Consider the following 57,671-nt stretch of genomic DNA (forward strand, 5'->3'; position numbering starts at 1 on the left):
CCCCGGCGACCTCCAGGAAAAGGTGAATCCGTACCTGCGACCCCTTTTCGACGCTCTTTACGACATGATGGATTTTGAGAAGGCAAACAGGCTGATTGAGAAAAACATGATTGAAATCGTCCCGATAGCCTACATGAGGGGAAGAACACTGAATGACGCATTCATAATTCTCGATGAAGCGCAGAACACGACAGCGATACAGATGAAGATGTTTCTTACAAGGCTCGGATTCGGTTCAAAAACGGTCATAACGGGAGACATTACCCAGATAGACCTTGCCAGGGATCAGAACTCTGGGCTGATCGAAGCCATGAACATCCTCTCCGGAATAAAGGGAATAGAGTTCGTCAACTTCTCGAAAACTGACGTCATAAGGCATCCTCTCGTAATGAAAATAATAGACGCGTACGAAAAAATTAAGGATAATGTCAGCGGACGTACCCCCTAACAGGAGAAAACAGATGAAAACACTCGCCGCCTTTCTTCTCGCAGCCATGCTTCTTGCTCCCTCGTGCAAAAGATGGGAAAATCCGGCAACTTCAATGATCTCGGCTGACAAATCCGTAGTGGTTCTCGTGCTTAATCCTTCGGTATACACGATGCAGGAAGTGCGCGTCAAAGGAAAGGTGTGGGAGATTGAAACGATAGGGGAACCGGCAAAATCAGCGACTTTTAAGCTCGCCGACAGCGACGGAAACTACATAACTGTCGTCTGGGAAAAAGAACTCTCTTTTGCCGAGGGGGACATAGTAGAAGCTGCAGGCCTTTTCGACAGCAACTTCATCTCATCTGAGAACAGGTTCGACCCCAAGCTTGCGGCGCAGTCGATCGAGGTTCTCAAAGAGGACTAACTACCGGGAAAATACGCAGTCGCTTAGCTCCAAGTACATGTCGCGCTGCGGTCCCACCGAAACGATCCAGACCGGAACTCCGGTCAGTTCCTCAACCCTCTTTATGAAACTCAGGGCGTTTGGGGGCAGTTGTTCGGCGCTCTTTATCCCGGCCAGATCCTCATCCCACCCGTCCATCTCATCGTATGAAGGCTCGCAGTTCTCAAGAACGGAGAGGCTTGCGGGAAATTCCCTCATGATCGATCCGTTATATTCGTAACTCGTGCATATCTTTACTTTTTCAAAACCCGAAAGCACGTCAAGCTTCGTAAGGGCAATGGCGGTTACGCCGTTTGTTCTCAGCGCATAGTTAAGCGCGACTACGTCAAGCCATCCGCACCTTCTGCTTCTCCCTGTGGTAGCCCCGTATTCCTCTCCTTCCCTTCTGAGCGCATCCTGTATCTCGCCCGATTCCTCCGTTGGAAAGGGACCTTCCCCGACCCTGGTGGTATACGCCTTAGCAACTCCCACTATGGAGCTTACGAGTGCCGGTACCGCTCCGGTCCCGGAAAACACACCCCCAAGACCCGCGTTTGACGACGTGACGTAGGGATAAGTGCCAAAATCGATATCAAGAAGTGACCCTTGAGCCCCTTCAAAAAGGATCCTCTTACCCTCATCGCCGCTTCTGCGGATAATCGCGGAGACATCCGCGATGAAGGGTCCGAGAACCTCGCCGTACCCGACGTACTCTTCATACACGCTCTCGGGATCAAGGGGTTCCGCCCCGAGAACCTTCTCTATATACGCGTTTCTCTCGGTCATGACAGAAATGAGTCTATGGCGAAAAGCTTCGGGTTCGGTAAGATCAAGCATCCTTATGCCCCGCCTTGCGTACTTGTCTTCGTAGACCGGGCCTATTCCCCTGCCAGTAGTGCCTATTTTCCTTCCGCTTGCGCGCCGCTTCTCCCTAAGCAGGTCTATTTCCCTGTGATAGGGCATTATCACGTGGGCCCTATCGCTTACGAGAAAATTAGATGGGCTCACCGGATATCCGGCACTTCTGAGTGCGTCTATCTCCGCGACCAGCACCTTGGGATCAACGACCACCCCGTTTCCGATAAGAGACAGGCTGTTTTCCCTGAGTATGCCCGAGGGCACGTGGTGGAGTATGATCTTCTTTCCGTCCGTAACAATGGTGTGACCCGCATTGTTTCCGCCCTGGTATCTCACCACCAGATCGGTCCTTGAGGCTATGAGATCCACTATCCTTCCCTTGCCCTCATCCCCCCACTGCGTACCCAGGACCACTATGCTTGGCAAGCCTAGAGCCCTCCTCCGGTAAGAAGTTCCTCGAGATTGGAGAATTCCCTGATCGACCCGGTCCGGGATTCGACCAGCTTCATCTCGGAAGGAGATTCAAGTTTTATGATTCCGTATGTAGCGAACGAGCCGTCCCCGTCGAAAAAATTATTGGAATCGATCATGTCCGCGTAGCTTCCAGTTAAGTCGAGTATGACTTTGAAGCTGCTTGAACGCAGCCACTCGGCAAGCTTTATGGCCTCACTTCTGAGATCCTGGCTTTTGGGCACTATTATGAAATGGACCTGGTTCTCGCCGTCGCTGCTCTTGGTGTTCTGCATAAGCGCCTCGGCGTCTATTGCGAATCCCGCGGCGGGGACGCTGCGCCCGTACCGGCTGACTAGACCGTCGTACCTGCCGCCCGTAACCAGGGAAGCGGGAGCGACGGACGATATTACCTCGAAAGTAACTCCGGTGTAGTACTCAAAACCCTTGACCTCCACAAGATCAACCGATATGTCGCATTCGATATTGTATTCCTCAAGCACGGAGATCACAGAGACGATTTCCTCGATGCAGAGCTTGAATCTCTCGTTCCGGGCGGCCCTGCGAAGGATATCGGCATCGCCATAGTAATCAGAAAGGGAGAGAAGAACATCCTTTACATCCGTGGGAATCCCGGAGGGTTCCACTATGCTTCTTATCCACTCCTGATCCTTTTTTACAAGAGCTTGCACAAGCTCGTCCCTTATCTCCCCGGCGTCGCGAAGAACCGCATCAAGGATGCCCGTATGCCCGAGGTTCAGGGTTATTTTTTTAAGGCCGAGACGGTTAAGCGATTTCAGGGCCAGCGCGATTATCTCGGAATCCCCTTCAGTCGAACTAAGCCCCAGAAGCTCGCAGCCGAGCTGAAAAACCTCCCTTTCCTTGCCGCTGCCCTTCTCCTCGTACCTCACCACTCTTCCCGAATAACAAAGCCTGAGGGGGTAGCGATAATCGCTTAACTGCGTGGCGACCATGCGTCCGATCTGCGGAGTAATGTCGGGGCGCAGCACCACGATTTCACCCGTGTGCGGATCGACAAACTTCATCAGCCTGTGCTTGAAGTCTTCCCCGATGCCCGCGGACATGGTGTCAAGGTACTCGAAAAGAGGGGTTATAACCCTCCTGTACCCCCAGTAGGAAAACTCCTCAAGGAGCACACTCTCTATCCGCTTGAGGTCCTCTGCCTTGACGGGACCGAAATCCTTCACTCCCTGAGGCAGTGTGAGAAACTTATTCATCTGAAAAACTGACTTGGGTTACCGAAATAATATTCTCTACGGTCAAAATCTCCTGGATAACTTCTTCACTAACCTCGGTATCGACGTTCGTAAAAACTATGGCTTCCCCGCCGGCGGATTTTCTTCCAAGGTGCATCCGCCCGATGTTTACGCCGTTTTTCCCGAGGACAGAACACATGGAACCTATGAAGCCCGGGCGGTCATAGTTGTGGCTCACAAGCAGGAATCCCTCGGGAACGACGTCGATATCGACCCCGTTCACCTTGACTATCCTTCCGTGGTTCCCGCTGAAAACGCTTCCCGAAATTTCGTTGGTCGCCTCGCGGGTCGTAACAGTTACGGTAATGAGACTTGTGTACTGGCTCATGGCCGCGGATTTTGACTCCACCACCTTTATTTTTCTTTCCTCGGCTATCGACGGAGCGTTAACGTAGGTCACCGAGATATCCATTATGTGCGAGAGAAAGCCTTTCAGCACGGAAACCGTCAGGTAGCTGCAGTCCATTTCGGCCGCCTCTCCCTCGTAAGTCACCTCTACAGTGCGAACCGCGCCCTTGCAGAGCTGCCCGTGAAGACTGCCTATCTTCTCGCAGATTGACATGTACGGCCTCATGACGGCAAGCTGCTCCGTTGTAAGAGACGGCATATTAACCGCGTTTCTGACTACCCCTTTCTGCGCGAAATCTATAAGCTGCTCCGCCATGGTGGTCCCGACCTTTATCTGCGCCTCTTCCGTTGAAGCGCCTAGATGCGGGGTGAGCACTATGTTCTCATCGACCGAGAGAACAGGGTTTTCGGGATCTATGGGCTCTGAAGTGTAAACGTCAAACGCCGCTCCTCCCACCTTGCCTTCGAGGAGGGCCTCGGCCATGTCCGCCTCGTTCACTATCCCCCCCCTGGCGCAGTTAATCACTATCACCCCTTCTTTCATCTTCTCAAAAGATTCAGAGTCCACGAGATCCCTCGTCTCGTCCGTTAGGGGCGTGTGCACCGTTATAACGTCCGAGCGGCGGAAAAGCTCATCCAGGGAGACAAGCTCGATGCTGAGCTTCTTCGCGGCTTCCTTGCTTAGGTAAGGATCGTACGCGATCGCCTTCATCTTAAGACCCATAGCACGCTCTGCCACCAGCTTTCCTATGTTTCCGAGGCCCACAAGACCTATCGTCTTTCCATAGACCTCAACTCCCTTGTACTTGTTCCTCTCCCACTTGCCTGATTTTATCGAGGAGTGGGCCTGGGGAATCCTTCTGGCAAGGGAAAGCAGCAAGGTGATGGTGTGCTCCGCAGTGGTTATCGAGTTTGACTCGGGGGTGTTCATAACGGCCACCCCGTTTCTGGTCGCAGCGTCAAGGTCTATATTGTCTATCCCTATTCCGGCGCGTCCTATGATCCGAAGCCTGCCACCCGAAGCCTCTATGACTTCCTTTGTAACCTTCGTAGCACTTCTTACCACGAGGCCTTCATAGTCCTTTATTATATCGATAAGCTCGCCGGGAGAGATGCCTTTTCTCTCGTCGACCTCTACCCCCTCGGCGGCCTTAAGAAGCTCAAGACCCTGCTTAGCAAGTCCGTCGGTTATCAGTATTTTCAAGAAATTCCTCCGGGATGGCGGGATAAAAACCACTAAGATAATAGTTAAACGAAAGACAATGTCAATCAGCCGGACCGCGTTTTCGGAGCGGGCAAGCGGAACCCGCAGGGAAGCGCGAAATTGTTAAAAACCGCGATTTGGGTTACCCTAACCTGCCGTAATGAAAGAAGAAACCGGCATGAATTTTCTTGAGCACGCAGAAGAACTTAGAAAAAGAATCATATATTCCCTGATTCCGATACTTGTGTTCTTCGTCCCCTGCTACATTTTCTCAAAGCATCTCTTCGACCTGCTCATGGGACCCATAATAAGGAGCCTGCCCGAGGGAAGCTCCCTCATATTCACACGCCCGGCCGAGGGGTTTCTTACCTATCTCAAGGTATCGCTGTTTTTCTCCCTCTTCCTTTCTGTTCCGTTCATTCTCTATAACGTCTGGCATTTCGTTTCCCCCGCGCTCTACAAGAAGGAAAAAAGGGTCGTTATTCCGCTTGTCACGTTCGGAACGCTGTTTTTCATCATCGGCGCGCTTTTCTGCTACTTCATCGCCGCCCCCCAGGGACTCCGGTTTCTGCTCGGCGAATACACAACCCAGTACGTAAAGGCGTTTCCCAGCATAAAGGAGGCGCTATCGTTTCTTACAGCGCTTATGATAGGTTTCGGGCTCGTGTTCGAGTTTCCGCTTATAGTCTTCATCCTCTCCAGGCTCGGGCTTGTAACGGCGGGATTTCTCGCGAGGAACAGAAAATACGCGTTTTTGATAAACGCCATTCTCGCCGCTTTCATAACACCTACTACAGACGCCGTATCGATGATGTTCATGCTCATTCCTCTTTTCATCTTCTACGAGCTTGGAATAATTATCGCAAAGATATTCGCAAAGAAAAAACCTGAAACAGAACCGGCCGGAGAGGAATTTGGTTAAGTAAAAAGACCTGACCCTTAACCGAGAATCCCCGCCGCAACGCGGAAAAGGAGAAAAAAATGACAAGAAAAAAACCTAAGGACCTAATGCATCCTGTCACCTACAAGCGGGAGAACGGGAAATTCGACGTCAACTGGTACCTCAAGGAAGACAGGTCGAACTGGGTGCTTCCCAAGGTGCTTCGCGAACAGGCGAAAAAACTGGGCAAAAAGCCCTTTCTTCAGTTCGGATACAGAAAGCCCCTGAGCTTCTACCAGACAAACCGTCTCGCTAACCGCGTGGCAAACGCCCTTTGCGGCCTCGGGGTGGAAATGGCAAAGATAGTCGCCGTTTACATGCCAAACTCCGATGACCACGTAATAACGTGGTTCGGAATCCTCAAGATGGGAGCCGTGATGGTACCCATAAACACAGCCTACAAGATGGATTTTCTTGAATACATAATCGACAGTTCGGACGCCGAGGTGCTTTTCATAGCGGAAGAATACCTAGACCGGATGCCCCCCATAGCGAAGAATCTTTCCAAGCTTCGCCATGTCATAGTCTGGACAAGAAGCGGGGACAAGAAGTTTAAAAAACACGGATACAACTTCCCAAAGATGATTTCCTACTCAGAATTCATAAACTCGGGCTCGGGCAAGGAACCGGACGTCGAGGTCACCTTCATGGATTACGCAAGACTCATGTACACCTCCGGCACAACGGGCCGCTCAAAGGGGGTCATGAGACCTTGTGCTGCCGATTACAGCAGCGCTAGGAACTACGCCGAGATAATGGACGTCGGCCCTCAGGATGTGTGTTTTACGTGTCTTCCGCTTTTTCATTCAAACGCCATGGTGATGACCGTCTACCCGGCGCTGATAAAGGGAGCGAAAACCGTAGTGGAGGAGAGATACAGCTCAAGCCGCTTCTGGAAATGGATGGTCGACCACGGGGTGACAAAATTCAACACCGTGGGAACCATGTCGTATTTTCTCTGGAACACCCCTCCCGTGCCGGAGGAGGGACAGCATAAAATAAAGCTCGTTCTCGGCTCACCCGCCCCCCACGACATGATAGAAGAGTTCATGGAACGCTTCGGGATAAAGTTTATGGAAGGCTACGGCCTGACGGAAATAGGCCAGTGCACCTGGATGAGGCCTGGAGAGCCTTTCAGGGTGGGATCCTGCGGAAAGGAAGCTCCAAACTACGAGATAAAGGTCGCCGACCCGGAGACAGACGAGGAGGTGCCGAGGGGAGACATAGGGGAAATCATAGTGCGCCCAAGAATCCCGAACGTGATGCTTCACTACTATCACAAGATGCCCGAGAAGACCGTCGAGGACTTCAGAAACTTCTGGTTCCACACCGGCGACGCGGGAAGAATGGACAAGGACGACTACATATACTTTGTCGACAGGGTCAAGGACTACATAAGAAGAAGGGGCGAGAACATAAGCTCCTTCGAGGTGGAAAAAATCGTCAATTCCCATCCTGATGTCGAGGAATCGGCAGCGATAGGCATAAAGTCAGAAGCTGGGAAATACGCAGAAGATGAACTCATGATACTAGTGATTCCGAAGGAAGGAAAAGAGGTAGATCCCCTAGAACTGATGGATTACTTGCAGCCAAGGATGCCCTATTTCATGATTCCAAGATTCATAAGGTTCGTTGATTCCTTCCCGAAGACCGGCACGCAGAGAACTCAGAAGAACAAGCTACGCGAGCAGGGAGTGACTAAAGACACCTGGGACATGGTGGAAGCCGGCTACAAGTTAAAAAGGTAACTGGGTTCTACGAGGATTTAAGTTCCCCACCCAACGGTTTCATTATCTTGCTCCCGCGCTATTGTCTCGTAGTCGCATCCGACAGCCTTGGCAAGGGCCCCTAAACGGCGACCGACGGTTTCCGGGTGAGGAATCTGGTCAGGCATATGCAAAGTAAGCTTTTCTCCAGTCCTCTCAAGCCTGGTGCTCTCAAGGATCCGCGTTACCCCTCCCGAGACCGTGTAGGCTAGGCGAAGAGCAAGCCCTGTAACCCTGGCTTCTTCAATATCATCCCCAGAAAGAAAATCTGAAACTTCCCAGCGGCGGAGCAGATTTCCTATCGCCGCGTGCCTTGAAGCTACCGATAGAGCCACCATCACCCTCTCCGGATGGGTGATTCCCACAAACGGCATCCGCAGTATCCTCAAAAACACCTGCTCCGCCCGGTACTCCGGATGTTCGGAAATTCCTATGTCTGAGAGATGACATGCAGCGAGTCTCAGCCTCGGATCTCTAGAGTATTCATCTGGAATCGCCTTCTCTATCCACCTGCAGAAAGCCTTGCCTTCCTCAACGGATCTTTCCATCTTAAGGGCGATCTCCTCGCACATGACAACTAGAGGATCTAGGGAGCGCTGCTCCGGGGAAAGATCGTCGTATATGCATCCCTCCCGAAGACCGTACGTGCAGAACGTAAGGTTGTTAACGCCCGTTTTCTTCAGAAGACTCTTTATAAGCGTGGCGGCGTAAGGAGCAGACTCCACCCTGTTTCGGCCCAGGATCCAGAGGTCCTGAAGCGAACCCGAAGACATCTCGGCTATCTCCCGGGCCATCTCAACTGCTCTGGATCTGGAAAGACTGTAGCCGTGAACTATTCGAAGCGGGTAATACTCAGACTCCATGTGTTTTTTAGCTAGGGCTCGCCACGAGCCCCCGACGGCGTAGAAGGTCTTCTTTTTCGCATTCTCAAGCCAAGGAAGTTCGTCAAGGAGGGGAGCAATCAGTTTCTTGCGGGCCTTCACGGGACTTAGACCGCTTTCAAGAAGCGGGATCGTACCAAGCGGCAACGTGGCGTGGTTTCCTACTTCCCCATCGCAGATCTCCACCAATTCAAGGCTTCCGCCGCCTATGTCCCCCATTACGCCGTCAGCGTCAGGGATAGCGCAGAGGGTACCGAGAGCAGAAAGCCTCGCCTCGTCCATGCCAGAGAGCACCCGAAGCGAAATCCCGCATTGCTGCTCAACAACCTTTTTAAAATCGGGGCCATTTGCGGCGTTTCTCACCGCAGCGGTGGCAACCGCCTTTATTCCGGAAACCCTCATTGAGCGCGCGATGTCGACAAAGCGGCTTACAGTTCGCAGGGCGAGATCCATGCTCTGCGGAGACATTCTGCCCCGAGAATCCATCCCGCACCCCAAGCCACAGGGAACCTTCTCATCAAGTATCGGAAGCGGGGCGCGCCTAGGTCCCTTGTAGACAACAAGACGTATGGAGTTTGATCCCACATCGATTACCGCCACGGTCCCACCCTCGCCGAACGGCGCGGCGGAAGAAGATATTTCTGTCATAAAATTATTCCTGCACAAACTCAGACGGCATTAGGGGCCGGGATTCGGCAAGCGCCTTGCCTCTTCCTGAAAGACTGGGGTTGGTCATAAAGTATTTGTGAGCCGAAAAACTGTCCCAATCGCTTTTAAGCTTGCGGAAAGAGCCGTCCGGTCCCATTTCCCAACTGTTCGCAACATCGTTTAAGTTAGCAACCATCACCTGCTCAACGAGCTGCTTCTTCACAGTGGCGTTTTCGATCGGAATCAGAGATTCTACCCTGCGGTCAAGATTTCGGGGCATCCAGTCGGCAGACGAGATGAAGACCTTGCAGGCATTAGAGGGAAGCCCCTCCCCGGCGCCAAAGCAGATAACCCTGCTGTGCTCGAGGAAACGTCCCACGATGCTTTTTACCCTGATGTTCTCAGAAAGCCCCGGCACCCCGGGCCGCAGGCAGCATATTCCCCGAACGAAAAGTTCGATTCTCACCCCTGCGCGGCTCGCCGCGTAAAGCGCGTCTATGATCTTGCTGTCCACAAGGGAATTCATCTTGGCCCATATCACCGCGGGGCGACCGGCCTTCGCGTGGTCTATCTCGTCCCTTATCAGCTCAAGCACCTTCGGGCGCATCGTGACGGGAGAGAAAAATATCTTCTCCATCTTCTTCGGAGTGGCGTAGCCAGTCATATAGTTAAAAAGCTTGGCGGCGTCGCGGCCGAGCGCCTCGTCGGCCGTGAAGTAGCTGAGATCCGTGTATATCTTGGCGTTTACGGGATGATAGTTGCCGGTGCCATAGTGGGTGTAGGTGCGGATGTCTGAACCCTCTCTTCTCACCACCAGCGATACCTTGGCGTGGGTTTTAAGATCGATGAACCCGAACACTACCTGAACCCCCGCGTCCTCGAGGTCATGAGCCCAGCGGATGTTGGCCTCCTCGTCGAAACGGGCCTTGAGTTCCACCATGGCGGTTACGGATTTTCCGGCCTCGGCGGCCTCTATGAGCCTTTTCACTATCGGGGAGTCTTCCGAGGTGCGGTAAAGCGTCTGCTTGATCGCGACGACAGCCGGATCCGCCGCAGCCTGCTTCAGGAACTCGACCACGACGTCGAAACTCTCGTAGGGGTGGTGAACGACGAAATCTTTCTGCCGTATGGCGGCTATCACGTCGCCTCCGAATTCCCTGACCCGCTCGGGGTAGCGGATACTCATCCGCTTGTAAAGAAGGTCGCTTCGCTCATCTAGTATTATCTGCTTCACGCTCTCAAGCCCGAGCATCCCCTTGATCCTGAAGAAATGTGCGTCACGGACCTCAAGCTTGTCCATTATGAAGTCGGCAATCGCATCCGGCATGTCCGCGTTGACGTCAACCCTGATCACCGACCCCCCCCTGCGCTGTTGCTTAAGCGCCGTTTCAAACGTCTCGACCAGATCTTCCGCGTCCTCGTCTATCTCAAGAAGGCTGTCTCGGGTGACCTGGAAGATTCCGTTGTCCTCCACTTCAAAACCCGGGAAGAGGGATTTCATGTTGTGCTCGATGACCTTCTCGATAGGGACAAACTGGGTTTTTTTCCCTCCCGGAACCCTTATGAAACGCTCAACCTGAGAAGGCAGCAGTATGAGACCCTTCATGCGCTTTCCGTCCTCGGCGCGGCCTAGCTGCACGGCGCACACAAGGCTCTCACTCTGTATGAAGGGGAACGGATGCGCCGGGTCTATGGCAAGCGGGGTAAGCACCGGGAAAAGCTGTTTTGAGAACCACTCGGAAAGCCATTTGGCGCCCGAGCGGTCGAGTTTCTCGGGAGTTACGATCTTGATCCCGGCCTTCTTGCAGAGGGAAAACAGCTCCTTTTCGCACTCGTACTGGCTGTCAAGCAGGAAACGGACCTTCTCCCTTATGGCTTCCAGTTGCTGGGATGGCGTAAGACCGTCTTTGCTGCGGTCGGCAACTCCCTCCATAACCTGTCCCGCGAGACCCGCCACCCTTACCATGTAGAACTCATCTAGGTTGCTCGCGGAGATGGAGAGAAAGCGCACCCTCTCAAGAAGCGGAACCTTATCGTTTGCCGCCGTCTCAAGAACCCGTAGGTTAAAATCAAGCCAGGAAAGCTCCCTGTTAAGATACTTCTTGGAAGAACCGACAGAGCCTCTCTTGCTCGTGATGTCCGTTATCGAAGAAGCCACTTGCAACCTCCCGGGAGCGCAACATGCTACGTCTTAACACCCACAATCCATGAGTTTACATAATTACCCGGCACGTGAAAAGCCAGACTCACCGCGCCGTCTCCCAAAACGGGGTAATTCTCACGAGGCGCTTCCACTGCGGCTGTGCAGTGCGAAGGCACTTTCTAATCCGGGCCTGGGACCATTCCTGCGCGAGGCGGATCACCGAGGGATCAAGCCTTCCGGGCTTGACCGCCGCAAGGATGTGCCGTGCGACTATCGCGTCGTTTGTCTTTCCTAGGCTGTCCTGGAAGCGTCCCATGAGCTTCATGAAGGGCGGAACTTGGGGACCGCTCCAAAGCGAATTGAAAAACTGCGTTGCGTAGCGGGCCTTTTTCCCACGCTTTCTTATTTCGTGAAGATCCTCGTCAGGAAGACGCGAAAGGGGCCTCGTATCTTCAAGAAAATAGCGCCATGTTCTCCTAAGCACGCCTCTTGCAAACGGCCTTACGGGCTGGCTGAAAGTTTTCGAGCCGACCTCTTTCTCCACAGACGCAACCCATCGCTCGAACTGGAGCAGAAGACGGGCGTAGCGGCGGCTTTCAAGATAGGCAGCCGCATCCCCGACGGCGCGGCGCCGCTCTGCGCGCGCAATGCGCCGAAGGCGCTCTATCGCTTCCTCCTGCCCTGGCGCCGCAGAGGCTATCCTAGGAAGGGTCTCGCTTAAAAACACCTGCCAGTCTCGGGCCGGGGCTAGGCGCTGCTGGAACCAGCGGAACTCCCCGTTAAAAGCCTTTCGCTTGTCATATGGAAGTATTATCTTGAAGGCCCGAAGCGCCGCGCGCACGCGCCTCATAGCCACCCTCGTCTGATGAACTCCCTCGGCCCTTCCCTCTAGGGTCGGAATTTCGTTTGCGAACATGTGCTCAAGCGCGCCAGCAATGATGAAATTAAACGCCTCTCCCACGCTCATATCCTCTGTGAGCGTAACCTTCGGGGCCTTAAGCGGTCTTGGCCGAAGGGCCGGCCTTGCAAGCGCGTAGCCCCTCTGCGCCTTGGTAAGGTGGCCGAGGCGTATGTCGTAAGCCTCGCAGAGTTCAAGAGCCACGTCGAACATCCGCGCCGGGTCCCCCGAGAGCAGTTCGAATTCCGCTTCGCAGATAGGCTCCTCAACGCGTCCCCCGGATGTTTCGGCGTGAATCACTCCCTGATCCACCGCCAGCTCGAATTCGGCACCCTTGGTCCTGATACGAACCGCCTCGCGCTCGAAGTCCGTGATGAACACGGGGCCGAGGCGCTTTTCGTCGCGCAGGCGGGAGAGAGCGCGCGCGAGTGCGGGGTCGTCCACGGCGCGAAGATTCGGGGAATCGCCATTTACCGGAACGGTCCATTCACGGAAATTCTGGAGTCCCGCGGGGCCTTGGAACGGCGCCTTTATAGTCTGCTGCTTACCGTTGCCGTTATCACGCACCCGGAGGACTATGTCAGATTTTCTAAGCGCATGGCGCGGGGTATCGAAATAGGTGCTTACGAGATGACGCTTTGTGCGGCGGCCCCTGCGAAGGGGTTTAAGTCCTTTGTAACGCAGAATCCGATTCGCCACGGCGGGCGAAAGGGACAGCTTGAATTCCGTTTCCTCGTACATGACGTAAAGATTCAACCACCCGGTTTGTCGGAAACTAGACTGTTTAGTTTACTCGATTAAGGCCCGGTTGTCATTTCTTTTTGCTACTGGATGAAACCGAGAGAGGGTGTATAATTTAACTTCATAACCCGCAATGGCAGATTCCTTCGTTCACCTACATCTACACTCGCAGTACTCGCTTCTTGACGGCTCGATAAAGTTCGACGAGCTGATCGAAAGAGCCGAGAGCCACTCCATGCCCGCCGTAGCCGTGACCGACCACGGAAACCTCTTCGGCGCGTACGAGTTTTTCGAAAAGGCAAAGGCCCGCGGCGTAAAACCCATAATAGGTTGCGAGCTTTACGTGACTCCAACGCTTAAACTTGAAAAGCCTTCCGATGGGAAGAATTACCACCTAACAGTGCTCTGCATGAACGAGCAGGGATACAGGAACCTCTCGAGGTTAGTCACAAGAGGTTACTTCGAGGGATTTTACCGCCGCCCGCGCGTTGATCACGAAATGCTGTCTGAGCACAATGAGGGGCTCATAGTCCTCTCCGGGTGCATGAGCAGCGAACTTTCCCAGGCCATTTTCAAAAAAGATCAGAAGGAGCAGATAAGAATCGCTTCGACATACAAGGAAATATTCGGGGACCGCTACTATCTTGAAGTGCAGGCAATCGCCCTTGAGGAGCAGCGCAGGGTAAACAGGGGGCTTAGAAGAATCGGCGAACACCTCGGCATAAAGCTCGCAGCAACCAACGACTGCCATTTTCTCACCAAGGAGGATTACAAGTCGCACGACGCGCTTTTGTGCATCCAGACCGGAAGCAGGGTGGCCGACCGCAAGAGAATGAGGTTTCAAAGCGACGACTTCTTCGTGAAGACAAGGGAAGAGATGGCCAGGGATATGGAAGGTTTCGAGAACGCGCTCGAAGAAGCAGTGAAAATCTCTGAGCGCTGCGATTTCGAGTTCAAAAACGAGGGGTACAGGTTCCCGGAATATGTCCCTCCCAAGGGAAAATCGCTCGACGAATTCATGCGCGAGATCTCGAGCAGAAATCTCGAGAAAATGCTCCGGGAAAACGAAATACCCGAAGAAGCCCACGATACCTACCGCGAGCGGCTTAACTCGGAGCTTGACACCATCTGCAAGATGGGATTTTCCGCTTACTTCCTCGTGGTCTCCGACTTCATATTCCACGCCAAGAAAAAGGATATCCCGGTTGGACCGGGGCGGGGAAGCGCCGCCGGGAGCCTAGTTGCCTACGCCCTCGGCATAACAGCCATCGACCCCATAAGGCACAACCTTATTTTCGAGAGGTTTCTTAACCCCGAGAGGGTGAGCATGCCCGACATAGACGTCGATTTCTGCGGTGAGCACCGCGACGAGGTAATAAGATATGTCACGGAGAAATACGGGGCGGACAAAGTGGCCCAGATCGGCACCTTCGGAACCATGTCCTCGAAAGCCGTGATAAAGGACGTGGGAAGGGTGCTCGGGCTTCCCTACGCGGAAGTCGACCGGCTCTCGAAAATGATCCCCTCTTTCCGGGGGAAGGTGTTCAGCATAGAGGAAGCCGTAAGAAAGGTAAAGGAAATAAAGGAGCGGCTTTCTGAGAACAAGGAGCTTGCCGAAGCGGTGGAGCTTGCGAGGTCGCTTGAGAACATGGTGCGCCATTCCTCCACCCACGCGGCAGGGGTGGTGATATCGAATGAGCCGCTTGCCGACTACATACCCCTCTACAGGGGAAGCAAAAACGAGATCGTAACCCAGTTCGACATGAACTCCATAGAGAAGCTCGGCTACGTGAAATTCGACTTCCTTGGCCTAAAGACCCTTACCATACTGGACAAGGCTGTTAAGTACGTCAGGGAAAACCAGGGAAACAATGAAAAAGAATTCGACCTTGACAGAGTTCCCCTTGACGACCCGAAAGTCTACGCGCTGCTTCGCGAAGGTGCGACCATGGGGATATTCCAGGTTGAATCCCAGGGAATGAAGGATCTTCTGGCGAGACTGCGACCCGCGGAATTCGAGGACATAACGGCCGCCTTGGCGCTTTACCGCCCCGGCCCTCTTGACAGCGGCATGGCGGAGGAATTCACCCGGAGGAAAAACGGGGGTGCGGTCGATTTTCCGCATCCCGCGCTTCGGGAGATACTGGGAGGAACCTACGGCCTTTTCGTTTACCAGGAGCAGATAATGCAGACCGCGAGCGAGCTTGCGGGCTTTACCATGGGGGAGGCGGACCTCCTGCGAAGGGCCATGGGAAAGAAGAAATCAAGCGAAATGAAGGCACAACGCAAAAGGTTCCTGACGGGAGCGGAGAAAAAGGGCCTCGATAGCAAGCTGGCCGCGGAGCTTTTCGACACCCTCGAAAAATTCGCTGAGTATTCCTTTAACAAAAGCCACAGCGCCGCCTACGCCATGATCACCTACCAGACGGCCTACCTCAAGTCGCATTACCCGGCTGAATTCATGGCAGCCTTCATGTCCGTGGAAGCCCACAACGTGGACAAGGTGATCTCCGGCATAACCGAGTGCAGGAAACTTGGAATCGACGTTCTGCAGCCCGACATAAACCGAAGCTGCTCCGGGTTCACGGTGTCGGAAGGAAAGGTGCTGTTCGGGTTCACCGCAATCAAATACGTCGGGGACGGCCTGACCGAGGGAATAGTCAGAAGCAGGGAAAAAGACGGGGTATTCGAATCCGTTTTTGACTTCTGCGCCAGGGTGGATTCGAGAAAACTAAACAAAAAGGCGCTTGAAAGCCTGATAAAGGGAGGCGTTTTCGATTCCCTCGAACCAAACAGGGCGCGGCTGTTCGCTTCCTGCGAGTCCCTACTCGGGTACAACTCCATGAAACAGCACACGCCGGCGAACGGGCAGGGAATGCTGTTTGACCTTCCAGATTCCGTGGCCGCCCCGACTCTTGCCGAAACCGAACCCTGGGATGACCGCATCAGGCTTGAGAACGAACTTGAGGTGCTCGGGTTTTTTATATCGTCCCACCCGCTTCGAAAGTACTCCTGCGAGCTTGAAAAATACAGCCGCCTTCACGACACCGAATCCATAAAGCGGGCAAAAGACGGCTCCGAGGTGAGAATCGCGGGAGTGGTGAGATCGTTCGAAACCAAAAACACCCGCAGGGGAACCGGCCTCATCGGCTACTTCACCCTGGAGGATCTGAACGGTTTCACAGAAGCAATAGTGTTCAACGACACCCTGCGCACATCCAGTTCCCTTCTGGAACAGAAGGTGGAACCGGTGATAGTGAAGGGGAAAGTTGAGGTCTCGGATGACAAGGTGCGTCTTCTCGCAAGCGACATCTCCTCGCTCAGGGAAGCCAGGACAAATTCCGCTGTCTGCATAAGCATCGCCCGCAAATCGGCAAACGAGCAGAACATACTCAGCCTGAGGGAGATCCTCGAGAAGTTCCCGGGAGACTCGACCGTTATAATCGACATGAAGACCGATCATTCAGAGGCCGTCTTAAGGGTCGGAAACTGCAAGGTCGACTTCGGGGACAAGCTCATAGAAAACATCGAGGGACTGCTCGGGGAAGGCGCGGTGACCCTCAGGGAAAGCTCATTTGCCTAGACGTTCTATAAGCGCTTTTAGTTCCTCGGGGTCTTTCGTGATGACAAATACTTCCTGCACCGAAGTGCCGCTTCTCGCTATGAGCTTGGCCCCGCTTCGGGTGCTGTACTTGTAGTTCACCGCCAGATTCTCCCCGGTGGCGCGACCGACCTTTATCTCCCCGGGAATAATTCCCGTTACGTGGTCAAGATCCGAGATGTTGTCCTCGAGAAAACGCCTTAGTCCCTTTATTATCGAATGTTCGGTTTTTATCTTGTTTTTTCTGTATTTCATTCTCTCTCAAGAAGATATTATACTTCCTCATAGGACCGAAGGGTAGCACACATCCGGGCGCAGGGATTTCTCGGGCTGCCCGGTTCTCCGTTAATATAATTCGTAACGAAGCACAGAGGGCGCCGTGGGATGGGAAAAATAACAGACCTTCGTTTTGAGAATTCCTACGCGGAACTGCCACACGAGTTCTACCAGAAAAAAGATCCTGTTCCGTTCAAGATCCCCCATATGGTGGCATTTAACGAAACCTTGGCGGCGGAACTCGGCATAGACCCGGATGAGAAACAAAACCCCCTTCTTGCCGAGTACCTCTGCGGGAAAAGGCCTTTTGCGGGCGCAGACCCCCTGGCTATGTACTACGCTGGGTGGCAGTTCGGAGTCTACAATCCGCACCTTGGAGACGGAAGAGCGCTTCTGCTCGGGCAGATAATCGACGAGCGGAGCCGCAGATGGGATCTTCACCTCAAGGGATGCGGAGCGACCAGATTCTCAAGAGGCTTTGACGGAAGGGCCACGCTCAAGTCCTCCATAAGAGAATACCTGGGAAGCGAGGCTCTCCACCATCTGGGAATTCCATCCACGAGGGCTCTCTGCGTAGTGGGAGGCACGGAGAAAATCGAGAGGGAAACCCGAGAACCCGCCGCGATGATGCTACGGGTCGCGGAGACCCACGTGCGCTTCGGCTCGTTCGAAGGTTTTTACTATCGGGGCGAAGAGGAGAGCATCCGGACGCTCGCCGATTACGTAATCGCCCGCCACTACCCCGAGATTCCGAGCGGGACAAAGGAAGGCTACGGGCTTTTTCTGCTCGCAACGGCAGAAAAAACGGCAATCACCGTCGCCAAGTGGCAGGCTTTCGGATTTACCCACGGAGTAATGAACACCGACAACATGTCCGTAACGGGACTCACCCTCGATTACGGACCGTACGGATTTCTGGAAACGTTCGACAGGGATTACGTATCTAACCACTCGGATCACTTCGGCAGGTACAGCTACGGAAACCAGTCCGCGATCGCGCGTTGGAACCTTGAAAAATTCGCAAGATGCCTGGAAAGCCTAGTGGACAAAAAACAGGCCGCCCGCGCAATTGAGGGTTACAACAAGACCTTCTCTGAGACTTACAGGCAACTCATGCTGCGCAAGTTCGGCTTTGAAAAGGAAAAAAGAGAATCCCTTCGGTTTGTTGAAAAAACCCTCGGGATGCTGGCCGAATCCGGGACGGACTATCATATCTTTCTTAGAAGCCTCTCTGACGTAAGCCGCGACGGCTCTTTTGAAGAAAATCCCTGGCTTGCGGAACTCTGCGCAACCTCGGAGAAATGGCGGCAGTGGATCTCAGAGTACACCGGGGAGCTTCGGGAAAACTCGCTCCCTGACCGTGAAAGAAAGAAGCTCATGGATTCCGTCAACCCCAGGTACGTTTTGAGAAACCATATAATGGAAACCGCCATAAGGGAGGCTCTTGAGCGGGAGAACTACTCGGAGATAGAAAAGGTGAAAAAAATATTCGAGAATCCCTTCTCGGAGCAATCGGAGCATGAAAGCTACGCGGGCGCCTCTCCCGAGTGGGCCAAGAGTCTCGTCGTGAGCTGTCTTTCCTAGTCGGCAAAAAAGCTTGCGAGGATTTTTTTCACGCCGGAACCGAAGAAATCAACCGTAGCCACCGTCTTATCTCCTTTTCCGTCAATCTTTTTAACGATCCCGGGACCAAAAGTCGGATGGGCAACTTTCTGGCCCGGTCTTAAGTTCAGGCCGACATCTTCTAGTTCGTATGTCTTTTCTTCCGAAGGCAAATCGGAATCTCGGCCAGAGAGTTTTTTCTTGCGGGATTCATAGACAACATGTTCGGGCGAGAGATCATCCAGAAAAGCCGACCTTCGGGTGTGGTAAGTCCCGCCTGAAGCAGTTCTCAAGGAAGCGTAACTTAGGTAGAGCAGCCGCTTGGCGCGGGTAACCGCGACATAGAAAAGCCTTCTCTCCTCCTCCAGACCCCCAAGGGTCTCCGCAGATCTTCTGTGCGGAAGAAGGTCCTCGTTTACCCCGACCACGAACACCGCAGGAAACTCAAGCCCCTTGGCCGCGTGAATCGTCATGAGGGAGACCTTTTCCTCTCCGGAGTCCCCCCTATCCTCATCGGTCGCGAGCAGGACGAGGTCAAGGAAATCAGAAAGAGTGATCTCGCTCCATCCCTCGGCCGCACTCAAAAGCTCCCTTACGTTCTCAGCCCTCTGGAGGTCCTCCCCCAGATAATCCAGGTAGGCAACACGCTCAAGAAGAGCTTTAATCACGCGTGCTACCGGCTGACTCTCCGCCGCCGAACCAAGCCCCTTTATGATTTCAAGAAAACGTGATAGGGCACCTAGGGCCTGCGCAGGCAGGAGATCATGTTCCTGGCAGTATTCGGCCGCTTCAAAAAGAGCGAATCCGCCGGCTTGGGATGCTTCACGAAGCTTCCGAAGCGTAACTCCCCCTATCTTTCTCGGCGGGACATTCACTATTCTAAGGAAGCTGACGTCGTCCCTCGGATTCTGAACCAGCCGCAGGTAGGCAATCACATCCTTTATCTCCGCCCTCTGGTAAAACCCAACTCCCGACACTATCCTGTAGGGGATTTTGGCAGCCCTAAGTCCTTCCTCAATCACCCTCGACTGAAAGTTGGCTCTGTAGAAAACCGCCACGTCGCTCCACTTGAAATCTTCGGTCCCGACCAGGCCCGAAATCCGCTCCGCGACAAACCGCGCCTCGTCAGCATTGTCGAGGGCTTTGAACACAAGCGCCCTTTCTCCCTCGGGATTATCGGTCCAGAGGGTTTTTTCCTTTCTGCCCAGATTTTCCTTTATTACCGAGTTCGCTATGCCGAGGATGTTAGGCGTCGAGCGATAGTTGCGCTCAAGCTTAACTACCCTTGCTCCCGGAAAGTCCTTCTCGAAGTTTAGAATATTGTTTATGTCGGCACCCCTCCACCCATAAATCGACTGACTGTCGTCGCCCACGACGAAGAGGTTGCGATGGCGCTGCGAGAGGGTCTTTGCAAAGCAGTACTGGGAGACGTTTGTGTCCTGATACTCGTCTACTAGCACTTGAGAGAATCTGTCCTGGTAACGGACGCAAACCCCCTGGTTTTCAGAAAGAAGCCTGTTTGCAAAAAGGAGCAGGTCGTTAAACGTCATGGCGTTTCGCTTCACGAGCTCTTTTTTGTATAAATCATAAAGCTCACTAAGCCTGCGACCATAAAAATCGTCCCTGAAGGACGCCCCCTCCCTGTTCTCAGCGGCGTCAAATTCGGAGAGCACCCCCTTGGGCGAAAAAAGGCTCTCCCCGTAGTCAAGCTCTTTCAGGCAGCTTTTTAAGAGGCCAAGCTGATCGTCCTGGTCGTAGACAACGAAATCCTTCGTGTGGCCCTCAAGAAAATCCGCCTCTATTTTAAGAATCCGAAGGCAGATCGAGTGGAAGGTACCGATCCATATGCCGCTTGCCAGCTCGCCCGCCAAATCCCTCGCTCTTTTTTTCATCTCCGCCGCCGCCTTGTTGGTGAAGGTCACGGCCAGAATGTTTCCCGGAGGAACGGAAAGGTCGTTTATCAGGTAGGCGATCCGGTGGGCTATTACCCTGGTTTTTCCCGATCCCGGGCCCGCAAGCACAAGCAGCGGACCCTCTCCGTGGGTTACGGCCTCAAGCTGGGAAGGGTTAAGTCCTTTGAGGGAATTGCCTGACATGGTAACGTGAATCGAAATTTCTGGCTGGGGCGGGAGGACTTGAACCCCCACTACCGGGACCAAAACCCGGTGTCCTGCCGTTAGACGACGCCCCAGTTGAAAAAGACTTCTATATTACCATATCCGAAGGACTGTTAAAGAATAACCGCCGGAGAAACGGGAAACGCGCAATATCGGCCAGAAAAACGCAACGCGGGTCAGGCGCGGGGGCGCGGTTTACGGGGCGGGCGCAATCGGGCCGCGGACCGGTCAGTTCACTCGGCTGCCCGGCATCCGTGCCGGAGAAAGACAAGGAAAAAAACGGCGGTGCTTGCCAGAAGCAACCCCAACAGAGCGCCTTGAGCCGTATTCGCGGTACCGGAAAGAGCGCAGCCGCCGTCGTCTTCTTCGGATTCCCCGAGATAAAGTCCCGAACCGAAAATATAGACCGGGGCGGAAGGGTCATCCTTGTCGGGCGAAACAACTTTTGTGTAGCCGAGCTTAGGGGAACTGCCTCCAGGGCCGCCGCTTTGCTCTCCGTCGCCCACAACGGCGGGATTCTCCCAGTTGTACCGGACGAAGTCAACTTCAGGCGTCTTGGCCGCGGCAATGAGTTCGCGGATATTCTCTCCGACATCTGGATCATCCCAGAGGTTTGTCTGCTCAATGTTTCTGTTCGCCCCGTTGAAGATCACGTTGCCGTTTTCATCCATTATGTAGATGTAGGTGGAAACGTGCCTCCAGGGTCCGCCGTCAAGCCTGAAAAGCGTGCGAAGCCTCACGGCGTCAATTTCAGGGCTGGCAAGAGCCGCGGTAAAAAAGACGATGGCCTCTTCAACAAACTCCCTGAGCTCCCGCTCGTTCTCCTCATCACTCTCTTCGCCCCCTATCTCCCTAGCCTCTTTAGTGGGGTGAACGCTGTTGGGAAGGGAGCCGGCCAGCTCCTCGTAGGATTTTTTCTGATCGACGACATCAGGTTCGTAAGCGAAACCTCCGACAAGAACAAAACCCTGTTGCTCGGGTGAGAGGGAATTGCTGAACGGAATAGCGGGAGCGGTAAAAGGAAAGGCAAAGGCTTGGGGGGGGGGATCATCTGCATTATCTCCAACATAATCTATACTTGCCCCATCTTTCCCGACGCTGAGAAATATCTGTCCTACATTAATCCCCTTACGATCTTTGAGCTGTGACCAGTCCTGATCCTCAAGTTCTCTGTTTTTAGCGTGAACGTAGACGCCTCCTCCGCTTGCGGCTGTTCCGCTTCCCCCATCTCTTCCGCTTGTAACTCCGCTGCCGTCAACTCCCTTGCCCGTAAGAAGGATCAGGTACATGCTGCCGTCATTCCAGTCTCCCTCCTTATTCCTGAATTCATTCAGTATCTCAAGAGTCTCGGAAAAGGTTTCGGCCTCCTGCAGGTGAGCGACCGCGTGCATCACGAACTCCTCAAGGGTCACCTTCCTCTCTCTATCCACATCGGAAACCGTATTAGTCAGTTCGGTTTGTTTACCGTTCAATACGTGCGGTACGCCTTCATGGGCGGCGGCCGGAAGCGTGCGGAGGGCGCCCAGAAACCCCAGAACGCAGCACAAAAAAATCAGAAATCCTATGTTCTTCATCGCAACTCCTCTAAAAGGCCGCGAAGTTTCAGACGCGGCAAAAAAGAAACTTTTGGGGATCAGTTGGTGCCGCCGCTTACGGTGCACTTGACGCCCGCGTACTCCCAGGATGAGCAGTCGTGCCGTCCCCGCCCCGCGTGACCACACTCAAGCAGCGTGCTTTCAGTGCCCGCGCAATCCACCTCGTCAAGCAGGAAAAGAAGCGGGGGATACCCAAGCCATATCATTTGGTCAATCGCCTCATCGCTCCCTGCGTAACCCAGCTGGCGGCACGCGACATCGGCGTCTGTTTTGTCCCAGGAATCATCGCATACACCCTTCCATCGCTTGTCCACCCCGCTAAATATCTGCAGCAGACCCTCCCCCTCACTGGATGGAGATAGCGTACCATCGTCATTTAGGGTAGAAAAAGGTATCAACCGAAGACTTCCGTCAGGCTTGTTCGTATAGATCGGTCCCACTTCGAAGCTTTCCACCACTTCTGAGTTGCCTGCATTATCGGTGAAGCTGATTCTGACCTTGATCCAGTTTTCCTCATCAGCTTCCTGCAAGGTATAGGTGGAGGCTGTCGCGCCCGAAATTTCCGTTTCATTCCAGACAATGTCAGACCTTATCCACTGATAGGAAAACGCGCTTGCGTCCGTAGGCTTCCCGTCCGCGTCAGTGATTTTTGAATGGTCCGCAGTCAGAAGCACTCCGGTCTTGGGCTCGGTGCCCCTGACCGCTATCTGGCCTACGGCATCATTGTTCGCGGTTGCTGCCTCGCAGGTAACGCCGAAAGCCTCCCCGTAGGAACAGTTGTTATGCCCGCGCGGCCAATGCTTGCACCTGTCTTCACCGAGAATCCTGTCCTCAGAACCCGAGCATTCAAGCTCGTCAAGCAGATAGTACTCCTGCGGGTCCAAGTCTCCTCCTTCTTTTTTCGGCAACGCAAGACCTACTCTCGGCTCACCTCCGGAGAAACCCAGCTGGCGACAGGCGACTTCGGCCTCCTGTCTGCCGATCACACGGTAACTGTCTCCAGACCCCAGAGTCCCGAGTCCGTCATCGCATATGCCCTTCCATTCTTCACCGTCCCTGGCCCCGGCATCGAATATTTCAAGCCTGCCCGTAGGCGCGGTAGCCGTACTGAGATCCACCACGGATCCCGTATCCGTATCCACGAGCCTCAGATCCCCGTCGGCATATGTTTCCTGCGTTCTTACATCCGTGGGACCGCCCATGAGCAAAAGCCCCAGCGCGAACCCGGCAACCATAATCGATACGCGTTGCAGATTCATGGTTCCGGCATCTCTTTTTCCGCCAACCGCCTCCGGTTTTTTCCAAAAGCTGCTTTTCAGTGTTCCGAACCGTTTCACTTGAACCTCCGTTGAATCTCCGTATATACACCTGTTTCTGAGATATCGTTATTATATTCTAGTTTCGACCCGGCGTCTCTGTCAAGCAAAACAATGCCCGCGCAGACAGCAAATAAGCTGACCGCTTTTTGGCAAACGGAATTGTCCGGTTTCCCAACGGCGGGGATTCAGTTGCCGCTGGTGGCGCATTTGACGCCTGCGTACTCCCATGAGGTACAGTCGTGCACTCCCCGTCCCGCGTGTTCACACTCAAGCAGCGTGTTTTCAGTGCCGCCGCAATTCACCTCGTCGAGCATAAAAAGAAGCGGGGGATACCCGAACCATACTATCCCGGTAAGCGCCTCCGCACTTCCTGTGTAACCCAGCTGGCGACACGTAACGTCGGCGTCTTTTCTGTCCCAGCTGTCATCGCACACACCCCTCCATCGCTTGGACGTATCGTCAAATATCTGGAGCAGGCCCTCAGCGGAGGATTGAGCGGCGCTGGCGCCGGGAAGGGAAACCAGTCGAAGGTTTCCGTCGGACTTGTTCGTATAGACCGGCCCCACTTCGAAGCTTTCCACAACTTCCTGGTTGCCGGCGTTATCGGTGAAACTGATTCTGACCTTGATCCATTTTTCCTCATCATCTTCCTGCAAGGTATAGGTTGGAGCGGTCGCACCCGGAATCTCCGTATCGTAAAACCAGAAAAAATCAGTCCTTATCCACTGATAGGAAAACGCGCTTGCGTCCGTGGGTTTTCCGTCCGCGTCAGTGATTCCTGAGTGATCCGCGGTCACAGCCATCCCTGTCTTGAGTTCAGTGCTGTTGATAACTACCTGACCCGTGGCGTCGTTATTTGAGGTCACGGCGGCACATGTAACGCCGAAAGCCTCGTCATGATAGCAGTTGTTCTGCCCGCGCGGCAGATGCCTGCACCTGTTTTCACCGAGAATCCTGTCCTCGGAACCCGAGCATCTGAGGTCGTCAAGCAGGTAATACGCAGACGGTTTATCCTGCGCGCTTTCAGGCAACGCGAGATATGTCCTCGGCACCCCGCCGGAGAGACCCAGCTGGCGACACGCGACTTCGGCCTCCTGCCTGCCGACTATACGGAGACCGCCGGTTTCCTCTCTCCCAAGAAACCCGAGCACGTCATCGCATATGCCCTTCCACTCTCCTTTGCCGTCCCCGTCCTCATCATCAAATATCTCAAGCCTGCCCGAGGGCTCGGCAGTCGCGTCGAGGTCCACCACGGATCCCGTATCCGTATCCACGAGCCTCAGGTCCCCGTCGGCATATGTTCCCTGCGCACTCGCATCCGCGGGAGCACCCATAAGCAAAAGCCCCAGCGCAAATCCGGCAACCATAACCGAAATGCACCACAAATCCGCGGTTCCGGCATTCCCGGCATCCGTCTCTCGTCTTCTTACGTTCCAAAAGCTGAACTTTCCGAATCCCCTCACTTGAAACCCCGTATTAAAACGCCTGTTTGCGAATGCTCTCTTTTCATTTTAGCGTCAACCCGATGTCTCTATCAAGCGAAACAGAACACCTCGCAGAGAACTGGAAACAGAGGCCAGTCCGCTCATCCCCGCGGGCGGGCTTGTCCGGTTCAATCCGCAAGAAAATGCCAGCCGCTTATCCCGCCCGCCAGAAAAACATCAAACTCAGAAGATGTTCCCAAGTACTCGTGGATTTCCTCCGCTTCCCGCCGACGGGGGAAAACGGAAAAAACCGATGACCCGCTTCCCGAGACAAGCACGAAGCGCGCCCCAAGCGATCGAAAAATCTCCTTTAGGGAGAGAATCTCGGGGAATGCCGCAAACACCGCCGCCTCAAGGCCGTTCTCTAGGAGGAAATCCCCTCCGCGGAACCGCTCTGCAAGAGAAACGGGATCGACTTTCTCGGGCGGGGGCTCCGGGCGCTCCCAGTTTTTATAGATTTCCCGGGTCGAGAGGCTTTTTCCGGGAAAAAGGATAACGTAGTGAAAAAGGGGGAAATCAGAAAGCACTTCCACCCTCTCCCCCACTCCCTCGATAAACGAAGAGGTGGATCTTACAAAGAACGGTACATCGGCCCCGAGGGACGCGGCCATCCGGAGCAGGTCCCGGTCGGTGAATTTCCCGAGAACCCTGTTGAGACCCACAAGGACCGCAGCGGCGTTTGAGCTTCCTCCGCCGAGGCCGGCGCCGATGGGGATATTCTTTTTTATTCCTATGGAAACCTTTTTCCGAACTCCGGCTTCCCCGAGATAAAGATGACAGGCGGCCACGGCAAGATTGTCGTTTCCGGATGGCATCTCCCTTCCTGAGCACGAAAGACTTGACCCCTCGCCCGGCTCCACCGAAAGGCTTATCTCGTCAAAGAGACTTACGGGCTGCGCTATGGACTGAAGTTCATGGTAGCCGTCGGGGCGTTTTCCAAGAACTCTGAGAAACAGGTTCACCTTGGCGGGGGAAAGAAGCTTGACAGAACTCATTTTCGCGCCACGTCCGGCTCGAAATTCATCGTAAGCCTTACGCTTCTGAGCGGAAGCACCAGTTTTTTTAGCTTGTCAGTTTTTTCATCGAAGCTGAGAATAAGCCTGAACACGATGTATTTCCCCTCAGGGGTCCTCTCCCGAAGCCTGTACTTGTAGACGATAACCCTGCCGCCTTCCTCGTTTAGATTCGCGTACGGGCGGCCGAGAATCTCTATCACTTCTGAGGAATTAGGGATTTCCTTGGATTCAAGGGACCTCACGGCCGCGGTGCTTGTCTTATCAAGCTTTTTCACCTCGGCGGCACCCACCGAGCCCATCACCTTCCCGAGAACTTCCTTGGTTATATACTTGGTGAAGCACTCGGGAAAGATAATCTCGCAGAGCTTTCCCTGACAAAGCTTCATTCCCATGGCCAGATCGAAATTCCCGCTTTCGCTCTTCCTGCCCGGGTACTTCTTCACCAAGTGATAGGTCCAAAGCTCGGTGTCTGCGGCAATGCGGGTTTCTACGGGCGGCGAGTAGACCATGAGCCACTCGATGTCTCCTGCGAGCAGTACGGGTTTTTTGAAGGTAAGGCTTAGACCGTCGTGGTCACTCACGTTGAAATTCTCGCTGAAATCCCCGAGCTGGCCTTTTACATCGAGGAACCTGAAGAGCCGGCATCCCCCCACTCCCAGACACAAAACAACCAGAAAAGATATGAAAACTTTTCTTTGCGAAGGCGGCTTTCCCATCGGCAATTCGGCATTTTCCTCCAGATATATTATTATACCGTACAGACAATCGGGATTTATCTCTAAACAACTTCAGATGTTCGCAAGACTCCTAATTCTGTTCACCATGGTTCCGCTCATTGAGCTCGCCCTGCTCATAAAGCTCGGGAACATAATAGGACTCTGGCCGACCATATTCACAGTCATAGCGACGGGGGTGCTGGGAGCGGCGCTTGCCAGAAGCCAGGGAACACAGGTTATAAGTGCTATAAGAGCGGAGGTCACCGAGGGCAGGCCGCCCACCGAAAGCCTCATAAACGGTCTTCTCGTGCTCGTGGGAGGGGTTGTGCTTCTCACACCCGGGCTGCTTACCGATCTTCTTGGCTTCTCCCTTCTCATTCCCTTCACCAGGGACTGGTTCAAGAAAAAACTTCGAAGCAGGCTTAAGAAATACGCGGATAGAAACTCGGCCTCCGCAACCATAATAATACGCTGAAGGTCCGAAACGGCGCCGGCTCACGGCTGAAACGGCTCGTGGCTTACCTTGTGTATTATCGGCATGGAGAAACTCACCGACTCCATGAGCTTCTGGCCGTACTCAATCACCCACTGCTCGGGAGCCAGAGAGTAGAAGTCCGCAAGCGTCATCCACTCCCCTCCCCTCATTATCTCCCCGTAGTCCACGCTTACCAGAAAAGCGGTCATGTCTCCGCCGTCCATGGCGTTGAGCACCGAGCACTCCACATAGGAATGTATTCCCTTTAAGACGGGGCAGCCGTTTCTGCCCTCGAAATGGTCTAGGCCGATAAACTTTTTTTTGTCCCTGCCCGAATAAAAGCCGAAGTTTCGGACAAGAGCGATCTGATCCTTTCTGAGAAGATGCACCACGAGATTCCTGCTTTCCATTATGAACCCGTGGGTGTGATTTCTCTTCCATATCCCCATAAGCAGCCTAGGCACGGTGTGAACTATGGAGGAGGTGACAAGCGTCGTCGCTACCTGGCCGTTTATCTCATCCTCCCGCCTGCTGGTTATGATCACCACAGGGCAGTTATGCCAGAAAACCCCGCAAACTGAAGGCCCATCATTCACTGAAAAACTCCTTTTTTTATCCCCGGCAGAAAATGCCGCGGGAAGATTGAAAAAACATCCCCCGTGTGCTATAGTAACCCCGTCTTTCAAGTTTACCCGCTACAACGCGGCAGCGCCTTTTAAACGGATTGAAATCCTAACTATGAAAAAAATAATTCCGGCGGTCGTTTTTCTTTTTCTGGTCGTTGGTGTCCTGCACATCTCGGGGTGCTCGAAGAGAGTTCCCACCACTCCTCCCTCGGCTGAAGAGACGGGTACTCAGGACAGGGTCATGGCGGTATCGGAGATGCTCGAGGAAGCCCGAGCTGAGGGTGCCGAAGACACCTGGGAGTATGAAGAGGCACAAAAGCTTTTCGAGATGGCCCAGAACCTTATAAGCGAAGGGGAACTTGAGGAAGCTGAGAAGGTCCTTTCTCAAGCGGAACTGAAGGCCACACAGGCAATCGGCGCAGCCAGGGAAGGCGCCTTCATGGAGGGCTTTGACGAAGAGGCCCAGGAAATACGGAAATCCCTGCTCAGCGACGCCTTCTCCAAGGAAAACCTGATAAACCTTCCCACCTCGGACGTGTTCTTCGAATTCGACAGCGCGGAGATATCGGAAGAGGCAATGGAGGCAATTGACGGCAACATAAGCATCTTCGAAAAAAACAAAGACAAAATCAAATTCATTCTCGTCTTCGGTTTCTGCGACATCCGCGGGACCGAGGAATACAACCTCTCCCTTGGAAAGAAAAGAGCGGATGAGATCAAAAAATACATGATCGGAAAAGGGGTGTCTCCTGAAATGCTGCACTCCATCAGCAAGGGAGAGACGGAAATATGGCAAGAGGGAACATCGGATGAGGCGTACAGCCGTAACAGGCGAGGACACTTCATAGCCCTCTCCGACAATAATTCCTCAGAAAACTAATGAGAAAAAAGTATCTGGCCGTCGCCGTAGTATTGTTTTCTTCCGTGTTCATGTACGGTTGCGTAGCATCGGAAGGAGACCTGGATTTTCTTTACTCGAGGCAAAGGGAAGCTGAAACGAACATCAAGAAGATCCAGAAAGATATCAACTGGCTGAAGGCAGAAGTAAAAAAAGAAGACAATATCCTTGATCTTAACGAAAAGACTTTCGAACTCGAAAACAAACTTCTGGAACTCGAGCAGATAATAGGTGAAATGCATGCTCAGAGCGAAGAACGGTTCAAAAAAATAGAAGCCGGGCTGTCAGCAATGGCAGAGGTCAAATCTCAGGCCGTAGTTCCGCAACCGCAAGCACCTTCCGTCGCGGCTTCTGAGCAAGCTTCTGAAAGTCCGGACGAGGAACCCGCAACCGATGAGCCATCCCCCGCGGAGGAAGACCCCAAGGAGAACTACAAACTGGGCCTAAAGGAGTTTGGCGACGGTAACTATGAGGCTGCAAGGGCGTCGCTTCGAGAGCACCTTGCCTCCGCCCCCAGAAACGATGAGGCTGCAGACGCGATGTTCCTCATCGCGGATTCCTACTTCAAGGAAAAATTCTACGAGGAGGCAATCCTCGAATACCAGAACATAATCGAAACCTGGCCAGCCAGCCCCAAAATCCCCCTTTGCCAGCTCAATCAGGGAATCGCACTCTTGAAAATAGGGAAACCGAACGAGGCGAGCCTCTTTTTCGAATCGCTGATCGAGGCATACCCGGACTCACCCGAAGCCGCAACGGCAAAAGAACACCTTAAGACCTTGTCCACACCGGGAGAATAAAAGTTCCGGCCGTGGTCGACACTGAACCGTTTTTATGAAAACCACCAATTCAGAGAAACTTTTTCGCAGGGCGAGAAACGTTCTTGTGGGCGGGGTAAACAGTCCCGTGAGATCTTTTGCTGCCGTTGGAGGTTCGCCACTTTTTGTATCAAGGGCCGAAGGTTCCTACGTATATGACGCCGACGGGAACAGGTTTATCGACTACGTGGCCTCATGGGGTCCGTTGATCCTGGGACACTCCCATCCCTCGGTGGTAAAGGCCGTCGGGGAAAGGCTTCCCCTGGGAACGAGCTTTGGTGCCCCTTGTGAACTGGAAACAAATCTTGCCACACTAATAGCAAGACACTTCCCCTCGATTGAGAAAGTTCGTCTTACCAATTCCGGAACCGAGGCCACCATGAGCGCCATAAGGCTTGCAAGAGCGGTCACCGGAAGGGAATACATAATCAAGTTCGAGGGATGCTACCATGGACACTCGGATTTTCTGCTCGTGAAATCCGGTTCGGGAGCCACGACTTTCGGAAATCCAAGCAGCGCCGGGGTCCCGAAATCGTTTGTGAACAGAACGCTACTTGCTCGGTATAACAACATAGATTCCGTCAAAAGGCTTTTCGAGAAGCACCCCAAAAAGATTGCCGGAGTGATAATCGAACCCGTGGCGGGAAACATGGGGGTGGTAACTCCCGAGAAAAACTTCCTCAGGAAATTGCGCTCTACATGCAAAAGACACGGAGCAGTTCTCATCTTCGACGAGGTCATAACGGGGTTTCGTCTCGCCAGGGGAGGCGCACAGGAACTGTTCGGCGTAGTCCCGGACATAACCTGTCTTGGGAAAATAATAGGAGGAGGACTCCCGGTAGGGGCGTACGGGGCCAGCGCAGAAATAATGCAAATGGTTTCCCCTGAAGGTCCCATGTACCAGGCGGGTACCCTCTCGGGAAATCCGCTCGCCATGGCGGCGGGAATTGCGACAGTAAAAGAACTTAACCCGAGAACCTACAGGCGCCTTGAGAGCCTGACCGCCTCTCTGGTATCTGGAATAAGGGAGATAATAGCAGAGCTTGGCATTGACGCCACCGTAAACTCTGTTGGCTCCATGTTCACCGTGTTTTTCACCGACCAGAGAGTAACGGACTACGCCGGAGCACTCGGATGCGATACCGCGAAATACGCGAGATTCTTCAGAAATCTTCTTGAAAACGGAGTCATGTTCCCGCCCTCTCAGTTCGAAAGCGTGTTCGTTTCGACCGCGCACACGAAAAAGCAGGTAGACCAGACCCTTCAGGCAGTCTACTCGTCACTTCGGGAAATTCCCCAGGGAGAGTGAAATCAGAAACCCTAACTGGCTTTTTTTCGTTGTAATCGGAATTGAGTTTGCCTTCTCCGTCATAGCGGGGCTCTTCCTCGGCGACTACATCGACGGAAAACTTGACACCGCTTTCCCTTTCTTTACCCTGCTAGGTCTTGTGTGCGGAGTGATAGCGGGACTGACCCTGCTTTTACGGACACTTAAGCTGAGGCAAGAAAGAAAAAACGGAAACGATGAAAAATCTTGATTTCGGTGTCGAGAAACTGTCCCTGGCCGTAACGGCGCTTCTTTTCGTCGTGAATATCGCCATCGGAGAAAGGGAAATGGCAGTGGCCATAGCGGTTGCGGGGGTCCTTTTTCTGCTCGATTACGTAGCCATAAAATTCGTCGTAAAAGCGCTTGCGGAAAAAAGATATTCACTTGCATTTTCCATGTTCATACTGGTCATGAAAATGCTCGCGCTGCTTGCGATAATAACGGTTTTACTCGTATTTGCAAAACTGAATATATATGGTTTAATGATAGGCTTAACTTCCGTGGTGATAGTAATAATAGGTAAAGGTTTGAAGGGTTAGACATGGAACATTTCAGCTGGTTTTCCCTTGCCGGTCTCATAGAATACGACCATATTCTGGGCGGAGTGCTGGTACTCCTGTTCATACTGTTTGTCGGCCTGAGGGTGACAAAGCATTACTCGAGGGAAGAATCCGTAATCCCCGAAGAGAAGCCGTCGATGAACATTTTCTTCGAACTCGTGGGGCTTGAGTTCCTTTTCAACACGATTGAAAACGTTTTTGGATCCCGTGAAAAGGCGAAGAAGTACTTCCCGCTTCTAGCCGGGTCGTTTTTCTTCATACTGTTTGCGAACCTGTTGGGAATGATCCCGGGCTTTCTTCCACCAACCGGAAATCTGAACACCACGGTAGCGTGCTCGCTTCTCATATTCGTCATGTACAACTACTACGGAATAAGGGAGCACGGGCTCGGTTACATCAAGCATTTTCTGGGCCCGGTAATCTTCCTCGCGCCACTTATGCTGATCATCGAGATTATAAGCCATCTGGTAAGGCCTCTGTCGCTATCCCTCAGGCTTTTCATGAACATAACAGGCGACCACATGGTGCTCGGGGTGTTTACCAACCTCACGCATATACTGATTCCCATGGCTTTCGTGGGGTTAGGTATTTTCGTATCTTTTTTGCAGGCTTTTATATTCACTATACTTTCGACCATATATATCGCGCTTGCCGAAGCGCATGAACACTGACATAAATTCAGGAGGTAAGAAATGAAAAGGTTGTTTTCTTTTATAGGTCTTGCGGCACTGGCTTCGTTCGGTGCTTTCGTTCCCGACGCGTTTGCCGCGACTGAGGGGGGCTTAGGAGAACTGGCGAAGATGGGACTTGGAATCGGCGCCGGAGTAGGCATAGGTATAGCCGCAGGCGTCGCGGGAGTAGGTCAGGGACTCGCCACGGCTTCTGCTGTTGACGGCATAGCCAGAAACCCGGGTGCTTCCGCGAAGATCCAGACGCCCATGATTATCGGTCTCGCCCTGATCGAGTCTCTGGTAATCTACGCCCTGCTGATAGCGTTTCTGCTCCAGGGAAAAATCTGACGCACATAAGATAAAGACGGGGGAGACCACAGCAAGAAGGTTATTCCCCGTCTTATTATCCGCCGCTGCGCAGTACGGTTCCGTGCAACGGGTTGTAACCGGAATCTCGACGATAATCTCTAATCACGGTTATCGGGATAATTCTTCAGCACAAAACCTAGAGCTTCCTCTTTCGAGACAAGCCTGTTTTCAAGCTGGAGTTCTTCCACTTTTCCCAGTATTTCCGAAAAAACGGGGCCGGGAGAATATCCGAGATCTATAAGATCCTGTCCGCTGAGAAGCGGCGGGGGTTTTATTTCCTCCCTTCCATACTCTTCCATCTTTTCCCTGATGAAATTGTAGGCGTCGGTTTGTCCGTGACTTGCCATGCAGTCAGCAAGATGCATCTGCATGTGCTCCTCAAAATACGGAAGGGAAAGAAACCTTTTAAGGGTGCTTTCTCTCATGTTGAAAACATCCTTGAACTTAAGATGCTCAAGGATAAGCTCGGAAATTCTCTTTATCTGCTTTTTGGAGAATCTGAGCCTCCTGCAGATGCCTTCAGACATCTTGGCCCCTACCCTGTCGTGTCCGTTGAATCTTATCCTGTCAGACTCGCTGTAAGTAGGCGGCTTGCCAACGTCATGTAGAAGCGCACCGACGGCAAGCTCATCCGAGTAGAGACCGTCGGTGTTGCCGTAGAGCATGTTCATCACAAGGCAGGTATGCTCAAACACGTCTCCTTCGGGATGGAACTGGGGAGGCTGGCGAACTCCGTGCATACATTCGACTTCCGGGAGAAAATGTTCAAGAAGACCGCTGGAGCTAAGAAGCTTGAGCCCGTTCCCCGGATTCCGGCGGGTGAGTATCTTGACGAGTTCTTCACGTATTCTCTCCCCGCTCACAACGGATATCGCGGCGGCCTCGCTGCGTATAGACGAAAGGGCCGCTTGGTCGAGCTCAAAATCGAGACATGAAGCGAACCGCACCGCTCTAATCATTCTAAGCCTGTCCTCACCGAACCTTTCCTCGGAATCTCCTATGGTCCTGACAAGCCTCCGCTCAAGGTCCCCGATACCACCCACGTAATCGTAGAGTTCTGCAGAAACCGGATCATAGAGCATCCCATTTATCGTAAAATCCCTTCTGCGGACGTCTTCTTCCGCACTTTTCGTGTAATCGACGTGTTCCGGATGCCTTCCGTCACCGTAACTCGATTCCCTCCTGAAGGTGGCAACCTCGAACTTCATGTCTCCTTTTATCACCAACACCACGCCGAAGCTCTTCCCCACAGCCACGGTCTTTGAAAACGCCTGCTGCACATGCTCCGGAGTCGCACTTGTCGCTATATCAATCTCGTCGCACTCAACGCCGAGCAGGGCGTCGCGCACGCAGCCGCCCACGAAGAAAGCCTCGTATCCCTTCTCCCCGAGAGTCTTTACGACCTCAAGTGCCCCTGCGAAATTTTTCTTCTCGAAATCAAGTTCCCTTTTCATAAATTCGCCACCATGGCCTGCAAACCGGTTAAATTATAGTTTTTAATTCTACCCGAATCACAATCCGCAAAGGCGGTCCGGACAAGAATGAACGAAAGGAACTTCCGCAATTTCCTCATGCAAAGGACAAAGGAAAACGGCTCAAGGCTGCTGTTTCAGAAAAAAGACGGATGGAGCTGGAAACAGATCACCTGGCCCGATCTTGTCACTGAGGTTGAAAGCATAGCCTGCTTTCTTCTGAATTCGGGCTTCTCAACGGGGAGTAGAATTGTTGTTCTCTCGCCCAATACACTGGCGTGTCTTTTTTTCGAACTGGCGGTATTCGCGCTGGGAGGAGTCTGCCTTCCCGCAAGGAACATGAAGGAAGCAAGGAAAATCCTCGCGAGCTCATCCGGGAACTGTTTTTTTCTTTGCGCAAGCGCAGATGAGGCGCGAGAACTCGTCGAGACCCCGGCGCTCGGAGAAAAAATAGAAAAGGTTTTTCTAAGCGCAAACGAAAAGATTCCCGTGGAGGGAAAGACAGTCAGTTACTCGAACGTCGTAAAATTCGGCTTTCTCCGCAGGAAAAAGCTCAAGGACGAAATAAGCGCGATTGGAAGCTCGGTAAAAGAGGACTCCCCGGCCGTAATATTTGACGCGGGGACAGCGGCGGCCGAGAACAAAACCTTTTCCCATGGAGACATACTCGATCTCCTGCGCCTCTCAGAACAGGAATTGGGAGAAGTCTCAGTCGAAGATCAGACATTCTCCTACCTTCCCGGCTGCGGTTCTTTTTCCAAATTCGCCAACCTGCTTAACCTGCAGACCTCAGCCAGAGGAGCCATTGCGGAAGGTACCGAAGACTTTTTCGTCGATATTCCCGAGATAATGCCGGTTATGCTTTTTCTTCCGGGTGCCGAGATCGAGAATGTCGTCAACAGTCTACAGGGCGAAAACGGTTCGGGAGGAAATCTCAGAAGCGATCTCGGAGGAAGAATAAGGCTCCTGCTTACAGATGCCCTGCCACCAGAGAAAACAAGGGACCTGCTGCTTGCGCAGAACATATCCGTCGTCAAGCTCAGCAGTCTTTCGGTCGTTCCCTGAAGATCAGACCTGCGGCTCGTTCTCCGTTCCCTCAACGCTGCAAAACGCCCTGCCCCTGCTTAGCCTTAAAACCAGTTTTTCCTTGAGTTCAAGCATCCGGGAATCCTGCACTATCTCTCCGCTTTCTTCTTTTGAGACTATGGCGTATCCTCTCTCAAGAACGCTGAAAGGGTTCAGGGAGGTAAGTTTTCCGGAGTAATTCTCGATGCGTCGTTCAAGATTCTCGATCCGCGAGGTCATATGATGCCTGAAACTGGCTGCGAGTCCGTCAAGCTGCATGGAAAACATGTCTATACGGCTTGTGAGAGAGAAATCGAGCCTGCGGCGAAACTGCGCGAGATCTTCGAGAACTTCCCTTTTTTCCTTTACCGCAAGTTCGGCAGCCATTGAAGGAGTGGCCGCTCTCACATCAGATACCAGATCGGCTATCGTCACGTCCACTTCATGACCCACGGCCGAGATCACGGGGAAAGGGGAAACAGCGATTTTTCTGGCGACCCCCTCGTCGTTAAAGGCCCTGAGATCCTCTTTCGATCCCCCTCCCCTAGTCACGATCACAAGGTCAAGGCCCTCCATGCCGTAAAGCCTATCAAGGGCTCTGGTTATCTCGGCCGGGGCGCTATCCCCCTGAACGCTCGCAGGAGAAATAACAACCTCGACATTGGGAGATCTCCTGTATATGACCTTGATGACATCCCTCACGGCAGCTCCCGAAGGGGAGGTAACAACCCCTATTCTGCGGGAGAGAAAAGGAAGGGGGCGTTTTTTCGAGACGTCAAAAAGTCCTTCTTCGAAAAGTTTCTGCTTGAGTTTTTCAAGCGCGAGCGCGTCGGCACCCACTCCCTTCGGTTCCATTGCGCTTACGTACAACTGGTACTTGCCGTCTTTTTCGTAAACTCCAACGCGCGCGGCGCAGATGACATCCATCCCGTTCTCCGGTGTGAATTTTATCTGCTGGTTATTACCTCTGAAGCAGACTGCGGAGATCTGACTCTGCTTGTCTTTCAGGGAAAAATACCAGTGGCCGCTTGCGTAATGCCCCTTGAAACCGGAAATCTCTCCCCCAACCCATATTGTCTCTCCGCCGAACTCAAGCTCAATCGCATCCTTTATCGAGGAATTGAGTTCCGATACGCTGTAGATTTTCCTGTCCATTCTTAAACGTAAATTAATCGGTCGGGCAGCCGTTGGCAAGACACGGAACGGAGAACCGTTAAAGGGGGAGGGAAAATTCACTCAAACAGATGCGGAGACTGAGTTTTCACCTTTTCAAGGATTTCGTCTGAAACATTGAGATTCCCAAGCTCCTTGAGATGAAACAGCTGGGAAGCTCGCAATTTCTTCGCACCTCTAAGATTGGCATCCCTGAGAACCGCCCCGTCGAAATTCGCAAGCTTTAGGTTAGCTCCTGCGAAGTCGGCACCCGTAAGATCAGCGCCCAGCATGTGGGCCCCCTCAAGGTTGGCGCTCCTGAACACCGCGCCGCGAAGATCGCAACCCTCAAGGTTCACTCCGCGCATGTTCGCCTCGGAAAAATCCGCGCCTACCATGCTGCACCCCTTGCAGAAAGCAAGCTTGAGAGCTGACTTCGCAAACACGGCACCGTCAAGGTTAATCCCGTTAAGATTCGCCCAGCCAAGATCCGGGATAACATCGGGCTCCTCTTCCCGCCACCGGTTCCACGCGGCCGTACCCTCTTGTACCTTCGAGACGTGCTCAGAATCGGCCACAGCATCCCACCGCCAGTGATAATCCGAAAACCTTAAACGCGGACAGAAGTATGTAAATCGCAACCGCTATAAGTACCAAGCTTCGAATAAGCCCCCTGATTCCACCTTTCGCCCTGCGTCGCATCCTCTCTCCGCAGGAAAGGCATATATCCGTTTTCGCCGTGGTTTCGTAACCGCACTCTTCACATCTTCTTACAGGCTGAAGCGACATCAGATTATCCCTTTTTCTTTCTTAACTAACCCTTTTCAAAGCGGAATGAACAAAGACCGGGTGCACTTTGCCAATTTCCCGGGCAAGCTGCTCAATGACGTTCTTTATGTCCCATTGCGCCCCCTCCGACATCCGCAGGTTCGTCAGGTGGTACAGCTCCCAGAGATCGAAGCTGCCGCAGACTCTCCTGTTGTGGGCATTTGTAACAACGTAGCTCGCCACGTCGCGAAAACCGGCGTCAACGAGTTCTTCATAGAACCGCTCGCTTCGCCCGATGGCTTCGAGCAAAAGCTCCTCCGTTCCCGATTCCGCAACATGTGGTGGAACCGTCACGCCTTCCCCCACGGAAGGCTCCTTCACGGTCCAGCTGACTTTCCTGTGCCTAAGCAGCTGATGCCACGCCGCCTCGCTCAGGACGAACTCGGCGTTGTAGTTAATCGATTTGAATATGCCCACCGGGTTGTCGTGCTTTCCGAGCTCTTCGACGGCCATTAAGAAAATCTTCTTGAGCTCCGGGGTGTTTTCGGAAAGGTGCCTTTCTATATCTCCGACTGAAAGCCCCGAGAATTCGAAAAGAAGCCCTCTTGCGATCTCACTTAAAGCCTCGGCCTGGGAATTTTCCTTTCCCCGCCCCGTGTAGTCAAAAAGGGTAACCGAGGATCCATTGCCGGGTGGGCTTTTCCCAGCGTCACCGAGACTACGCGAGAACTCCTCGAGCGCCTCTCGCGTTCCGACCATGTAGGGGTTCTCGTCAGCGTACTTAACAAGCGTCGGAACCGAGAACCTGACCTCGCTCTTTATCTCCTCGGCCCTATTTCTGGCCTCCAGGTAGCGGCTTGAAAGAAGAGCGGAGAGGGTCTGCTCCATGGCTCTTGCGTTTGCCGTCATGCCGAGATTCGTAAGCGTTGAGAGATTAAGAGCGTACCTTGCGTCCTCAAACGCTATTTTCTCAAGTGCCCTGAAATGGGCTCTTTCCTCCTTGTCTTCGGGAACGGGAAACTTCTTTTTCAGAAAATCAAAGAGCTCGGTGTTAAGTCTCGAGTAAACCTCGTACTGAAAATCGCAAAGCTCTTCGAACTCTTTTTTAAGGGCGGGGCGCGAGTCAAGCTCTTGGGGAATATAGTTGTCGCCTTTGCGCGGTCTCTGGTATCTCTGCGAGTATTCGGTAAACGAGAGAAATTCGTTTGCGCATTCAAGCAGGGAAGAGAAAAGCCTTGAAACCCTCTCAACGCCTATGTGCACGGTCGCGTGCTCGGCAACAGAAGCGTGGCCGTAGTTAAGAACCCACTTCTCGTGGAACTTTTCCGCCCTGTCCCTCCCCATCTCCTGCTCCCTTATCACGGTGTCTATGTTTTCCCTGAAACTTTTGGGGCTTCTGCTTACGTAGGCGAAGATGACGGCAACGACTTCCTCGGGAATGTTGCTTATGGTGTAGATGTCCCTGTCGAGATTCGAAACGTAACGTTCCATCTCCCGGGCGACGTCTTCATCATCTATTTTTATCTCGGTGGACAAGCCTGCTCTCCCGTTCCCCTCCTATGGCTCCCGAGGTTCAGGAGACCGTATGGGTTTCCTTGAGTTTATCAACTATGTAAGGCATGACTCGGCTCGGGTTTCCGTATATGACGGCACTTACGTAATTGTCGGCCGGGGTTTCCCTCTCGCCGATAATAACCACCTTGTTCCCTTTGTTCATGACCTGGAAGGGAAAAGAAGCCACGGGCTCGATCTCCAGATTCGCCCCGACGATTATGAAAAGATCGCAGTGCTGAAGCCTCATCCAAGACTCCCTTATCTCCCAGTGAGGAAGCGGCTGTCCCGGGAAGGACAGCGGAGGTTTCATCTGATCGCTCTGGCATTCCTTGCATTTCGGAATGCCGGTCTTGCTGTCCTCAAGGGAAAGTAGTATTCCATCAGTGCGGTAATCGTTTCCGCATTCATGGCAGTGGATCCAGTTTATCGTCGAGTATATCTCTATTATTTTTTCGCTGCCGGTTTTGTTGTGCAGGCCGTCGGCCGCTTGGGTAAGAACGCAGTCAACGTTGCAGAGAAACTCCATCTCGTAAATGGCTTCGTGGGCAGGAGAGGGCCTAGCTTCCGAGATTCTGGGATAAAAATCCTTTATCTTTTCCCAGTACTCTCTCCTTACCTCCGGGCGATTCTTGAATTTCCCTATGTCAGGATTGAAGCTCAGATCCGAAACGTCAGGCAGTCCGACTTCAAGAGAAAGTTCAACTCCCGTTAGAAAAACTACCTGAGAGGCTTCCCGGATCCACTTGACCGTTGCCGAGAGCGCATCCTGTTCCTGCTCGCTCATTTCAAGGTTTGATTATAACCGCTTGCGTTAACTGTCCGCAAATTGATCGCAGCCCGCTCGATACCGGGCGAATTCAGGGTGCGAAAACCTCCTTTCATCCCGCAAAAATCCGTCGGAAAAGACCCCACCATGACACAATTAAATCGATCGCGGTTGAACGGGCGGGTAAAATATCGTGTCGTGGGCACAAAACCTAAGGAAATAAACGAATTTACCGAAAAAGCTCTTCAGATCGTCTGGGACAACGGTGAAGAAAGCGTATTCTTTTACGACGAACTCAGAGAGATCTGTCCCTGCGCCACCTGCAGGAGGCTCAGGAAAAAGAGCAGAACCGGGAAACTCCCGTTTAAAAAACGGATACCCCTCGGAAAAAGCAGCATGGCGCCGGAGAGGATAGAGTACGTCGGGAACTACGCCATAAGGTTCATAGGCGAGAACTGGTGTGAAACCGGATTCTATACCTTCGATTTTTTAAGGAAAAACAGCGTTTCGGGCAAATAAGGTTCCCTCGGTGGAAAATCACGCCCGTCGTGCGCTTATGGAAAGCCACTTTCTGGTAACAAAGTGGTTGCCGTCCTCGTCCACTTCCCCATGGAGAAGAATTGCCGGCTCAACGGCGTTTTTCATAGCATCGGAAACGGCCTCATCCGGATAGCCGTGAAGGGCGCCGGCGGCATACTGCTGGAAGGAACTTATGTACTCCCATGCTTCTTTCGTAAGATCGGCGGCGAATTCCTGAGCGTCGATAAGGTCAAATCCCACCTTGCCCACGAGTTCTTCGTAGTAGGAGCGCGGGTGAAACTTCGCGGCTTCGGCTTTCCCCTCGACCTTCACTCTTTTCACTCCTTGTTTTCTCAGGAACTGGACGGCGTTTCTCACCTGGGTTCTGTAGAAAGGTATGGTCTCCTCGGGTCTTGCCCCCTCGTAAAAAGAGGTGTTGAAAAAAAACCAGCCCCCGGGCTTAAGCGCTCTTTTGATCGCTTTGAGGCTCTTCAGCTGTTCCTCTTCGTCAAGGTAATGTATGCCGTTGCCCCATATGGCCACGTCAAGGCTTTTCGGAGGCAGATCAAGTTCCTGTATTGAGGAATTGATAAGAGTCAGCTTGTCAATCTCTTTCTCAAGCCTGCGCTTGGTAAGCTTAAGAGCGCCTGCCGACTGATCAAGGCAGAACACCGCCGACTCCTTTAGATTTGCGGGAAGCATTTCGAAAAAAAGCTGCGCCATGGTGCCCGCGCCCGTAGCGACGTCAAGGAACCTGTCGAGACTCTCCACCCCTCTTTCAACCATTATCTGGATCCAGTTTCTGGTCATATCGCCGTTTACCTTTCTGTACTCCTCGGTATCGGCAAAAGGCTCATAGTTGTAATCTTCCATATGCTCTTCCATCATTTCTCTCCTCGGCTCTTGACCCGCCCGCACAGACTACTCTTTATACCCTGAATTCTAACATAATAGCAACAAGAAAATTTAAAAAAATAAAAGCCCCATCGAGAAAGTTTTAAAACGACGGAAGAGGTCAGACTCCCCTTTTTTCTCCCCAGAATATTTTGTGAAGCTGCGGAAGCACTCTTACATTCTCCATGCCGTCGCGCAGGACTCTCTCGGCTATCCAGTCCGCTTTCGTACCGTAAACGGGCTGGAATATGATTGAAGCCCTTATGTGACGCTTCGCCATAACGCTCCTTGCGTATTCGTAGTCCGCACTGTCCGCTATTACGAACTTGAGCTGGTCCTTTTCCTCCAGGTCATCATAAAGCGAAAAATCCATTCTGGAGTCCATGCCCGAACCGGGGCACTTGCAGTCCATGCTCACAACCGAATTGGGATGGGAAAAAATTCCGGGCGGCTTCTTGTTGCCGCTTGTTTCAAGCACGACCACGAAATCCCTTTCAAGCAGGAATTCCGTTATCTCCTCCACTTCATCCCGCTGGATAAGCGGCTCCCCGCCGGTTATGCAGACGCGGGAGCATCCGTATTCAAGGATCTTTTTCAGGACCTCGCTGGTTTCCATCTCCCGGAAGTCATTCCCCTCCACGGCATACATGGTGTCGCACCAGCTGCATCTGAGATCACAGGCAAAAAGCCTGAGAAAGACCGTCGGCAGCCCAATATGGATTCCTTCACCCTGTATTGAAAAGAAAATTTCGCTTATCTTCATCGCGTCTACGCCTCGTACTCAGTCGGATCGTCCACACCCGCTTCGATAAAAGCCCTTTTTCTCTCCCTGCACGAACTGCAGGTGCCACAGTGCACACGGGAACCCACGTAGCACGACCACGTATCTTCGAAAGGAACCCCTAGACGCGCGCCGAGTCTTACTATCCCCGACTTGTCCATATCTATAAACGGGGCAATTATGGTCAGGTGTTCGTTATCAGTCGCGAGTCTTTCCGCTTTCTCGAAAGCCGAAACGAACTCCGCTCGGCAGTCAGGATACACACCCCTGTCGGAATGATGCGCACCGTAGAACACAGTGTCGCAGCCGATGCTCTGTGAATAGGCAACCGAGAGGGAAAGAAAGATGGCGTTTCGGTTCGGAACGACTGTTGCCGAGAGGGTCTCGTAATTGCGCGCCGTCGCGGAAACCCTGGGAATCTCAACGTCCCGGTCGGTAAGCGCAGAGGCGCCGAAAAGAGTCCTTGCGGAAGAAAGATCAATTATGTTGGGAGAAAGCCCCAGATGCCGACATATATTTTCTGAGGAGCGGACCTCCCTTTCGTGTTTCTGTCCGTAGATGAAGGTAAGAGGGAAGACTTCGTACCCTTCCCGAACCGCCTTGTAGCAGAGAGTGGAACTGTCCACGCCTCCAGAGACCATGACAACCGCTTTTCCAGACACTCCCTTAATATTAAAGCCGAAAAAAATAAATAACAATTCCTCCAACCGGACCCGTTCCGAACAACGGATGGAGAAAACGGTAAATTAAATGGTTTCAGTATGTTGGCAGAAATAAATGGAAATTATATACTTATTCACCCGAGAACTAGGGGAGCAAAGGCACTTTCATGAGCAGAACAGAAAAAGAACATGAACAGATCCTTCTTTTCAATGATTTTCCAAGCGTCTCGAAGGAACGCTGGAAAAAAGAAGCCGAAAAAAGGGTTTCCTATAAAGATCTCATATGGCATACCGAAGACGGCATAGAGGTTGATCCCTTCTACACCGAAGAAGAAGCCAAAGACCTTTTCCCGGGAGAAACCCCGCTTCCGGGAGAATTCCCATTCGTCCGGGGAACCAGCGAAAAAGATAACAGTTGGCTCCTTACTGAAGAGATAGAGCTCTCCACACCGAAAAAGACCAGAGTCGCGGCGCTTGCGGCAATAGAGGGCGGAGCGGATTCTCTTACCTTCATCCTGCAGGCGGAAATGAAACGCAAAACCATCGAGACTCTCCTAAAAGACATAGACCCCCTGCGCATCGGCATAAACTTCGCTTTAAGGGAGGATCCGGAAAAGACCTGCGCCCTTTTCATTTCCTCCTGCGCCAAGAAAGAAATCGACACGCAGGAACTCAGCGGAGCCATGTTCTTTGACCCTCTATCGCATCTGCTTGGACACGAATCCCCAGCAACGCCGCTTGATGAAAATGTAGATAAAATCGCAAAAGCCATCGGATATCTCTCAGATACCGCACCCGGCTACGCGGCGTTTTCGGTGAAAAGCTCGACATTTAAAGACTCAGGCGCGACTATAAGCCAGGAACTCGCCTTCACAATCGCCGCGGCGGTCGAGTATCTGGTCATGCTTCGCCAAAAAGGCGTTGATTCAGACAGCGCCTGCCGCCACCTCGTTTTTTCCTTCTCCACGGGCTCGAGCTACTTTACGGAAATCGCCAAGCTTCGCGCCGCAAGGGCGCTCTGGGCAAATGTCGTCCAGCAGTTTTGCCCCACCTCCGCCGAATCCACGAAAATGAGGATCCACTGCCACACCACTGGCTTCAACAAAACCATTTACGACCCGCACACAAACATATTGCGGACGGCGCTTGAAGCCATGGCGTCTGTAATCGGGGGAACAGACTCCCTGACCGTCCAGCCGTTTGACGCCCACTACAGAGAACCCGACGGACTCTCAAGGAGAGTGGCGAGGAACATTCAGCTTCTGGCAAGAAACGAATCCCACCTCGACGCGGTGACCGACCCCGGAGGCGGCTCCTACCACATAGAGAAACTGACGCAGTCCATTTCGCAGAAATCCCTCGAGCTGTTCCAAGAAATAGAAAAAAAAGGCGGCTACCTTGAGTGCCTTAAAGGCGGCTTCATACAGAACGCGGTCGAGGACAGCAGGAAAAAAGCCCTGAGTGACATTTCCCGGAGGAAAAAAACGCTTATCGGAACAAACGAGTTTCCCAACCTGCTGGAAAAAATGGCGGGGGATATCCGGAAAACCCCGCCCGCGGAAAAGGAGGAAAACGGTTCGGCCCCGACGGTAGTGCCTCTTGCGGAATCAAGGGCAGCTCAAGTTTTTGAGAGAATAAGGCTTCTAAGCGAAGAATACGCGGAGAGAACGGGCGAGGCGCCAAAAGTTTTCCTGCTTCACCTGAGCGATTCGCCGCAGACAGTCGCAAGATCGGTTTTTTCGATGAATTTCTTCGGATGCGGGGGGTTCTTAATAGTTGACGGAGCGGAAAATCCGGGCATTGATGAAGGAATTGCGGCAGCCTTGCGCGAGAATCCGCTTGCGGTAGTAATTTGCGGTTCCGACAAAGATTACGAGCAGTTTGCAGAAGAGGCCACAATAAAACTCAAGGACAAGGAAGCGGAAATAAAAATTGTCGTTCCGGGCGGCGGACAAGGCGAATGGGAAGGGCTCGCTCAGGCAGGCGTGGATGATTTTATCAATGCGGAGTCGGATGTCCGCGACATGCTTGAAAGATACCAGCAGTCGCTTTTCTCAGACGAGGCAGGACGATGAGACCTGATTTTTCGAAAATAAATCTCGGCTTCGGTTCAAACGGCAGCGGCAACGCACGTGCGAGCGGAAATATCGTAAGAGAATCACCGGAGAAAATAGACATAAAAGAATTTTATGTCCCCAACGACCTCAGCGATTCTGAACACCTAGGATTTGTCTCCGGAATTCCGCCCTACCTTCGCGGACCCTACCCGACCATGTACATCACGAGACCCTGGACCATCAGACAGTACGCGGGATTCTCCACCGCGGAGGAATCAAACGCTTTCTACAGAAGAAATCTGGCCGCGGGGCAGAAGGGGCTTTCAATAGCCTTCGATCTTCCCACCCACAGGGGATATGACTCAGACCATCCAAGAGTTTCGGGAGACGTTGGAAAGGCAGGCGTAGCAATAGATTCGGTACTCGACATGGAGATTCTTCTCGATCGAATACCCCTTGATCAGATCTCGGTTTCCATGACCATGAACGGCGCGGTTCTGCCGATCATGGCTTTCTACATAGTCGTTGCGGAGCGGCAGGGAGTGGGACCGGAAAAACTCAGCGGAACGATCCAAAACGACATACTCAAGGAGTTCATGGTAAGGAACACCTACATTTACCCGCCCGAATTCTCGATGAAGATAGTTTCAGACATTTTCGAATATACATCGAAAAACATGCCGAAGTTCAATTCGATAAGCGTAAGCGGCTACCACATGGAAGAAGCAGGCGCCACGTCGGACATAGAGCTTGCCTACACGCTCGCCGACGGCCTTGAGTATTTAAGGGCGGGAGTCGAGGCAGGACTCAACATTGACGATTTCGCTCCCAGAATTTCCTTTTTTTGGGGAATAGGCATGGACCATTTCATGGAAATCGCAAAAATGAGGGCGGCAAGAATGCTCTGGGCTAAGATCGTCAAGACCTTTGAGCCCAAAAAACCGGCTTCGCTCATGCTCAGAACCCACTGCCAGACTTCGGGATGGAGTCTCACGGAACAGGATCCGTTTAACAACGTGACGAGAACATGCGTTGAAGCCCTAAGTGCGGTGCTCGGCGGCACCCAGTCACTCCACACAAACGCTCTGGATGAAGCAATCGCCCTTCCCACCGACTTTTCCGCCAGGATAGCGAGAAACACCCAGCTTTATCTTCAGAAAGAAACAGATGTATGCAGGTTGATCGATCCTTGGGCGGGGTCCTACTATGTCGAGTACCTGACTCATAATCTGGGGAGAAGGGCCTGGGAACTAATAATGGAAATAGAAGAGCTGGGAGGAATGTCCAAAGCCATAGAAACCGGGTTACCGAAAATGAGAATAGAAGAAGCAGCGGCACGAAAACAGGCAAGGATAGACTCGGGCAAAGACGTAATAGTAGGAGTCAACAGTTATAATTCGGACGCGCAGGAAGAATTCGATATACTGGAAGTGGATAACCGCAAGGTGAGGGAGAACCAGATTAAAAGACTGGAGAAACTGAAAGAAAAAAGGGATTCCGAGGCGGTTGAACGCGCGCTTCGGAAAATCACTGAATGCGCGAAAACGGAGCAAGGCAACCTTCTCTCCCTGGCGGTTGAGGCCGCAAGGGAAAACGCCACCCTCGGAGAAATATCGGACGCGTGCGAGGAGGCATGGGGGAGATACAGGCCTGGATGGCGCACGATCTCGGGAGTATATTCATCGGAAATTTCGAAGGACGCCGGATTTGCCAAGGCAAGGGAGCTTGCTGACCGTTTCGCCACCCTGGAAGGGAGAAGGCCCAGAATACTGGTCGCAAAAATGGGCCAAGACGGCCATGACCGCGGGGCGAAGATAATAGCGACGGGCTTTGCAGATCTCGGTTTCGATGTGGACATAGGCCCGCTCTTCCAAACCCCTGAAGAAGCGGCAAGGCAGGCAGTTGAAAACGATGTTCACATAATCGGAATATCCAGCTTGGCCGCCGGCCACAAGACACTCATCCCAGAACTTATAAAAAGGCTCGACGAGATGGGAGGCGACGACATAATGGTGGTCGCAGGAGGGGTTATACCCAAACGCGATTACGACTACCTCAGGAACGCCGGAGTCTCGCAGATATTCGGTCCGGGGACCGTGCTGTCCGAAGCGGCTGAAGCCATACTCGTGCCCCTGACAGAAACCCGAACATGACCCCGCATAAAAAAACGGAAGCGGAAACTTACCGCCAAGGCATAGCCAAAGGAGAAATACCCGCTCTTAGCAGGGCGATCACCCTTGCGGAGAGCACCCTACCCGAGCATAAAAAGCTTGCACGGGAAATAATCACGTGGTGTCTGCCGCGGTCCGGAAAATCCATAAGGGTGGGAATTACGGGTATACCCGGAGTCGGAAAGAGCAGCTTCATAGAATCTCTGGGTCTCTATTTGGCCCGCGAATGCGGAAAAAAGATAGCGGTGCTCGCAATCGATCCCACGAGCAGCGAAACCGGGGGAAGCGTTTTGGGCGATAAACTCAGAATGCAGGAGCTTTCCCGCCATGAAAACGTCTATGTAAGGCCCTCTCCGTCGGCCGGTTCTCTGGGGGGAGTCGCAAAAAAGACAAGCGACGCCGTGATTCTCTGTGAGGCGGCAGGATTCGACACCATCTTTATAGAAACGGTGGGAGTCGGTCAGTCTGAAATTACCTGTCACTCCATGGTCGATTTCTTCATGCTGCTCATGATTACCGGGGCGGGAGATGACATTCAGGGAATAAAAAAGGGAATAATCGAACTCGCTGACGCCGTATTGATAACCAAAGCGGACGGGAGAAACAAGAAAAAGGCGGAGCTTATGAAACAGGAAATGGAGGAGGCGCTGGGATTCCACAGACCGCCCGAATCCGGGTGGGGCCCCAGGGCTTATGCCTGCTCCTCCGTTACGGGTTACGGAATAAAGGAAATCTGGCAGTGTGTCATGGACTATGAATATCTCTGCAGAGAAAACGGATACTTCACGGAGAAAAGAAGAAAGCAGGCCAAGTACCGCCTGCATGAAGCGCTCGTCCAGAATCTTGAAGACAGCTTTTATGAGAACTCCCTCATCAAAGAAACGCTCGGCAAAGTGGAAAAAGAAGTAATGGAAGGAAAAACGGATCCCTACACGGGAGCCGCGAATCTGCTCGATCTTTATTTTGAAAGGCTTAGTCCACCTCGGTCGGCACAAGAAAAATGATCATAAAGGCCCTCTCACCAAAATACATAAACGAGATCGTGAAGATCGAAAACGAATCCTTCATCGCCCCGTGGCCAAAACAGGTGCTTGCGGATTACATCAAAAAATCCGGGTTTTTCTGCAATATAGCCATAAACGGAAGCGACGAAGATGTTGCAGGCTACTCAATATCCACCCTTATCTACGACGAAATTCACGTATTCAAGATCGCCGTGGCATCTTGCCACAGGAGGAAGGGAATAGCGATTGAACTGCTCTCAGACACGTTTAATTTTTACGAAAAGATGGGGGCTCTCTCGGTTATTCTCGAGGTAAGAACGACAAACACACCGGCGATCACGCTTTACGAAAAGCTCGGGTTTGAGATTCTTAGAACACGCAAGAACTACTATGGCAGGGGGAGAGGGGACGCCTACGTGATGGGTCTTGCGCTTGACAGCTACTATCAGAAGTTTCTCTCGGCCACGTAATCGGCGAGGTGACCGAGGGATTCCTTATAATCGTTCTGTGGTATCTCGTCCAGAGATTTTTTCGCTTCAACCACAAACTCTTTTGCCCGCTGTCTGGTCAAATCGACCCCGCGGTAGTGGGCTACTAGCTGCGATATCTCCGCTATCTCGGAACTGTCGAGATCATCTTCCTTGTCAAGCGTTTCGATCACTTTGCGTCTCACGTCTTCCGGAGCGTTTTCAATTGAGTAGTAAAGCGGGAGGGTCATCTTCCGTTCAGCCAGATCCTGTCCGGTTTTTTTCCCGAACTTGTTCTCTTCAGAACAGTAGTCAAGCGCATCGTCTATAAGCTGAAACGCTATTCCTATGTTGTGCCCGTAGTGTGAAAGAGCTCTGACCGCCCCGTTTGAAGTATTCGCCAGAAGCGCCCCGGTCTCGGTCGAGCACTCAATGAGCGCGGCCGTTTTGTGGTCAATCACGGAAAAACAGAAGTCCTCCGAGATTTCGACCATCTTTCTTTCGCTCATAATCTCGAGCACATGGCCCTCGGCAAGACGAGATGAGGCCCTGGAAACCACTCTCAGGAGTTCAAGACTGCCGCAGCTGTATATAAGCTCAAGGCCCCGGGCCAGCATAAAATCCCCCACCAGTACGGTGGGCTTGTTTCCCCAAACGATATTTGAAGAAGCGTTTCCCCTTCTGAACTCCGCCTGATCAACTACATCGTCGTGAAAAAGGGTGCCGGCGTGGAAAAGTTCAATCCCGGCAGCTGCCGCAATCCGATCTTCCCCATCGGTAAGCCCGCAGGCGGCGCTTGAGAGAAGAACCAGAGAAGGCCTGATTCTCTTTCCTCCTCCGCCAAGCAGATACTTGGCTATTTCGTAGACCAGAGGAATATCGGATTTTATGAATTCATCGATTTTCCTCTCTGTTTCCGCAAGGCTCGGGTGAATTATCTCAATTATGTCTGAGAACTCCATCGGACGCTTAGACTATACGAACGAACCCGACAAGTCAAAGACTGGACACCACCGTTAACCTGATGTAAGTTTCCTTTTTTAAAGGGAATTTTTCGTAAAACAGTCCGCAAGAGCGTAACGGTAAACCGATTTGAACCTGTTCGATATCTTACTCTTATTCATAATCTTGGCCTGTTTCGGGGGAGGACTCAGGTCAGGCCTTATAAAGCAGTTTTTCTCACTGGCCGCCATAATAGGGGGAGCAGCCTTGGGCTTTTTCTTCTATGAGCCGCTGGGGACTATTCTGCTTGAGAAAAACATTATCGCCGAACCGAGAATCGCCGACATTCTAGGATTTCTGATCGTAGCCTGCCTTGCGTACGTGCTTATACATTATCTTTCCCATTTCCTGACGGACCTGCTGGAAAGAGTCAGGATGGGATGGATTAACCACCTTCTCGGCGGGGCAATGGGCTTTATAATCGGTCTATTGCTCTGCTACATAATGGTAATCGGGGTCAAGCAGTTTGTGGATGAGGATGCTCCTTTCATCAAGAATTCCGTTCTGGTTCCCAAAATCATCACCGGCTATCACATTATCAGGGAACAGGCGCCGGATGATCTTGACGAGAGACTGGAAAAACTCCTAGAACTGCGGGAAGAAAAACAGAAGTCAGACTTCGAGTGAGAGAGGATGAATCGCGGAATTCTCATAGCAGTTTCCCCCGCGGCTCCGAGCCGCTTTTGAGGCCGAAGCGCTGTTTCTTCAATCACCGTTAATCAATACCCACTTAATTAACTGCGCTGATTCAGTTAAACTCTTATTTGAAGAGGGTTTTGTCCATGGCCTTTCTCTAGAACAACTCGCGACATGGTTTCGATAACTACTCTTGACGAATTTATCATAAGAAATCAGTATGAATTCCCCTATTCCACCGGGGAGCTCTCCAGGCTGCTTCGGGATATAGGATTCGCAGCGAAAATAGTTCACAGGGAAGTAAACAAAGCCGGTTTGGTTGCGGATATCCTGGGCAAAACGGGCCAGGTAAACATCCAGGGAGAAGAGGTAAGAAAACTCGATTCCTACGCGAACGAAAAGTTTCTGACCGCGCTTGAACATGGCGGAGAATGCGCGGGGGTAGCGTCTGAGGAAAACGAGGATTTCATAGCATTTTCCGACGAGAACTCGAGAAACTCAAAATACGTCATAGCCATCGATCCTCTCGACGGATCCTCTAACATAGACGTAAACGTATCGGTTGGAACCATATTCTCCGTATACAGAAGAACGTCAAAGATGTTTTCCCCGTGTCTCAAGGAGGATTTTCTGCAGCCGGGCAAGGCCCAGACGGCCGCCGGATACATAATATACGGTTCTTCGACCATGCTGGTGTACACCACCGGCCACGGAGTAAACGGGTTTACCCTTGACCCGTCGATAGGAGAGTTCTGCCTCTCCCATCCGAACATAAAGATCCCGAGCCACGGCAATATTTTCTCGGTCAACTACTATAACTACTCGAAATTCCCCGGCAGAGTAAAGGAGTATCTCGATCACTGCAGAGACGGAGACGGCAATTCCAGACTTTCCCTTAGATACGTCGGGTCCATGGTAGCAGATATACACAGGAACCTGCTCAAGGGAGGAATATTTCTTTATCCGAAAACCTCAGACTCTCCCAACGGAAAACTCAGGCTTCTCTACGAGTGCAACCCGATGGCCTTCATCGTGGAACAGGCCGGAGGAGCGTCGTCAAGCGGAACGGAAAGAACTCTTGACATTCAGCCGACGGAACTTCACCAGAGAACCCCCATATATATAGGTTCCTACAACATGGTAAGTAAGTTCCTCAACTTCTTGAAGGACACCAAAAAACCTGAGGAGGAGTAAAGATGGGTGAAAAAATAAACTTCGGGCTTACCGCCCCCCTTCCGGGAAAACCGGTTACGGAACTTGTGGACTTCGCCGTCCGCTGCGAGGAGGCCGGTTTCGACGCCGTGTGGTATCCAGACCACATACTGTTTATGGCGAAAAAACTGACTCCCGAAGTATGGTCGGTAATCACAGCCGCAGCGGTAAAGACGGACAGAATCCGCCTTGGAGCCATAGGGGACCCCCACAGATCTCATCCCGCGATGTTCGCCCACAGACTCGCGACCATAGACAACCTCTCTGGGGGAAGAGCGTTCAGCTGCCTTGGGTACGGGGAAAAAATGAATCTCGACTACTACGGCATAAGCTGGAACAGGCCTCTTGCACGTCTTAGGGAATCCGTGCCGCTTATGAGGCGGCTTTGGGCCGGGGAAACGGTAACCTTCCAGGGAGAATTCTTCTCTCTCAGCGAAGCCGAAGTAAGGGTAAGCCCCGTTAACGGAAAGGACGTTCCCGTATACATAGCCGCGACCGGACCGAAGGCTCTCGGGGTCGCAGGCGCACTCGGAAACGGATGGGTAACAAACGCAATGCCTACATGGGTTTTTTCGAGCAAACTCGCCGAGGTGGAAAAAACCATGGGAGAGAACGCCGCCGCAGAGAACTTTGAGAAGTGCATATATATTTTCGTGTCCGTCGCCAAGGATAAGGACACCGCCTACGAAACCCTTGACAGAATAAAGCACGCTATAATCTGGCCCGACGTGATAGAGGAAGCCGGGTACGACCTCGAAATAGAACCGCAGTACAAAGGGCTTTCCTATACGAGCATAATGCCCAACGATCAGGACATGCTAGCAAGATTCAGGCAGATGGGAGAAAAATACTATACGAGGGAGATACTGTCTGACTTCGTTATATACGGAACGGCCGGCGACGCGATAAAAAGGTTCGAAGAATATATAGAAGCCGGAGTCACCCACTTCATAATCAGGGATTTCAGCCCTGACCTGGAATACTCCTTCAATGCCCTTGCGGGAGAAGTAATAGGTCACTTCAGGTAGAGACCCGAGACTGCTCAGGCAATCGTGATTTCCCGCTCCAAGTAGACGTTCTGAACACTCTTTAGAAGCGCTACCCCTTCCTTAAAGGGTTTCTGGAAAGACTTCCTTCCGCTTATCAGCCCCATCCCTCCGGCCCTTTTATTTACAATGGCGGTTCTTACCGCGTCTGCAAGATCGTCCGAACCCGATGCGCCTCCCGAATTTATCAGCCCCAGTCTCCCCATGTAGCAGTTCGCGACCTGGTAGCGGGTAAGGTCTATGGGATGGTCAGAGGTAAGATCTGAATAAACCCTATCGTGGGTTTTTCCGAAGGAGAGAGCCGTAAAGCCTCCGTTGTTCTCCGGGAGCTTCTGCTTGACTATATCTGCCCCTATGGTCGCCGAGAGGTGATTCGCCTGTCCCGTAAGATCAGCCGAAACATGGTAATCGGCCTCGTCCTGCTTGAAAGCCGGGTTTCTCAGATAAGCCCAGAGTATGGTCGCAAGCCCCAAGGAATGGGCGTGGCTGAAAACCTCCGATATTTCCTGGATCTGGCGGGAGCTTTCCTCGGAACCGAAATATACAGTCGCCCCAATTGCCACTGCCCCCATCTGAAAGGCCTGATCCACGTTTCCGAAAAGAATCTGGTCAAAGGTATTAGGATAGCTCAGAAGCTCATTGTGGTTGACCTTGGCTATAAAAGGAATCTTGTGCGCGTATTTTCTTGAGACCGAACCCAGCGCTCCCACAGTCGAGGCAACGGCGTTACATCCCCCCTCCATGGCAAGCTTCACTATGTTCTCCGGATCGAAATACATGGGATTCACCGCAAAAGATGCTCCCGCGGAGTGCTCAACTCCTTGGTCTACCGGCAGAATTGATACGTATCCCGTTCCCCCTAGGCGCCCGTGGTCAAGGATGGTCTGCAGGTTCCTTATCACGGCGGGCGATCGGTCGTTCTGCACGAATACCTCGTCCACGTAGTCCGGGCCGGGAAGATAAAGGTCTTTTTTGCTTATCGTAGTGCACTTGTGACCGAGCAGGTATTTCAAGTCCGCTCCCAGCACCGCCTCTATATCACTGATTTTCTTGAGTTCCTTTATGGCCATGGGTTCTCCCTTGAAAAAATCTTAAGATCCTACTGAAATAGATACCTGATCGGGCTCTAGCTGTCACTGAGAATCGATATTCCCGGAAGGTCTACCCCGCCTAGGAATTCAAAACAGGCCCCGCCCCCGGTTGACACGTGGGTCGCTTCGGAGAACTTGACCCCGGACTTTTTAAGTGACGCCACGCTGTCTCCTCCTCCGAGAACCGTGGTGGCCCCTCTCCATGTGGCAAGCGCAAACGACCTGGCAATGGCGCTTGTGCCGTTTGAAAAATCGTCCACCTCGAAAAATCCCATGGGACCGTTCCAGAAAACCGTGCCTTCCCCTTTTATATGCGAGGTGAATTTCTCTACAGTCTTCGGCCCTATGTCAAAAGCCGTCATGTCATCGGGAATCTCCGCGCCCGTAACCACTACACGCATTTTTCTGCCGCCGGCGGCCTCAGCCATCACGTGATCAACAGGAAGAAGGATTTTTTCCTTGTAGGTTTCAAGGGCTTCCCGGGCCCAGCAAATCATCTCCTTCTCCACGGAACATTTCCCGACGCTAACTCCGCGCGCCGCAAGAAAAGTATAAGCCACCCCGCCGCCCACAAGAACCCTGTCCGCCTTTTTTATTATGTTCTTGAGTGCCCCCATCTTGTCCTTTATCTTCATGCCCCCGACAATGACTAAGTAGGGTTTTTTGGGTCTCCTTATTAAACGGCTCAGGAACTTTATTTCGTTTCCCACCATAAGACCCGCGAGCTTTTTCTCGAAGTGAGCGGTCATTCCGTAGGTGGAGGCGTGGGCCCTGTGCGAGGTGCCGAAAGCTTCGTTCACGTATATATCGGCCAAAGAGGCCAGCTTCCGCGAGAAATCCGCATCGTTTTCCGCTTCTTCATTGTGATATCTTAGGTTCTCAAGGAGCATTACCTCGCCGTTTTTGAGTTTCTTGGAGGCGTTCTCAACCTTCCTGCCGACAACCGCGCCCGGAAAACGAACCTTGATCCCCAGAAACTCGTTAAGCCTCTCCGCCACCGGAGCCATTGAAAGATCTTCTATCATGCGTCCTTTCGGTCTTCCCATGTGGGAAGCAAGTATTACCCTAGCCCCGCATCTTGTAAGGTAATCGATCGTGGGGATAGTGCGTCTTATCCTGTAGTCTTCAGTTATCTTTCCGCCGTTTACGGGAACGTTGAAGTCAACCCTTACAAAAACTCTTTTCCCCTCGTACTCCGAGCAGGGAAGGTCGGTCACAAGAAGCTTTTTCTTCAAAGCGTTTCCCCCACGAGTTCTATAAGATCAACTACCCTGGAAGTGTATCCGTACTCGTTGTCGTACCAAGCGACAACCTTGACCAGATTATCCTCCACCACTGAAGTCAGCATTGAGTCAAAAGAGCAGGAATGGGTATCTCCCACAAGATCAGAAGAAACGATTTCGTCCTCGACGTAGGCAAGGTAACCGCTAAGCGTTCCTTCGGCCGCTTCCTTGAATTTGGAATTCACATCATCTGCAGAAGTTCCTTTTTCCACTTCGCAGGTAAAATCCACAAGCGACACGTTGGGCGTGGGCACCCGTACAGCGACCGCAGAGAGTTTCCCCTTAAGCTCCGGAAAGACAAGCTGTATGGCGTTTGCCGCTCCCGTGCTGGTAGGAATAATGGAGAGTGCAGCCGCTCTTGCCCTTCTTTTATCCTTATGCGGAGTGTCGAGTATCCTCTGATCGTTCGTATAGGAATGTATCGTGGTCATCTCCCCACGCCTGATCGAGAAATTTTCGTGGAGAACCTTGACCAGCAGGCCGAAGCAGTTGGTCGTGCAGGACGCATTTGAAATCACATCGTGACCTTCGGGCTCGTAGTCGTCATCGTTTATGCCCATTACCGTAGTAAAATCCACCTTGCCGCTTGCCGGCGCAGTAATTATCACCTTTTTCACGGTCTCACCCATGTGCGCCGCGGCGGCCTCGCGGGTTCTGAAAATGCCGCTTGCCTCCGCTATAACCTGTGCTCCCGTCTCGGCCCAGGGAATATTCGCAGGGTTTCTCTCCGAAAACACCCTTATGAACTTTCCATCTACGGTTATTCCCTCGCCGTTGCACTCGACCTCTCCCGGATAGCGGCCGAATACTGAATCGTACTTGAAAAGATGAGCCAGGGTTTCGGTGTCCGTAATATCGTTTATGCCCACGAATTCAAGGTCTTCTCTGCCAAGACCGATTCTGAGTACATGCCTTCCTATTCTTCCAAACCCGTTTATTCCAACCCTGATGGACATCACAAAACCTCCGAAACTTGACTTTGAACTTCGCAAAAACTATACACTTGCCTGCTGTTAGTCAATAGAGAAATCAATTTGAAAAGAATACCGTATTTCGTCGCGTGACTGAATCACCCTAACGGATACACGAACACCAAGCATAACGGTTCTTAATCGGTCTCTTCCGCCCGATCTTCAGTCGCCGAGCCCCCCAGAAGCACTTTTGTAATTGTACAGGGTACTTAGTCATTAACTAACTTGCAGGGAATCCCTTCCACCCGGCCCCAATGTCCTCAGATGGGTGAAATACCGCAACCGCTTGCCAATATCGTCAAGAACCAGATAAAGACAGGGCACAAGGTAAAGTATGACGAAAGTCGAAAAAACAAGTCCGAATCCCAGGGAAGCCGCCATCGGAGCGAGAATGCCCGCCTGGCCCTTGTAGGCGAACATCAGGGAGAAAAGCCCCGAGAAGGTCGTAAGCGTGGTGAGAACGATAGGGCGGAAACGATACCTAGCGGAAAATACTATCGCTACCACCTTGCTCGGCATCTTTTTCGCCCTTCGGTTGATAAAATTCATCAGCAGCAAGCTGTCGTTGACCACTATTCCCAGAAGCGCAACCATTCCGATTATGGCGGGTAGCGTCATGGGTTCGCCACGCAGCAGAATCGCTATGATCACTCCCGTAATGCAAAAAGGCAGCACACTCATTATTATAAGGGGCTGAAAAGTGGAACGCAGAATGCTTGCGAGAATGAGATAAATGAGAAGTAAAGCCAAAAGCGACGCCTTTTTTATGTCGCTTATAGCCTGAGTATACTGCTCCTCCTCCCCTGCGAACCGAAACGAGTAGCCCGGGTAGTTCTCCAGAAGACCGTCGAGATGACGCGAAAGATTTGCGTTTACCTCCCTTGAAGTAGTCGTCTGGTTGTCCACTTCGGCTGTTACGGTGACTGTTCTTCGAAGCTTCTCCCTTCTTATCTCAAGCGGCGTCTTGGACTCCGTTATCTCCGCCACGGTGCCGATAGGAATCCGCCTTCCGAGAGGAGTCGGGACCTGGTGCGATTTCACCGAGAAAACACTGGACTCTCCTCTTCCGTATCGCAGATTTATCTCAGCCTCTTCCTCACCCACTCTGGTCTTCGCAACTGTGAGACCGTCCCCGAGGGCCTTGATTTCCCGCGACACGTTCCACTTGTCAATACCGAACACCCCAGCTTTTCTCTCGTCTATCTCGACTCTCGCTTCGGGCTTTCCGTAAACAAGATTGCTGGTCGCGGCACTCACCCCCGGCTGATTGCTCAGATACTCCCGAATCCGGGAAGCTATTTCCATCAGCACCGATATGTCATCCCCGCTTATTTTGACGTCCACCGGTTTCCCAGTAGGAGGACCTACCGTCATGAGGAAATCAATCTGTTTAGCTCCGGTAACCATCTCCCTTGCTCTACTCTCCGCAATCTCAGAGAGTTCAACCGCATTTTCTTTTCTGGCGGAGTAATCCTCGTATTCAACCAGAACCGAGGCCACGTGATCTCCCGTGGAAAACATATTGTCAGGGTCCGACATATCGAGTCCAACCATGGACAACGTGTTCTTAAGAACATGAGCAGGGATGCTGTGCCGCACGGCTTCCTCCACCTGGGCTACCGAAGCGGTTGTATGCTCCAGACTGGATGAGGGAGGATTCTCAACCCTTACCATTATCTCCTCGATATCATGAAGGTAGAACATTACGTTGGGAATCCGGACAAACATAAAGACCGAAACGGCAAAGATAGCCGTGAAACATCCTATTACCGCATAGCGGTTTCTAAGCGCAAACAGAAGTCCCCGCAGATACAGGCCTCTTACGCGCAGAAGCGGCGCGTTTCCGCGAGGAGATCTCGTTGTGCCGTTTGCCGGAAGCCAGTCGGCACAGTGAGATGGCATGATCACCAAGGCTTCGAAAAGGGAGAAGCAAAGAGCGAAGATGGCAACTTTGGGAATTACGGAAAGGAACTGTCCGATTAACCCCGTGGCAAGAAGAAGGGGAGTAAATGCCGCAATATTGGTAAGCACAGTCGCGACCACTGGCCAGGCAACCTCTTTTGTCCCCACCACCGCCGCCCTCAGCGGCTCCATTCCCCTTGATATATATCTCTGGACGTTCTCAACAACGATTATGGCGTCATCCACTACCATCCCCAGCATCATTATAAGACCGAACATGGAAAGGACATTGAGCGTTGTGCCGGTCATCTTCATTAATATCGCGGCCCCCAGAAAAGAAACGGGAATCCCCAGGGCGGCTATAAAGGCCGCCTTGCGATCAAGAAAAAGAGTGAGGAGGATTACTACCAGAACAAACCCCAGAGCCCCGCTTTTAAGCATGGTCCGAAGACGGCTTTTCACCCAGTGTGACCTGTCAAACGCCAAGGTTATCTCCAAATCTTCGGGAAACTGGTTTTCGTACTTTTCAGTAAGCTCCCTTATGCGGTCGACGGTATCGAGGATATCAACGTCTTTCTGCTTCTCCACCCAGAAAGTAATCGCAGGACGGCCGTTTATCCTCGATCTCAGGTCCTCTCGCTGTTCTCCGAGAGTGACCGTCGCCACATCGCGGAGCAGAACATGTTTACCCTCAACGCTCCGG

At 52.5% G+C, this 57,671-nt stretch carries 50 protein-coding genes and 1 tRNA gene (2 of these 51 cut by a window edge); 23 read left to right on the forward strand and 28 right to left on the reverse strand.

Annotation, left to right across the window (positions count from 1 at the left end):
• Both F4Z13_02085 and F4Z13_02090 read left to right on the forward strand, forming a co-directional pair.
• Positions 1-448: the end of a PhoH family protein gene (locus tag F4Z13_02085; GenBank protein ID MXZ48036.1), read on the forward strand. The gene continues 524 nt to the left of window position 1, outside the view; the window shows 448 of its 972 coding nt (coding positions 525-972); the start codon falls outside the window, past its left edge; its stop codon occupies positions 446-448.
• Positions 449-461: 13 nt separating this feature from the next.
• Complete coding sequence (locus F4Z13_02090; GenBank protein ID MXZ48037.1) at positions 462-851, forward strand: hypothetical protein; 390 nt, start codon at positions 462-464, stop codon at positions 849-851.
• Here the strand turns inward: F4Z13_02090 and F4Z13_02095 are convergent, their stop codons facing one another.
• From F4Z13_02095 to F4Z13_02105, 3 genes are read right to left on the reverse strand one after another with little or no spacing between them, the layout of a single operon-like run.
• The gene (locus tag F4Z13_02095; protein MXZ48038.1) at positions 852-2,153 is read right to left on the reverse strand and encodes an adenylosuccinate synthase; all 1,302 of its coding nucleotides are present in this window, start codon (positions 2,151-2,153) and stop codon (positions 852-854) included. It lies immediately after the preceding gene.
• Positions 2,154-2,155: 2 nt separating this feature from the next.
• Positions 2,156-3,415: an ATP phosphoribosyltransferase regulatory subunit gene (hisZ, locus tag F4Z13_02100; protein MXZ48039.1), complete on the reverse strand. Its 1,260-nt coding sequence runs from the start codon at positions 3,413-3,415 to the stop codon at positions 2,156-2,158.
• Complete coding sequence (locus tag F4Z13_02105) at positions 3,408-5,114, reverse strand: phosphoglycerate dehydrogenase (GenBank protein MXZ48040.1); 1,707 nt, start codon at positions 5,112-5,114, stop codon at positions 3,408-3,410. The genes hisZ and F4Z13_02105 overlap by 8 nt, the downstream gene beginning before the upstream one ends.
• Positions 5,115-5,166: 52 nt before the next feature.
• Here F4Z13_02105 and tatC point away from each other — a divergent pair, with 52 nt between their 5' ends.
• Both tatC and F4Z13_02115 read left to right on the forward strand, forming a co-directional pair.
• Entirely contained in the window at positions 5,167-5,928 is a 762-nt protein-coding gene (tatC, locus tag F4Z13_02110) for a twin-arginine translocase subunit TatC (protein MXZ48041.1), read from the forward strand.
• A gap of 59 nt (positions 5,929-5,987) precedes the next feature.
• The gene (locus F4Z13_02115; protein ID MXZ48042.1) at positions 5,988-7,694 is read left to right on the forward strand and encodes an ATP-dependent acyl-CoA ligase; all 1,707 of its coding nucleotides are present in this window, start codon (positions 5,988-5,990) and stop codon (positions 7,692-7,694) included.
• A 17-nt stretch (positions 7,695-7,711) separates the two neighbouring features.
• Here F4Z13_02115 and F4Z13_02120 read toward each other — a convergent pair whose 3' ends face one another.
• The 3 genes from F4Z13_02120 to F4Z13_02130 all read right to left on the reverse strand — a co-directional run bounded on the left by F4Z13_02120 (position 7,712) and on the right by F4Z13_02130 (position 13,023).
• Positions 7,712-9,241: a Ppx/GppA family phosphatase gene (locus F4Z13_02120; protein MXZ48043.1), complete on the reverse strand. Its 1,530-nt coding sequence runs from the start codon at positions 9,239-9,241 to the stop codon at positions 7,712-7,714.
• Between the two features lie 4 nt (positions 9,242-9,245).
• Positions 9,246-11,387 carry an RNA degradosome polyphosphate kinase gene (locus tag F4Z13_02125; GenBank protein ID MXZ48044.1) on the reverse strand — a complete coding sequence of 714 codons (2,142 nt, stop codon included), beginning with the start codon at positions 11,385-11,387 and terminating at the stop codon, positions 9,246-9,248.
• Positions 11,388-11,487: 100 nt separating this feature from the next.
• A complete protein-coding gene (locus F4Z13_02130) occupies positions 11,488-13,023 on the reverse strand; it encodes a CYTH and CHAD domain-containing protein (protein MXZ48045.1) in 1,536 nt (511 codons plus the stop codon).
• A 133-nt stretch (positions 13,024-13,156) separates the two neighbouring features.
• Between F4Z13_02130 and dnaE the strand changes: the two genes are divergently transcribed.
• Positions 13,157-16,606, forward strand: a complete 3,450-nt coding sequence (gene dnaE / locus F4Z13_02135; protein MXZ48046.1) for a DNA polymerase III subunit alpha — start codon at positions 13,157-13,159, stop codon at positions 16,604-16,606.
• Here the strand turns inward: dnaE and F4Z13_02140 are convergent.
• On the reverse strand, positions 16,595-16,879 hold the full coding sequence (locus F4Z13_02140; protein MXZ48047.1) for a metal-binding protein: 285 nt from the start codon (positions 16,877-16,879) through the stop codon (positions 16,595-16,597). The two genes, dnaE and F4Z13_02140, sit on opposite strands and share 12 nt — an antisense overlap.
• A 129-nt stretch (positions 16,880-17,008) precedes the next feature.
• On the opposite strand from F4Z13_02140, the gene F4Z13_02145 reads away from it, so the two are divergent.
• Entirely contained in the window at positions 17,009-18,484 is a 1,476-nt protein-coding gene (locus tag F4Z13_02145) for a YdiU family protein (GenBank protein MXZ48048.1), read from the forward strand.
• Here F4Z13_02145 and F4Z13_02150 read toward each other — a convergent pair.
• The 7 genes from F4Z13_02150 to F4Z13_02180 all read right to left on the reverse strand — a co-directional run bounded on the left by F4Z13_02150 (position 18,481) and on the right by F4Z13_02180 (position 26,749).
• On the reverse strand, positions 18,481-20,598 hold the full coding sequence (locus F4Z13_02150) for an AAA family ATPase (GenBank protein ID MXZ48049.1): 2,118 nt from the start codon (positions 20,596-20,598) through the stop codon (positions 18,481-18,483). The two genes, F4Z13_02145 and F4Z13_02150, sit on opposite strands and share 4 nt — an antisense overlap.
• A gap of 21 nt (positions 20,599-20,619) precedes the next feature.
• Positions 20,620-20,693 (reverse strand) — tRNA-Gln (locus tag F4Z13_02155).
• 159 nt (positions 20,694-20,852) lie between these two features.
• Positions 20,853-22,193, reverse strand: a complete 1,341-nt coding sequence (locus tag F4Z13_02160; protein MXZ48050.1) for a hypothetical protein — start codon at positions 22,191-22,193, stop codon at positions 20,853-20,855.
• A 59-nt stretch (positions 22,194-22,252) separates the two neighbouring features.
• Entirely contained in the window at positions 22,253-23,551 is a 1,299-nt protein-coding gene (locus F4Z13_02165) for a scavenger receptor cysteine-rich domain-containing protein (protein ID MXZ48051.1), read from the reverse strand.
• 167 nt (positions 23,552-23,718) lie between these two features.
• Positions 23,719-24,996 carry a scavenger receptor cysteine-rich domain-containing protein gene (locus F4Z13_02170; GenBank protein MXZ48052.1) on the reverse strand — a complete coding sequence of 426 codons (1,278 nt, stop codon included), beginning with the start codon at positions 24,994-24,996 and terminating at the stop codon, positions 23,719-23,721.
• 149 nt (positions 24,997-25,145) lie between these two features.
• Complete coding sequence (gene ispE / locus F4Z13_02175; protein ID MXZ48053.1) at positions 25,146-26,012, reverse strand: 4-(cytidine 5'-diphospho)-2-C-methyl-D-erythritol kinase; 867 nt, start codon at positions 26,010-26,012, stop codon at positions 25,146-25,148.
• Positions 26,009-26,749, reverse strand: a complete 741-nt coding sequence (locus tag F4Z13_02180) for a hypothetical protein (GenBank protein ID MXZ48054.1) — start codon at positions 26,747-26,749, stop codon at positions 26,009-26,011. Before F4Z13_02180 ends, ispE begins: the two co-directional genes overlap by 4 nt.
• A 76-nt stretch (positions 26,750-26,825) precedes the next feature.
• On the opposite strand from F4Z13_02180, the gene F4Z13_02185 reads away from it, so the two are divergent.
• A complete protein-coding gene (locus F4Z13_02185) occupies positions 26,826-27,224 on the forward strand; it encodes a hypothetical protein (protein MXZ48055.1) in 399 nt (132 codons plus the stop codon).
• Positions 27,225-27,244: 20 nt separating this feature from the next.
• Here F4Z13_02185 and F4Z13_02190 read toward each other — a convergent pair whose 3' ends face one another.
• Positions 27,245-27,910 carry a flavin reductase gene (locus F4Z13_02190; protein MXZ48056.1) on the reverse strand — a complete coding sequence of 222 codons (666 nt, stop codon included), beginning with the start codon at positions 27,908-27,910 and terminating at the stop codon, positions 27,245-27,247.
• Here F4Z13_02190 and F4Z13_02195 point away from each other — a divergent pair.
• From F4Z13_02195 to F4Z13_02225, 7 genes are read left to right on the forward strand one after another with little or no spacing between them, the layout of a single operon-like run.
• Positions 27,699-28,730, forward strand: a complete 1,032-nt coding sequence (locus F4Z13_02195) for an OmpA family protein (GenBank protein ID MXZ48057.1) — start codon at positions 27,699-27,701, stop codon at positions 28,728-28,730. The genes F4Z13_02190 and F4Z13_02195 overlap by 212 nt on opposite strands.
• Positions 28,730-29,548: a tetratricopeptide repeat protein gene (locus tag F4Z13_02200; protein ID MXZ48058.1), complete on the forward strand. Its 819-nt coding sequence runs from the start codon at positions 28,730-28,732 to the stop codon at positions 29,546-29,548. The genes F4Z13_02195 and F4Z13_02200 overlap by 1 nt, the downstream gene beginning before the upstream one ends.
• A 34-nt stretch (positions 29,549-29,582) precedes the next feature.
• On the forward strand, positions 29,583-30,875 hold the full coding sequence (hemL, locus tag F4Z13_02205; GenBank protein MXZ48059.1) for a glutamate-1-semialdehyde-2,1-aminomutase: 1,293 nt from the start codon (positions 29,583-29,585) through the stop codon (positions 30,873-30,875).
• A gap of 1 nt (position 30,876) precedes the next feature.
• Positions 30,877-31,104 carry an AtpZ/AtpI family protein gene (locus F4Z13_02210; protein MXZ48060.1) on the forward strand — a complete coding sequence of 76 codons (228 nt, stop codon included), beginning with the start codon at positions 30,877-30,879 and terminating at the stop codon, positions 31,102-31,104.
• On the forward strand, positions 31,091-31,432 hold the full coding sequence (locus tag F4Z13_02215) for a hypothetical protein (protein ID MXZ48061.1): 342 nt from the start codon (positions 31,091-31,093) through the stop codon (positions 31,430-31,432). Before F4Z13_02210 ends, F4Z13_02215 begins: the two co-directional genes overlap by 14 nt.
• A gap of 2 nt (positions 31,433-31,434) precedes the next feature.
• Positions 31,435-32,124, forward strand: coding sequence for a F0F1 ATP synthase subunit A (gene atpB / locus F4Z13_02220; GenBank protein ID MXZ48062.1), 690 nt, complete (start codon positions 31,435-31,437; stop codon positions 32,122-32,124).
• A gap of 21 nt (positions 32,125-32,145) precedes the next feature.
• Entirely contained in the window at positions 32,146-32,472 is a 327-nt protein-coding gene (locus F4Z13_02225) for an ATP synthase F0 subunit C (GenBank protein ID MXZ48063.1), read from the forward strand.
• A gap of 119 nt (positions 32,473-32,591) precedes the next feature.
• On the opposite strand, the gene F4Z13_02230 is transcribed toward F4Z13_02225, so the two are convergent.
• A complete protein-coding gene (locus F4Z13_02230) occupies positions 32,592-33,947 on the reverse strand; it encodes a CCA tRNA nucleotidyltransferase (GenBank protein ID MXZ48064.1) in 1,356 nt (451 codons plus the stop codon).
• Positions 33,948-34,034: 87 nt separating this feature from the next.
• Here F4Z13_02230 and F4Z13_02235 point away from each other — a divergent pair, with 87 nt between their 5' ends.
• Positions 34,035-35,030 (forward strand): AMP-binding protein, encoded by a 996-nt coding sequence (locus F4Z13_02235; protein MXZ48065.1) that lies wholly within the window; start codon positions 34,035-34,037, stop codon positions 35,028-35,030.
• Between the two features lie 3 nt (positions 35,031-35,033).
• Here the strand turns inward: F4Z13_02235 and xseA are convergent, their stop codons facing one another.
• The 4 genes from xseA to F4Z13_02255 form a co-directional block, all read right to left on the reverse strand.
• Entirely contained in the window at positions 35,034-36,185 is a 1,152-nt protein-coding gene (xseA, locus tag F4Z13_02240) for an exodeoxyribonuclease VII large subunit (protein MXZ48066.1), read from the reverse strand.
• Between the two features lie 77 nt (positions 36,186-36,262).
• A complete protein-coding gene (locus tag F4Z13_02245; GenBank protein ID MXZ48067.1) occupies positions 36,263-36,823 on the reverse strand; it encodes a pentapeptide repeat-containing protein in 561 nt (186 codons plus the stop codon).
• A 169-nt stretch (positions 36,824-36,992) separates the two neighbouring features.
• Positions 36,993-38,486 (reverse strand): FAD-dependent thymidylate synthase, encoded by a 1,494-nt coding sequence (locus F4Z13_02250; protein MXZ48068.1) that lies wholly within the window; start codon positions 38,484-38,486, stop codon positions 36,993-36,995.
• Positions 38,487-38,523: 37 nt separating this feature from the next.
• On the reverse strand, positions 38,524-39,288 hold the full coding sequence (locus F4Z13_02255; protein ID MXZ48069.1) for a hypothetical protein: 765 nt from the start codon (positions 39,286-39,288) through the stop codon (positions 38,524-38,526).
• Between the two features lie 129 nt (positions 39,289-39,417).
• On the opposite strand from F4Z13_02255, the gene F4Z13_02260 reads away from it, so the two are divergent.
• A complete protein-coding gene (locus tag F4Z13_02260; GenBank protein MXZ48070.1) occupies positions 39,418-39,789 on the forward strand; it encodes a DUF971 domain-containing protein in 372 nt (123 codons plus the stop codon).
• An 18-nt stretch (positions 39,790-39,807) separates the two neighbouring features.
• Here the strand turns inward: F4Z13_02260 and F4Z13_02265 are convergent, their stop codons facing one another.
• From F4Z13_02265 to queC, 3 genes are all read right to left on the reverse strand, one after another.
• Positions 39,808-40,677, reverse strand: a complete 870-nt coding sequence (locus F4Z13_02265; protein ID MXZ48071.1) for a class I SAM-dependent methyltransferase — start codon at positions 40,675-40,677, stop codon at positions 39,808-39,810.
• A 127-nt stretch (positions 40,678-40,804) separates the two neighbouring features.
• On the reverse strand, positions 40,805-41,446 hold the full coding sequence (locus F4Z13_02270) for a radical SAM protein (GenBank protein MXZ48072.1): 642 nt from the start codon (positions 41,444-41,446) through the stop codon (positions 40,805-40,807).
• Positions 41,447-41,451: 5 nt separating this feature from the next.
• Entirely contained in the window at positions 41,452-42,105 is a 654-nt protein-coding gene (gene queC, locus F4Z13_02275) for a 7-cyano-7-deazaguanine synthase QueC (GenBank protein ID MXZ48073.1), read from the reverse strand.
• Positions 42,106-42,293: 188 nt separating this feature from the next.
• On the opposite strand from queC, the gene F4Z13_02280 reads away from it, so the two are divergent.
• The 4 genes from F4Z13_02280 to rimI are packed head-to-tail and all read left to right on the forward strand — an operon-like array spanning position 42,294 to position 47,828.
• Positions 42,294-44,201 (forward strand): hypothetical protein, encoded by a 1,908-nt coding sequence (locus F4Z13_02280; protein ID MXZ48074.1) that lies wholly within the window; start codon positions 42,294-42,296, stop codon positions 44,199-44,201.
• Positions 44,198-46,336: a methylmalonyl-CoA mutase gene (gene scpA / locus F4Z13_02285; protein ID MXZ48075.1), complete on the forward strand. Its 2,139-nt coding sequence runs from the start codon at positions 44,198-44,200 to the stop codon at positions 46,334-46,336. The genes F4Z13_02280 and scpA overlap by 4 nt, the downstream gene beginning before the upstream one ends.
• Positions 46,333-47,358 (forward strand): methylmalonyl Co-A mutase-associated GTPase MeaB, encoded by a 1,026-nt coding sequence (gene meaB, locus F4Z13_02290; protein ID MXZ48076.1) that lies wholly within the window; start codon positions 46,333-46,335, stop codon positions 47,356-47,358. The genes scpA and meaB overlap by 4 nt, the downstream gene beginning before the upstream one ends.
• Entirely contained in the window at positions 47,355-47,828 is a 474-nt protein-coding gene (gene rimI / locus F4Z13_02295) for a ribosomal-protein-alanine N-acetyltransferase (GenBank protein ID MXZ48077.1), read from the forward strand. The genes meaB and rimI overlap by 4 nt, the downstream gene beginning before the upstream one ends.
• Here the strand turns inward: rimI and F4Z13_02300 are convergent.
• Positions 47,804-48,787 carry a polyprenyl synthetase family protein gene (locus F4Z13_02300; GenBank protein MXZ48078.1) on the reverse strand — a complete coding sequence of 328 codons (984 nt, stop codon included), beginning with the start codon at positions 48,785-48,787 and terminating at the stop codon, positions 47,804-47,806. The two genes, rimI and F4Z13_02300, sit on opposite strands and share 25 nt — an antisense overlap.
• A 130-nt stretch (positions 48,788-48,917) precedes the next feature.
• Between F4Z13_02300 and F4Z13_02305 the strand changes: the two genes are divergently transcribed.
• The 3 genes from F4Z13_02305 (at position 48,918) to F4Z13_02315 (ending at position 51,703) form a co-directional block, all read left to right on the forward strand.
• Complete coding sequence (locus tag F4Z13_02305; GenBank protein MXZ48079.1) at positions 48,918-49,454, forward strand: CvpA family protein; 537 nt, start codon at positions 48,918-48,920, stop codon at positions 49,452-49,454.
• 183 nt (positions 49,455-49,637) lie between these two features.
• The gene (locus F4Z13_02310; GenBank protein MXZ48080.1) at positions 49,638-50,657 is read left to right on the forward strand and encodes a class 1 fructose-bisphosphatase; all 1,020 of its coding nucleotides are present in this window, start codon (positions 49,638-49,640) and stop codon (positions 50,655-50,657) included.
• A gap of 2 nt (positions 50,658-50,659) precedes the next feature.
• A complete protein-coding gene (locus F4Z13_02315) occupies positions 50,660-51,703 on the forward strand; it encodes an LLM class flavin-dependent oxidoreductase (GenBank protein MXZ48081.1) in 1,044 nt (347 codons plus the stop codon).
• 14 nt (positions 51,704-51,717) lie between these two features.
• Here the strand turns inward: F4Z13_02315 and F4Z13_02320 are convergent, their stop codons facing one another.
• The 4 genes from F4Z13_02320 to F4Z13_02335 form a co-directional block, all read right to left on the reverse strand.
• Positions 51,718-52,791 (reverse strand): class I fructose-bisphosphate aldolase, encoded by a 1,074-nt coding sequence (locus F4Z13_02320; protein MXZ48082.1) that lies wholly within the window; start codon positions 52,789-52,791, stop codon positions 51,718-51,720.
• Positions 52,792-52,847: 56 nt separating this feature from the next.
• Positions 52,848-54,047 carry a phosphoglycerate kinase gene (locus F4Z13_02325; protein MXZ48083.1) on the reverse strand — a complete coding sequence of 400 codons (1,200 nt, stop codon included), beginning with the start codon at positions 54,045-54,047 and terminating at the stop codon, positions 52,848-52,850.
• Positions 54,044-55,051, reverse strand: a complete 1,008-nt coding sequence (gap, locus tag F4Z13_02330; protein ID MXZ48084.1) for a type I glyceraldehyde-3-phosphate dehydrogenase — start codon at positions 55,049-55,051, stop codon at positions 54,044-54,046. Before gap ends, F4Z13_02325 begins: the two co-directional genes overlap by 4 nt.
• 231 nt (positions 55,052-55,282) lie before the next feature.
• Positions 55,283-57,671 carry the 3' portion of an efflux RND transporter permease subunit gene (locus tag F4Z13_02335; GenBank protein MXZ48085.1) on the reverse strand. Its footprint extends 728 nt past the window's final position, so only the last 2,389 of its 3,117 coding nucleotides appear in the window; its start codon lies beyond the right edge, outside the window — the gene reads right to left on this strand; the stop codon is at positions 55,283-55,285.

This window comes from Candidatus Dadabacteria bacterium (genome assembly GCA_009837205.1).
GTDB lineage: Bacteria > Desulfobacterota_D > UBA1144 > Nemesobacterales > Nemesobacteraceae > Nemesobacter.

Coding starts and splice junctions, on each gene's coding strand:
- F4Z13_02090 (MXZ48037.1), top strand. CDS start 462: ATGAAAACACTCGCCGCCTTTCTTCTCGCAGCCATGCTTCTTGCTCCC.
- hisZ (MXZ48039.1), bottom strand. CDS start 3,415: ATGAATAAGTTTCTCACACTGCCTCAGGGAGTGAAGGATTTCGGTCCC.
- tatC (MXZ48041.1), top strand. CDS start 5,167: ATGAAAGAAGAAACCGGCATGAATTTTCTTGAGCACGCAGAAGAACTT.
- F4Z13_02115 (MXZ48042.1), top strand. CDS start 5,988: ATGACAAGAAAAAAACCTAAGGACCTAATGCATCCTGTCACCTACAAG.
- F4Z13_02120 (MXZ48043.1), bottom strand. CDS start 9,241: ATGACAGAAATATCTTCTTCCGCCGCGCCGTTCGGCGAGGGTGGGACC.
- F4Z13_02130 (MXZ48045.1), bottom strand. CDS start 13,023: ATGTACGAGGAAACGGAATTCAAGCTGTCCCTTTCGCCCGCCGTGGCG.
- dnaE (MXZ48046.1), top strand. CDS start 13,157: ATGGCAGATTCCTTCGTTCACCTACATCTACACTCGCAGTACTCGCTT.
- F4Z13_02140 (MXZ48047.1), bottom strand. CDS start 16,879: ATGAAATACAGAAAAAACAAGATAAAAACCGAACATTCGATAATAAAG.
- F4Z13_02145 (MXZ48048.1), top strand. CDS start 17,009: ATGGGAAAAATAACAGACCTTCGTTTTGAGAATTCCTACGCGGAACTG.
- F4Z13_02150 (MXZ48049.1), bottom strand. CDS start 20,598: ATGTCAGGCAATTCCCTCAAAGGACTTAACCCTTCCCAGCTTGAGGCC.
- F4Z13_02160 (MXZ48050.1), bottom strand. CDS start 22,193: ATGAAGAACATAGGATTTCTGATTTTTTTGTGCTGCGTTCTGGGGTTT.
- ispE (MXZ48053.1), bottom strand. CDS start 26,012: ATGAGTTCTGTCAAGCTTCTTTCCCCCGCCAAGGTGAACCTGTTTCTC.
- F4Z13_02180 (MXZ48054.1), bottom strand. CDS start 26,749: ATGGGAAAGCCGCCTTCGCAAAGAAAAGTTTTCATATCTTTTCTGGTT.
- F4Z13_02185 (MXZ48055.1), top strand. CDS start 26,826: ATGTTCGCAAGACTCCTAATTCTGTTCACCATGGTTCCGCTCATTGAG.
- F4Z13_02195 (MXZ48057.1), top strand. CDS start 27,699: ATGGAGGAGGTGACAAGCGTCGTCGCTACCTGGCCGTTTATCTCATCC.
- F4Z13_02200 (MXZ48058.1), top strand. CDS start 28,730: ATGAGAAAAAAGTATCTGGCCGTCGCCGTAGTATTGTTTTCTTCCGTG.
- hemL (MXZ48059.1), top strand. CDS start 29,583: ATGAAAACCACCAATTCAGAGAAACTTTTTCGCAGGGCGAGAAACGTT.
- F4Z13_02215 (MXZ48061.1), top strand. CDS start 31,091: ATGAAAAATCTTGATTTCGGTGTCGAGAAACTGTCCCTGGCCGTAACG.
- atpB (MXZ48062.1), top strand. CDS start 31,435: ATGGAACATTTCAGCTGGTTTTCCCTTGCCGGTCTCATAGAATACGAC.
- F4Z13_02225 (MXZ48063.1), top strand. CDS start 32,146: ATGAAAAGGTTGTTTTCTTTTATAGGTCTTGCGGCACTGGCTTCGTTC.
- F4Z13_02230 (MXZ48064.1), bottom strand. CDS start 33,947: ATGAAAAGGGAACTTGATTTCGAGAAGAAAAATTTCGCAGGGGCACTT.
- F4Z13_02235 (MXZ48065.1), top strand. CDS start 34,035: ATGAACGAAAGGAACTTCCGCAATTTCCTCATGCAAAGGACAAAGGAA.
- xseA (MXZ48066.1), bottom strand. CDS start 36,185: ATGGACAGGAAAATCTACAGCGTATCGGAACTCAATTCCTCGATAAAG.
- F4Z13_02255 (MXZ48069.1), bottom strand. CDS start 39,288: ATGAGCGAGCAGGAACAGGATGCGCTCTCGGCAACGGTCAAGTGGATC.
- F4Z13_02260 (MXZ48070.1), top strand. CDS start 39,418: ATGACACAATTAAATCGATCGCGGTTGAACGGGCGGGTAAAATATCGT.
- F4Z13_02265 (MXZ48071.1), bottom strand. CDS start 40,677: ATGATGGAAGAGCATATGGAAGATTACAACTATGAGCCTTTTGCCGAT.
- F4Z13_02270 (MXZ48072.1), bottom strand. CDS start 41,446: ATGAAGATAAGCGAAATTTTCTTTTCAATACAGGGTGAAGGAATCCAT.
- queC (MXZ48073.1), bottom strand. CDS start 42,105: ATGGTCTCTGGAGGCGTGGACAGTTCCACTCTCTGCTACAAGGCGGTT.
- F4Z13_02280 (MXZ48074.1), top strand. CDS start 42,294: ATGAGCAGAACAGAAAAAGAACATGAACAGATCCTTCTTTTCAATGAT.
- scpA (MXZ48075.1), top strand. CDS start 44,198: ATGAGACCTGATTTTTCGAAAATAAATCTCGGCTTCGGTTCAAACGGC.
- meaB (MXZ48076.1), top strand. CDS start 46,333: ATGACCCCGCATAAAAAAACGGAAGCGGAAACTTACCGCCAAGGCATA.
- rimI (MXZ48077.1), top strand. CDS start 47,355: ATGATCATAAAGGCCCTCTCACCAAAATACATAAACGAGATCGTGAAG.
- F4Z13_02300 (MXZ48078.1), bottom strand. CDS start 48,787: ATGGAGTTCTCAGACATAATTGAGATAATTCACCCGAGCCTTGCGGAA.
- F4Z13_02310 (MXZ48080.1), top strand. CDS start 49,638: ATGGTTTCGATAACTACTCTTGACGAATTTATCATAAGAAATCAGTAT.
- F4Z13_02315 (MXZ48081.1), top strand. CDS start 50,660: ATGGGTGAAAAAATAAACTTCGGGCTTACCGCCCCCCTTCCGGGAAAA.
- F4Z13_02320 (MXZ48082.1), bottom strand. CDS start 52,791: ATGGCCATAAAGGAACTCAAGAAAATCAGTGATATAGAGGCGGTGCTG.
- gap (MXZ48084.1), bottom strand. CDS start 55,051: ATGTCCATCAGGGTTGGAATAAACGGGTTTGGAAGAATAGGAAGGCAT.